Raw genomic sequence first — 57,671 nt, 5'->3', positions numbered from 1 at the left:
ATTTTCTCCTCAAATTGATCAACATTTCCTTCACCTTTAAGAAATCTATAAAAAGCACCTTTACTTATTCCTAATCGATCTATAACCCAGCTATGTTTTACACCTTTCGCATCTAAATATTTCCTTATATTTTCTCCAATGATTTTTTTGGTCTCGCTCATCATCACACCTCCAAGTCTTTTGGTATTCATTTTATATACTTCTATATATTATTATACGCAATACGCGTAAAAAAGTACATTATGTTAGATAAAATAGTACGTGTTTTGAATACTTTTATAAGATGAAGATGGAAACCATAAAAAGTCCGTACTTCAGCTAAAGCTTCTCCATTCTGAAATGTATTATGAACGTCAATCGCTAATAGTATGAATCGTCTAACTGGACAACGAAATTAAGGTCAAGCAGACGGACCGCTAAATGATGCTGCACAATAATCATAAGTGATCTGTTCTAGAAACTTTACATGAGTGGAGGGCATGCCGGCTAGTTATACAGATTATCTGAATTCCCGGCTTAGAGGCATACCCGTAGAGGATCCATGTCAAGTGGATGCAGTAGTTCTAAAACCTATTGATTTCTGCTTTCATTTCGACTGGTCGACGATCCGATGAAGAAATTGTGACGTTAGTCTTTAAAGAACAAGAACACCTCGAGGTTTTGCTCTAACGCGCTTCCCAAGCTGTAGAAGCCCTGCCCCAGATCATTACCGACATAGTGGACTTTATTACCAATAACCTGCCTGAGATTATCGCAATGGGCATCGAGCTTACAGTTCAGCTCGCGGCAGGATTAATTAAAGCGATTCCGCAGCTCGTAGCCTCGCTGTCGCAGATTATCGCGGCCATTGTCAGTAGTTTGGGAAAGGCCGTGGGCGCTGTATTTGAAATCGGTAAGAACATCGTAACCGGTCTGTGGGAAGGCATCAAGTCTCTCGCTTCGTGGCTCGACGAAAAGGTATCCGGCTTCTTCTCCGGCATCGTGGACGGCGCCAAAAGCCTGCTTAGTATCAATTCGTCCTCGAAGGTATTTGCTGGTATCGGCCAAAACATGGGCGAGGGATCGGCGTAAGCTTTACCGAGGCCATGTCCAGAGTGGAGAAGGAAATGCGAAAAGCCATCCCCATCGATTAGAGGACCCCTGGACTGGACTCGATTATTCTCCCGCACTTTAAGATTCAAGGCATCTCAATTAAAAAAGGGTAATGAGTTTGTAGGGGCTTCATTCTAAATTCATGGACTATAGGGTCTAGTTTTTTGCAAAGGGCTGAAACAGTGGATTTCGAGAATTTCTTGCCACATAATTGTTCTGTAATTTTTTGTACTTTCCGAGTTGAAACACCGTTTACCACTATTTCCATCATAGCAAGCAATAATGCTTGTTCGCTACGCTGATAGCATTCAAAGAGATCGGTACTAAATTTGCCATTACGATGCCGTGGTACGTGTAAGTGGCAAATATGAAATTTTGTGTAAAATAATGGTAATATCTGGACGATATATATAATGAGGGTCAATTATTCTATGGGCTGGTGAATCCTCAAAAATAACATTTGAAAGGGGGTGCTCATATGAAAGCAAAGAGGTTAATCAGTTTATTGCTTGTGATGGTCGTAGTATTTTTCATGACAACAACCGCATTCGCCGCTTCGTCATCGAAAACATTCACCTCATCCTCTGGAACAATCGGTTCAATGAGTCTGTATCTTGACCCGGGTGAGAGTGGTTCCTCGTCTATTGCTACAATTAATGTCTCCGGATTACCGGCAGATGCGGTCATTACAAAGGTCGTTGCTGATTGTAACACGATGTCGTATTCTGGCGCAATCCTGTCAAACAGATTGTATATAACAACTAGTAACATTTCCGGATGGACATCGGCACCATGGGGATCTGGTAACAAAACAGAAATTTCTGCAGGATTGATTGGCACGCTTGCGAATGGCACATATCAACTTTACTATACGGGAACCAACGTCAGCAGTTTGTCTCCCGGTTATAAAACATATAAAAATATAAAGCTGACGGTGTACTACAACTACTAAACAACATCTTAAACCCGGATAGGTAAGTAGTGGTTATCTCCAGATATTTTCCAGCAAAGTATCTGGCGAAATCCTATGCAAAGGAGTGAATGGAAAATAAGTCGTATAAAACCATTAGATGTCAACTTAATCAATATATTGCTTGGAACAAAAATTGACAATAGGCTGCGGATGAATGGCTTTCCGTCCCCTGACTTTACCAGGTTCGATTTCTGCACGAAAACAGCCCCTGCCATGAGTGAAGAAGAATTCAGAGAGGCTATTATTGAACAGGCAAAAAAAGATGCCGCCAAAGGTATCTGTGGCGGTGAATCTGCGGGCTACAGAAATCTTATGAAAAGCTATATTTCCGTTGTGTCTCCAGATAGAAAAGGTATTATCGCAAAAGCATCCCAAAGTTTTGCCGGCAAAGGCCGAATATCCTTTGTGGAGTTCAAAGATGCAGGTAATAATGTCATTGCCCATTATTCACAAAATAATGGTTGGACAATGGTGATGACAAAAGCAGAAATGGCACGAACTAGTGAGTTTAGCGCAATATACGTTGAAGCATGGCGCGAGGCATATTATGGGAAAGGCAATACTATCGATGGTGCTGCCATCTCATCGGGAAGTACATTCAGCGTATCTGTTTAATCTCACCAGTTTCTATTCAATTTTCGGGCGGGGGTGTCCGATAAGTCCCTAAAATGAAGCAAGTGGAGAAAAACAATGCGTTTCTCTCCACCTGCTTTTATATTTTTTCGATTTTTATCTGAAAGTAGCTGGCGGATGCCGGCTACTTTCAGGAAGTTGTGGGCTAATGCCACTATCCTGGCCTCTTTTACATCAATTCGATTAATGAATTGATGCAGCATTTCTGGTGTTCATTCATTAGGTATATAATAACAAAGACAACTGATAAGTGAAGGAGTTCAAAAAAATGAAACATTTTTTTTGAAAATTATTTAAGAAGAAAATTTGCGTGATAATGTCAAAGAAATACTATAAGTATGTGTCTTAATCTATAAAATCATTTTTAATGTCTTGTTATGTATAAAATACCTATTGCAAATCTAATAGGAATTGCTTATAATTTACTGTACAGAATATAGTATATTGTTTTTTAAGGAAGATAGAGTATGTGGGAAAAATTTTATTCTAAAAATGGTTTAGCAGCAAAAAACATTGCCAAAGAATTGATAAAATTAAAAGTTGGAGATAAAATTCCTCGTATCTCTGACTACTGCGCCCAACTATCAATTGGCAGGGGAACTGTACAAAGTGCATTAAATTTATTGGTGGAAATGAAAGCGATTAAATTGGAAGCCAGAGGCCATTTAGGCACGTATCTAATTAGCAAGGACAACAATTTATTGCTTGAGATTGCCGGTATCGCCCCATTAATTGGCTCTATGCCGCTTCCATATTCAAGGAAATATGAAGGATTAGCGACAGGAATAGTGGAAGCATTTGAATCAACCGGAAAAACAATAAACTTAATTTATATGCGCGGCGGGTTGAATCGAATTGAGGCGGTTCGGACAAAGAGAAGTGATTTTGCAATTGTTTCTAAGATGACAGCAGATAATATCATTTCAGAATATCCAAATTTAAAAATTTTCAAGAAATTTGGAGCTAACAGTTATGTATCCGCTCATAAGATTTTCTTAGCTGATTCAGATCATCATGTAACTAATGATAAATTAAGAGTTGGCGTGGATATGGAGTCTCCAGATCAGATGCAGCTGACATTTGCTGAATTTGAAAACAGGAATGTCGAATATGTCAATGTCAATTATATGCAGTTATTCGATATGCTTAATTCAAAACAAATTGATGTAGCTGTTTGGAATGTCGATGACAAAAGAATGAATCAAACATTTCAAGCAATCGATTTTCAATCAGCGAAAGCGAAGAAAATTTCCCGAGACACAACAGAAGCTGTTATTGTGATTGATGGTGATAGAGAACAAGAAATAGCAGAAAAGTGGGATTCAGTTGATATTCAAAAAATACTGGACATACAAAAAAGTGTTGAAAAGGGGGAAAAAATACCACGCTATTAAAACATTATTTATCATTTACGGGATTAAAGATATTATCCGAAAATCAAACAGTATAAGACACTATAAAAATTTGCGTTTTATACAAGACACAAAATTTTTTAAAACAAAATACTAAATACAGTATATTGGAGGTTAAAGAAAAAGTGAATAGCATTCAAGTGAAAGAAAAGTTAACTATTTTATTAACAAGCAGTGTTATTACACAAAAAGCTTTTCATGTAACTTTAAATACATTTGATTACTTATCAAAAAAATTCAAAAAGGAGGTAATTGACAACTCGGAAATGTTTTGGACACATATGTCAATGGCTTTAACTAGAATGGAAAGGGGTGAATGCGAAGATGGTCCTTCCAATACAATCATGAATGAAGTGAATGAGACGCCTTATAAAGAGGATATAGAAGAAATTATAAACCATATAAATTCACTGGTTGGCCAAGAACTCCCTGAAGGAGAGCGTGTCTATTTTTATCTGCATCTTCATCGAGTTATTGAATCAAATAAATAGGAGGGGTTTTTCTATGGTGAGAATTGTAATAGGTGGACAGTTGAATAAACAAGCAATTGAAAAGCAAGTGAAAGAAATCGGAGGAAATAATGTAGAAGTATCCGTTAAAAGTGATTTGGAAGCAGTTATGGCTGTCAAAAACAAAAAAGCTGACTATTATATTGGTGCCTGTGAAACCGGATCAGGTGGAGCGCTTGCAATGGCAATTGCATTATTAGGCAAAGATAAATGCGTTACTTTGGCATCTCCAAGTACCATAAAAACCAAGGAAGAAATCGAAAAGGAAGTGAATGATGGCAAAATTGCATTTGGATTTACGGCATCATCTTCAAAAAATATATTGAATATACTAATTCCTGCTTTATTAAAATAATCAGCTTTCGCAGTTTTATATTTTCTAAACATTTGATGGAACTCACTTCAATCCCTGTAAAAATGCAAATTGTTTTTTTGGAACATGTGATTAATAAAAAGAAAGACACCTTTTTCTTTTGGGGAAAATATGGGTGACGAAACTTTTAACAAAAGAAAAAAGGTGTCATTTAAATGGTAATGAAAGAAACCTGCTTTACGCAATTACCAAAAGAAATTTCATAGTTAAATATATCATCTAAGAGAGGCTAATATCAAGAAATATATAGGCTATTCCTGTTTGTAAATCGATTTTTTCCAGTGTTTCAAAATAAAAATCAGTGAATCTGCGTAAAAAAGATACTATTTATCGTTTTTTACGTTCACTAACATTCTTTTTGTCTGCAGTTCTGTGAACGCAGTGAATGGCTTGCACTTTTAAGTGCTGATACAGCCTTGCCCAAATCATCCAATATGAAGTATTTTTTAAATCCGTATCCCTTAAAACCTAGGCAAGCAGCTGCAAGGCCGTTTTTATGACAAGTTGATGATTGATACAATCACTGTTTTTACATGATTTTGATGGATGATATCGGAAGAAGATCCGTTGGCAAACCTTTTGATAGTTTTGCGAAGATGTGCGAGACAAGGATGACATAAACGTTTTACATACACTGATCGATCCTTGTCAAGCACTTGCCAACAAGAAGTTTTTTGGATTGGGGCATTTTGAAAAATCAAATGAAGAAAAGGGTGGCATTTTCTACCTAATCATATCGGACAATGTCTAACAATGTGCGAAAGTTGAGTATAAAAAATGAATAAACAGAGGTGAGTAGAATGGATTTGAATCTCATTCAATGTATTGTCATAGTTGCTGTCGGTGCGTTAGGTTCTATTCTCGTAAACCGCGGGGTAGCGGTGTTTAATGACGGGTTGCGTCCCATTATGCCTGAATACCTTGAAAATCGAATGACAAGAGGAGAACTGGCTGCAACCAGTTTTGCATTGAGTTTTGGATTAATAGTCGGCTTCGGCATCCCTCTTTCTATAGGAGCTACGATTATTATTGGCCATAGTATTTTATTAGCGTGCGACATAATTGGAATTTGGACTCCAGATAATAAAATAGGAATGGTTACAGCCGGAGTTCTCGGTGCTGTTTATAGTATAGGAATAGTGTTAGGTTTGCAATTTGTCGTAGATTTATTTAACATGCTTCCAGTAAATTTCATAGATTCTTTAAGTCTTATCGGTAATCCGATTATTATTGCATTTACAGTATTTCCTGCTATTGCCGTTGGGTATCAGCACGGTTTAAAAAAAGCTGCTGTCACGGCGATTGTCACTTTAGCCTCCTTTTTGTTATTCGAAAAGTTTGGAACATTTAAAGTCGCAGGATACGATATTTCCCTTAGCCCTGAAGGAATGGCGTTATTAATAGGAATGTTAATGATGGTTTATTATGCCTCTAGAGTTAAAGGCGGAGAGGATACTACAAATGCCGATTTAGTAAATATTTTTAATGAACGTGTAAATCGAATTAAGAAGAATCGCTGGTTATTAGCTTTGATGGGTGGACTTGTTTCTTTAACATCTTCCATGTTGATTTTAGCAGTTGATGCAATGCCTCAAGCATTGATTAATAAAGGTCTTTATACAGAGGCAGCCATTGCTACATTTGCACGTGCGATCGGATTTATTCCTTTAGTTTTTTCAACTGCCATTGTAACGGGGGTTTATGGTTTAGCTGGTACGACATTAGTATTTGCAGTCGGTCTTATTTTCAGAGATATACCGATTTTGGCATTTGTGTTGGGTGCTTTAGTCATGTACTTGGAGGTCATATCATTATCAGCAGTATCAAAAAGTATGGATAAATTGCCTGGCGTACGCGAGATGGGAGAGCATATTCGAACTTCGCTGGCAGATGTTCTCGGAATTGCGATATTAATCGGCAGTGCAATGGCAGCGGAAAAAATTGCTCCAGGAATCGGGTTCTTTTGGGTCATTGGATTTTATTTAATCAACCGGATGGCATCAAAACCACTTGTTGAATTGGCTGTTGGGCCAATAGCGGTCATATTATTGGGGATCATCGTTAATCTTCTTTACGCAGTTGGTTTATGGCAGGTTGGTTAAATACAATGGCATCTCTCCAATCTCATTTTGGGATTGGAGAGATGTTCACTTGAAATTATTAAAAAAGGGGAAAGTATCTAATGTTGAAAAACGGGATTACCTATATGCATGAGCATACAACCATTGACCTTTCTGAAGTAAAAAATAATGAGGATTGCCGGTTGGATGTATTTCCTGAAACTGTAAAAGAATTTAAAAAATTATATGAAAAGGGTGTACGTAATATTATTGATGTAACCAATATCGGAATGGGGAGAAGTATTACATACGTCCAAAAGGTTTCAGAAGAAAGCGGGATTAATATTATTTTCGCTACTGGTTTCTATCAAGATTCTTTTTACCCGATTCAAGTATTTCGGGAAACAAAAGAAAAGCTGGCAGAAAGAATGATAAAGGAAATTGTCGAAGGAATAAAAGGAACAGATGCAAAAGCTGAAATTATTGGTGAAATTGGAACAAGTTATAATAAATGGACAGAAGCTGAGAAAAAAGTGTTTGAAGCAGTTGTCATCGCTCATAAGGAAACGAAAAAACCAATTTCTACACATACTTCTATCGGAACGTTAGGACATGAACAAGTGGAATTCTTTAAAAAGCATGAAGTAGATTTAAATCGAGTGGTCATAGGACATGTTGATTTAACAGGAGACGCCGATTATGTATTAAAAATGCTAAGAGAAGGAGTATATGTAGAATTTGACACAATAGGAAAAGAAAGTTACATGCCGGATCGCGTTCGAGCAGAAATGTTGAAAAAAATACAGGATAAAGGGTATATCGACAAAGTACTATTATCTATGGATATTACTAGAAAATCACATCTCGAATATAAAGGTGGATTAGGGTATTCCTATTTACTGGACACATTTGTCCCCCTTTTGCAATCTTATGGGATTACAAGTGAATCAATCGATAAAATGTTGATTCATAACCCACGTGCTTTTATGGAAGGGTAAGGTGAATGATTATGGAAACTTATCCGCTAAAGAGTATTTCTATTGAAGAAGCTAAGCGCAGACAGTTTAAGCTCGTTGATGTCATTACAAGGCATTTTCGCGGCGATGAAATGATTTCGCTTGGTGATCTAGGTGTTGTAAGAGGCATTAATAAACCAAAATTTACAAAAAAAGTAGAAGAAACATTAGCTGACTTCTTTGGCGTAGAGAAGGCATTATTGGTGCGCGGCGCTGGAACAGGTGCATTGAGGTTTGGTTTTATGAGTTTTTTGCAGCCGGGTGATCAGCTCCTTGTACATGATGCACCTATATATCCAACAAGCAAAACAACTTTAGAATCAATGGGGATAATGCCGATATATGCGGATTTTCACAATCATGAAGAAATCAAAAATACAATCAGGCAAAATCCAAAACTAAAAGGCGCATTGATTCAGCATACTAGGCAAAAAATTGATGATCATTATGATTTGGCTGAAACAATAAAAATAATACGTTCGGCTGATCCGGCTCTAATTATAATAACAGATGACAATTATGCTGCAATGAAAGTAGAAAATATTGGGGTGCAAGTGGGAGCGGATTTGTCCACCTTCTCAATGTTCAAGCTATTAGGTCCAGAAGGTGTTGGAATCATATTAGGGAAAAAGGATTTAATCAAGGAAATAGAAAAAATGAATTATTCCGGGGGAAGCCAAGTTCAAGGCTATGAAGCTTTGGAAGCATTAAGAGGTCTTGTATATGCTCCCGTTATGTTGGCTATACAAGCAAGCGTGAATGATCAATTAGTCCATGCCCTTAATAATGGAGCAGTAAAGGGTGTGAAAAGGGCTTATTTAGCCAATGCACAATCAAAAGTTTTACTTGTGGAATTTACTGAACCAATCGCAGAAGAAGTACTTTATCATGCCAATGAATTAGGGGCGGCACCCAATCCGGTCGGCGCCGAATCAAAATACGAAGTTGTGCCAATGTTTTATAGAGTTTCCGGCACTTTCTTATCGTCAGATCCAACATTAGCCAAAAAAATGATACGTATTAATCCATTAAGAAGCGGAGCGGAAACAATTTTAAGAATACTAGAGGAATCCATTCATCGGGCAACCGAAAATCATAAGGAAATATAGTAAAGGGGGATCAAAAATGAACAAAAGAGTCATTATTATTATATTGGACAGCTTAGGTGTCGGTTATATGGAAGATGCCAAAGACTATCACCCTTTAGATGTCGGCGCCAATACTTTTTATCATATTATTGATGCAGTGCCATCATTGAAAATTCCAAACTTTGAAAGATTGGGCATCAATAAAATTTTACATCATCCGAAATTAAAAAATGTTGATAATATTGCCAGTTACGGTGTTTTGAACCTTATGCATCAAGGAGCAGACAGTTTTGAAGGGCATAATGAAATTATGGGAACAAAACCAAAAAAAGCGTATTTAGCTCCTTTTGTTGAAAATATGGATCAAGTAAAACGTGCTCTAGAAAAAGAAGGATATAAAGTAACGATCCCAAATCCTGAATTGCCGTATCTATTAGTCAATGATTTAGTCATCGTCGCTGATAATATCGAAACTGATTACGGCCAAATTTATAATGTGAGTGCTCCGCTAGACTATATTCCGTTTGAAGAAGTTTTAAAAATAGGGCAATGTGTGCGCAAAAATGTTAAAGTCAATCGCGTGATTGTCCTTGGTGGCGAAAATGTAACACCCGAACACTTGCAACGATCAGTAGAAAGACGGGAAGATGGATTAGTAGGGGTGAATTCACCTAAATCAAATGTATATAAACAAGGGTATCAAGTACGTCATTTAGGTTTTGGCATCTCTCCTGAATTTCAGCTGCCAACATTGGCGAAAAAAAGCGGAATGGAAGTTTCTCTTATTGGAAAAATGCAGGATGTCATTTATTGTGAAGGCGCCAATAGATTTCCGGGTGTCGATACAGAACAAGTAATGAAGGATATTTTACATGAAATGGACAATGTAAAACATGGAGTAATTGCTGCAACAGTACAAGAAACAGATTTGGCCGGACATGCACAGAATCCAGCCCGCTATGCGGATCGTATTGAAGTGGTCGATAGATATTTGCCGGAAATACTGGAAAAAATGACAGAACAGGACCTGTTGATTATGAGTGCGGATCATGGGAATGATCCTACGATTGGCCATAATCAACATACAAGAGAGAAAACGTATCTGTTAGTTTATCATAAACAAATATCCCCCGTTAAAATTGGAGAAAGAAAGACACTATCAGATATCGCTGCAACTTCTGCAGAGTATCTTGGACTTAATAAAACTGAAAACGGAACTTCATTCCTTCAAATATTGCAAAAAGGAAAGAGGAGACTGACGGATGTTTTTACAATCGACAATAATGCATAACAAAAAATTAATAGAAGCTGCATTGGACTTTCATCAGCAAGGAATTATCCCACCCAATACTTATGTAATAGATCTTGATACAGTAAAGAGGAATGCTAAAGCTTTATCTGAAAAAGCCAAAAAACAGGATATTGAACTATTTTTTATGACAAAACAATTTGGCCGCAATCCGTTGGTGGCGCAAGCTATTGTTGAATCAGGGATTGAGAAGGCAGTCGCCGTAGATCCATGGGAGGCCATGACTCTTAGTAAAAATGGCATTCAGATTGGCCATGTTGGACACCTCGTTCAAATACCTGTTCATATGATATCAACAATATTAAATCTTAATCCTGATTATGTTACAGTTTTTAGTTATGAAAATGCTCGAAATATAAGCAGAATTGCTCAACAGATGGGAAAAAAACAAAAAGTCTTTTTGCGCATTGCAAACAAAGACGATTATATATATAACGGTCAAGAAGGTGGATTCACATTTGAACAGTTAATGAAAGATATTGAATCTATGGAAAAATTGGAAGGCATTGAAATAGCCGGTTTAACAAGTTTTCCTTGTATATTGATTCAAGATGATGTTCCAACCATTACCCCGAATGTCAAATCCATGCAGACTGCAAAATTGTTTTTAATGAATAGAGGATATGAAAAGCTAGAGATGAATATGCCAAGTGCCACTTCTACCGCAACAATGAAATTATTAAAGGAAAATGGTGCAACACAAGGAGAACCCGGTCATGCATTAATTGGAACGACTCCATTGCATGCTTCACAAAACTTGGAAGAAAAACCTGCGATGGTATATGTATCGGAGGTATCCCATTTATATAATAATCATGCATATGTTTTTGGCGGCGGATTTTATCCGCGTTCACATATGAAGGAAGCATTAGTTGGAACAAATAGACAAAATCTAAAGCGGGTTCCTACAATTGATAATGCTCCGACTAATATTGATTATTACGGCTCATTGGCGACAGACGGAGTACGAGTGGGAGATACGGTCATATATGCCTTTCGCACACAAGTATTTGTTACCAATGCCCATGTTGCCGTCTTAAAGAATATTTCCGAAAACCCTGAACTTGTAGGAATTTATGATTCTATGGGGAATTTAATCAATTGATCCAATAAAAATGATCATTTTTACTGCAAGAGCATGGTTGTTAATGGAAATTTTGGAGGAGATTTTAAATGTATCGAGCTGTCTTTCTGGATATAGACGGGACAATTTTGAATTCTAAAAATCAGCTTGAAGATGAAACCATAGAATCTATTCATAAAGTGCAAAAGAAGGGGATTATCGTTGGTTTGGCTTCAGGCAGGTCTTTAGAAGCCTCAAAAATTTATGGTGATAAATTACAGTGCTCGCTTTATGCTGCTTATAACGGCAGCCTTGTATTTTTAAATAATAAGATCATTCATGATGTAAAAATATCAGCAAAAGTTGCCTATGATCTTTGCAGCCAAACTTATCAATATGGAGGCAAGTATATTCACTTTTCGTACAGTACCTCACGATCTAATCAGCCTTTATATGAAGAACATTTACTGCCATTTGCAAAAAAGACAAATTTAGAGGATACGGATTGCGAAGCGCACCGATTAACTTTATATATAAATTCTGAACAACGTAAAGTTCTTAAAGAGAAAGTGCTGGAGGATTATGTTTTTGAAGAAGGAGATCGACTCGAGGTATATCCAAAAGGTTCTAAATGGACCGGTATTCAATCTGCCATTCAACAATTGAATATATTGCCTGAAGAAGTGATTGCAATCGGTAATGGGATAAATGATGTCGAAATGTTGGAATCATCTGGATTAGGAATCGCGATGGGAAATGCAACTGATTATGTAAAAAGTAAAGCAAACATGATTGTTGAAGATAATGATCATTATGGAGTAGCAAGAGCACTAAGAACGATTTTTAAAATATAAAATATTTTGTTCAAGAGTAAAGATTCCCATAATGATTTTGTAGAAAGGTGAAATGACGTGGAAATTATTAAAGTAAAAGATTATGAAGAAATGAGTGAGAAAGCAGCTAATATAGTCATAGAGCATATGAAAAGTTTGAAAAGACCAGTCATTGGTTTTGCAACAGGTTCAACTCCAATTGGTTTATATAATTGTTTGGTCAAAAAATATCAACAAAAGGAAGTTTCATTTAAACATGCAACTACTTTTAATTTAGATGAATACGTTGGGCTGCCTAAAGAAAATAAGAATAGTTACCACTATTATATGCATGAAAATTTATTCCAACATATTGATATTCAACCGGAAAATGTTCATATTCCTAATGGAATGGCTGAAGATTTGGAACAAGAGTGTATGACTTATGACAGATTAATTTCTAAAAATAAAATTGATATACAAATATTAGGACTGGGATTAAACGGCCATATTGGTTTTAATGAGCCAGGGACCAGCTTTAAAAGCAGAACGCATATTGTTAAACTGGATCAATCAACGCGAAAAGCAAATGCTAGATTCTTCCAGTCGATCGACGAAGTACCAACGAAAGCAATTACGATGGGAATTGAAACGATCATGGAAAGTAAGAAAATCTTGCTGCTTGTTTCTGGTAAAAAGAAAGCGGACGCCCTTGCAAGGCTATTGGGTAACAGTGATATTTCTGAAGAGTTTCCTGCTTCAATTTTAAGACAGCATAATGATGTGACAGTGATCGCAGATGAAGAGGCCTTGAAAAAAATAAATGAATAATATTTATTGTCTATTTTTAAGCTCCTTTTTTGCGAAAATAAATTCAGGGGTAGACTGTGTCTTTTGGGTTTCGAATCAAGGCGTAAGAGAAAAGATGTAATTGAAAAAAACTGCCGAAAATACGGCTTCACGTATAAACATTTTGTTCGTGTATTTACATGTAATTCTTTGTAAGGCTCTTTATTGAATAAGCAATCGATAAACAATGGAAAGCATTCATCGTCCAATAGCGATGGGTGCTTTTCCCTTTTGAGCTATCCATGACAATATTTGCAAATACATGATATTTCCAATTTCTTGATTCTTACCAAGCTGTTGATCATAATGGATTGCCTTTTTACTGATCGAATACTCTAGCTGCAATAAGATTTTTTTCTTCGCGGATTAATATAAAAGTAAAAAAAGAAAAAGGGGATGGAGTATCTTGAAGCTATATATTCAAATGAGGAAAGCAGATTGAAGACATATTTGCAAGACTATGAAGTAAATGAGGAAGTACAAGGCCAAAGTCTTGTTGTATTGGGCGATATTCATGAATAAACTAGATTTTTGCTTGCAAGCTGTTATTCCAAAAGTGGATGGATTAACCGAAAAGATAAAATCGGAAGAACCCCTCTATCCACGGCATGCTATTTCGGATATGTGGATATATCGAGGGTTTTGTTGAATAACGGTACAAAAATAAATGAAATATGTATGGATCAAGCATATAACGGATGGGATGGTCATATACAGATTGGTACACTGAACCTCTCCGAGAGGTATGGTTGGATCAATCTATATTTGGATGATTTGTCGGACATTCCGATTGGCTTAATAGGTGTGGAACAATGAATAAGCCATTTCATAAACCGAGAAACAACATATGCATATTCTTTCGTTGGATCATGATTTGGGAACAGATGAAAAAGGAAATATGCGAAGAATCGGTTATAATTTGGTTAAATATATTTGTGAAAAAGGTATAAGACCTGAAAACAGAATTTACATTAAATGTCGTGGAAAAGGAAAACATGTATCAAACCTTACTGGCCGCACAAAGAAGAGGGTTCATTGACAAGGATATTGAAATTTATCATTATCAGTTTGTTAGGAACAGGACTCGCGAAGAGAATGAAACATATTTATGTTGCTTTGTATATTTTAAGCATATAAATGTGTTGTTTTTTGTGTAGAATTACGTGTATCAAATAGATTAATAATGCATTTATTAAAGGAAAGGGGGATGGAAGGTGGGTGTTCATACATTGAAAAAAGAACAACATCCTATTGCTAACACGAATACATTGCATTTTTTTAAAACAAATGTTTTAAGCGTAACGGACATTTCGAGAACAAAAAAATTATCAGAAATACTGGATCTTTTTTCTAATGGTTTCACAGATGAAGTATTTGTTATTCAAAATGCAAAAAAGAAAAATGCACAAGCTGTAGTCGTCAATATAGATTATTTTGAAACATTGCTTCAAATGAAAGAAGTTTTAGAAGAAGCGCTTGATCAAGTCGTTATGGAAGAAGCCTATGCACGTAAAGATAAACCTGCAAATCAAACCTTATCAGATATTTTTGATGAAGACGATATGAATGTAAATGAATTAATGAAATTATTAGAGGAAGATGGATGTGAAGACACTTGAAGATTTGCAGGCATTGGTTTTAGAAAAATATAATGTCGATCTGAGATTTGTTGAAGATGTTAAACAAGATATTAAAGCGATTAACAAAGGACATAGGCAAACCGTTTTATTAGAAATATTAAGGAGGGCAAAGCAAGGCCCCCTATTTAAGCCTGACGGAGTTGCTGAATCTTTACATGGGGACTTACATGGTTTTGCAAGGATTAAATCAAAGTTATTAAATATTAGGGTGATTTATCGGCAAGTTGAAGGACGGCCGATAAGAATGGAAGTTATTGCAATTGGTCCTCGTGATAGGAAAAAGGCATATCGAATGGCTGCTGAACGTTTACAAAAATTCTTTATGGAAATGGATTAGCAGTTTTCTACCGCGGTGGAACCTCACACCACTCACTAAAGTGGCGTGCTTCTCCACGTTTCTATGAGAATTTCCTGCTTCATCACATCGCAGCCTATCTCTACAGGCTTCGATCCACTCCTGCATTGATTGCGTAAAATATGCTTCGAGAATTCTCTACTGGCTGTACAATCTTTTTTAGAAAAATACTCTGTCAAACAATGACAAAAACAATTCCTGCTCCTATGAGTCAGGAGTTTCTTTGTTGTATTTTCTCCCTTTTTGTGACAAAAAACGGATTTACCGAAACATAGACCCTATATATAGAAGTTAGTAGTTTGTTTCGACATAGAGTGAAAAACCACGTCCAGAAATGACAGACATCACACCACTGCTGGCGAGAAAACCAAACAAAGGAACAAATTCAAAAAACAATTAGAACTGTTTGTTAAAATTATCTATTTTGTGTTTTGGGAGGCAGATTATTGAAAAAAAGACACATCGTTTAACTGATATGTCTTTTGCGAATAGGTTTCTATAAAATGCAATAGGCTTTCCCTTTTGCGATTCTCTCTTAATTTTTCTTCTCCTCTATGAAAAAAGAGATGGTGATTTTTTCTGGTTTACGGTTTTTGAGTGATAGAACCGATCTTTTTATCTATTATTAACGTTTTCAATAGGAAATTGAAATTGGAATTATCCAATAGTTTAGAAGGAGAAGAAAATGATGAATGAGGAAAAAATGAAAATGATTGAGTTGGCTGTGAAAGATTTGGTTTTGTAATGCACAAATTCAGGACAGATTATGTCAAAAATTATTTGAAAAAGCTCATCGGCCGGGATTCGATTCATCCTCAGTATCTAACGGGAGAGATAGTAACCTTCTGCACAGCACAGCAAGCACGGCAACATTTTTTTAGGAGAAACAGCAAAGTGGGAGTATTTTTTACAAGAAAATATGCATCCAGTCCCATCATTAGACAAGAATGCTGGAACGATCATGTTCCTAATTGGAACAATAAAAAGGGAACCATTTTCAAAACACCCGGGAAACCGTCAATCCTGTCAAACGGAGAAGGAACAAAAAAGGATTAAAAGCAAATGATAGTTTTTGATAAACTTTAAAAAAAACCATCCCAAGAATGCTGGCGTCATAACAGCATTCTTGGGATTTGTTTGTAAAACATAGAATATTGGGAAAATTTTTGTTATGGGACAACTGAAGCTTTAAAACAGCAGAAATCCAATGGAGATCGGGATAAAACTGAAAATTAGAATCATGACGCAAAATCCCATAATATCTCGGATGTGGAGGCCTGCGATCGCTAAAATGGGAAGCGCCCAAAACGGCTGGATCATATTTGTCCAAGCATCTCCCCAGGCTACCCCCATTGCTGTTTTGGCCGGATCTGCTCCCAATTCCATTGCTGCCTGAATCATAATCGGTCCTTGAACCGCCCATTGCCCGCCCCCGGATGGAACAAAGATATTGATTAAGCCAGCACTAAGAAAGGAGAGGTAAGGCAAGGTTTGTTCGGTCGAAACACTGACGAACCATAATGCGATTTGCTCAGACAATCCTGAATGAATCATCATTCCCATAATTCCAGCATAAAAGGGAAACTGGATGATAATCCCACCGGCGTTTTTAACGCCGTTCGCTACCGTATCCAGAAACCTTTTCGGTGTTTGATGAAGCAAAATTCCAAGGAAAAGGAAAATAAAATTGACGATATTAATGTTTAGGTTAAATCCGTTTACAGCAAAATGATAAACAATAAATGCAATTCCCATAATGCCGATGATCAGGGATATTGTCCGACTGTTTTCCAATTTTTCTGCTGGTGTCATAGGTGTCACATGTTCTACTGCTGCTGCTTCTTCATTTGGAATCACCCATTTCGTTCGATCTTCGAGCTGGCTCTCTGCATTTTTTAACAAATAACGGTTAAACAGCGGCAAGGTGATCAAAAGGGCAATAACAATAAATAAATTTGTCGGGCTAAAAAGGGTTTTCGTCACTGGGATCACACCCATGGATTCCTCCAAAAAGTGGCCCGGGGTTGCAATGGTAAGTGGGATCGAACCGGAAAATCCCCCGTGCCAAATGAGGAATCCGCTGTATGCACTGGCAATTAAAATACGGTAGTCGACGGATGGAACATGCTTGGCAACATGTATGGCAAACAAAGCGCCGATCACCAGCCCGAAACCGTAATTAATCAGGCAGGCGATTAATGAAACAATGGTTACAAGCATGACGGCATGGGCAGGGGTGCGTGCAAAGGTGCTTACTTTCGCCAAAAACCTTTTAATGACGGGAGTGTTTGCTAATATATAGCCGGTTACAACCACAAGGGTCATCTGCATGGTAAATTCCAGTAAATCCCAAAAACCTAAACCCCAATGGGTGACCATGTCCACTGGACTGTTGTCTGTAAAGAAAACACCTAATAAATATACTAAAAACGTTAAAATAATGGCGAACAGCAAGGCATCAGGCAAATAACGCTGCACCACCCGGTTGAAAAAGGATGTAAGTGTCTTCAATGGTTTCTCCTCCCTTTAGCAAATAATAAATTCTGTTTGTTTTTTCCACCGGTTCCGTTAAAAAATAAGAGCAAGTAAATGAGTACATAATGGAATCGCTTTCAAAACTCCTTTTTGCATCCGCTTACATAAAAGTTTACACAGGGACAAAAGGTAAAGTAAAATAAATAAAATGAATCTTATTTATTACATTTGGGAATAAAAAGGGGGATTCGATGGAACTTCGGGACATTCAATCCTTTATTGAGGTGGCCAATCATCAGAGTTTTACAAAAGCTGCGGAGCACTCCTATTTATCCCAGCCGTCATTAAGTAAAGCCGTGAAAAAGCTGGAAGAGGAATTTCATATGGAACTATTGGAACGATCCACGAGGCATATTCAATTGACGGATGCAGGAAAAGTTGTTTATGAACAGGGAAAAAAGTTAATGAATATTTTGGAAGAAACGAAAATGCTGCTGGATGAACTGGCAAACGTCGCCATTGGAGAAATTAAAATCGGCATTCCTCCCCTTATTGGAACGTTGTTTTTCCCTTCCATTGCCGGAAACTTCCATCAACAATACCCGAATGTCAAATTGGAGTTGGTGGAGGTTGGCGCAAGGGTGGTAGAGCAGCTGGTAGAAGAGGGGGAAATTGATGTCGGCATTGTGGTTCTGCCGGTGGATGAATCCATTTTTCACATTTCTTCTTTTTTTACGGATGAATTTGTCCTTTTTATCCACAAGGATCATTCTCTGGCCTGCAAACAAAGGGTGTCCGTCAAAGAATTGGAGAAGGAAAGCTTTATATTATTTGCAAAAAACTTTACGTTGCATGAATTTATTATTAACACCTGCAAAAATTCTGGTTTTACCCCGAATATCGCCTATGAAAGTTCCCAATGGGATTTAATTTTGGAGCTTGTTTCATCAAAAATGGGGATCACATTGCTGCCGAAAGTGATAGGCGGAAAACAAAATAATCCGGATATTGTTATTATTCCCTTGAAAGAAAAGGTTCTTTGGCATCTTGGTATTATCACGAAAAAGGGTCGGTACCGCTCCTTTGCTTTGAAAAAATTGCTGGAGATGCTTACGGAACAAGAAAAGTGAAATCTATACATTCCATTTCGAGTAACGTTGTATTTCAATGAATAAATAAACCGTTTCCTAATGATGGAAAGTACCTTAGGACGGAAATTCCTTGGCTGCAGTCTTTCATTTTTTGTACAAAAGATATAATAAACATATAAATTGGTGGTGAATGAAAAAGTTATCCATACGACGAACATTGATAACCGTCTTTAAACGATTCTCTGTCAGGGGGACCAGCCGATTCAGCGGCACTAACTGTATCCACTCTGAGCCGCCAACTCAAGAGCGGATTACTTTTTTTAAAAAAGACAGTATTGGTCCATCCACCCCCAGAGGAAATAGCGAGCATGAGAGATTCAAATAATGTCAAGGCATCCCCTTTCCTTCAGGGAGTGTCGATCCACCCTTGAGTTTTTCGTTTCTAGCAACTGCGTAAGAGGCATTCACACCATAATTAGGCCCCACACATAGATATACCAAACGAGTTTATTTAAAAATGAAAACAGGGTAACCTCATTCAATAATTTATGGTACCCCGTGGAAGGATAGAAATCTTATTTTACCTTACAGTTTTATGCTGAAATTATTTTCAGCTGTTTCAATATGATGATCGTATAACGAACGTTTTCTCGTATCCGGAACTAACAGACTTAAAATAAGGGATAATATAATGCCTCCCATCATAAATCCGCCAAAGACCCATGGGGAAGGACCGAAGGATTCGGCCATTGTTGTCCAAATCATCGGACCGAAACCAACAATGGCGGCTGCCACTTGATACCCGAAGGATAAACCTGTGTAGCGAACCTTTGCCGGAAATAATTCGGAGAATAAGGTGCCCTGTGTTGCGAAAATCGATGCCCAGATGATTCCCAGCATCACGCCTTGCATGATGTATAACCAGGAAGCGCCCTCGTCAACCAATGAAAAATAAGGGATAGATAAGATAAACAATAAAATTAATCCGACAATATAAATAAGTTTTCGACCAATATAATCAGACAAGTATCCTACAACCGGAATGGTGATAATCATAGTTGCGCAGCCAATGGTAAGGGCTGTTAGTGCCACTTGGTTGGAATACCCCAAGTACACCGTAGAATAAGAAAGAATAAATGACATTAAGAATACATTGAAAAATCCGTCCCCAATTTTTAAACCGATAGCATGCAAAACACTTTTCCAATTCGTTTTGAACGTTTCCAAAAATGGTATTTTCGCAATTGCTCCAGCTTCCTTTTGTTGTTTGAAGGCAGGAGTCTCTTCAATTCCGCTTCGGATCCAGAGTGCGAGTCCAATCAGAACGACACTAAATAAGAACGGAATCCTCCATCCCCATGCCAAAAATTGTGTATTAGAAGTAAAATAACTAATAACCGTTAAGCTTAATGAACCGAGAACTAAACCGATGGGTACACCTAACTGGGGAATGGAGCCATACAGTCCGCGAAGGCCTTTCGGGGCATATTCGGTGGCCAACAGAACAGCTCCACCCCATTCACCCCCAAGGGAAATACCTTGGATGAGCCTTAAAAGGACGAGTATAATCGGCGCCCAAATACCAATTTGCTCATAAGTAGGAAGAAGACCAATCAAAAATGAACTTCCGCCCATTCCAATAAGTGTAAATATTAAAGCGGCCTTTCTTCCCATCTTATCACCAAAATGACCGAAGATAATGCTGCCGATAGGTCTGGCTGCATAGCCAATTCCAAAGGTTGCAAAAGAAAGTAATAGTCCTACAGCCGGATCATGACTTGGAAAGAATAGAAATGAAAACACAAGTCCCGTAGCAGTACCATATAGGTAAAAATCATACCATTCAATGACAGACCCTGATAAGCTGGCAAACAAGATACGGATTTTGTTCATAAAAATACACCCCTCATCTCACATATCTAATAATCAAATTCAAATTCTCTTTTTGAGGGAATTCACGGTTATTTCATTATCGCTTGCACTGGAACGGCGGAATTTCATTAACGACATTCCGAGGTTTAACATGTTGGAAAAGCAGGTTCATAAAGGTAAATTGAATGATTTTAAAGTACATTTTCGGATTTCCTCAACAAATGTTTTTGAATTTTTCCGACAGACGTTCTAGGAAAGTCCTTCACAAACTCGATGGTATTCGGTATTTTAAATTTTGAAAGACGGTTCCGGCAATGTTCAATCAGCTCCTGTTCCGTCGTTTGTCTGCCTTCTTTTAAAATTACAAACGCTTTAATGGCCTCATCCCGCATCTCATCAGGCACGCCGATGACAGCGGCTTCATACACGTCCGGATGTTCCATGATTACATTTTCTACTTCCATTGCCGCTACGTTTTCTCCAGCACGTTTGATCATATCCTTTTTCCGATCAACGAAGTAAAAATAACCGTTTTCTGTCATAATGGCGTTGTCCCCTGTATACAGCCAGCCGTCTTGAATAGTTTCGTTGGTTGCCTTTTCATTTTTGAAATACCCTTTCATAATAGTGCGCCCCGGAATGCCTTTTACAATGATCTGACCGGGTTTGTTGACCGGTACTTCTTTTCCCGCTTCATCCACAAGTTTGACTTCGGCGCTGAGGATGGGCTTTCCGATTCCGGTATTATCCTTTTGCCCATATAATGGATTCATTAATGGCGGTGCTACAGTTTCTGTCATTCCGTATAGCTGCAACAGCGGTACATTGTATTTTTGTTCAAATTCCTGCAGTTGTTCAGGCGTGACCGATTGGGCAAAGATGATTAAGCGGAGAGGATTTTCTTTGTCTGCCTCATCAAAACGCTGTGCTAAAATCATGCGGATGGGAGCTGCAAACAATGAACCGACTGTTGCATGCAATCTCTTTGCCTGCTTAAAATATTGGGAAGCACTGAACCGTTCCGTGATGGCAACACTTGCTCCAACGGTTAAGGCAGGCATAAACAGATAGTATTGGCCATTGCCATGAAAAAGAGGAAGTACGATCAAAGCCCTGTCTTCTGGGGTAAAGTTCAGGGTCTTCGAAACAGCCTCGCCAGTATAAAGATAATTGGCATGAGTAATCATGCATCCCTTCGGCTTAGAAGTTGTTCCCGAAGTATACATGATGGAGACAATATCATCGCTTTTGAGGGATATAGGAGGAATGTCTCCCTCTGCTTTTTCAATTAAATGATCCATGCTTATTTCTTTGTATAGATCATTTTTGCAGCGGCTTAACAATATTTTTTTAAGATTTGGCAATTTGCTTTGAATTGATTGAAACTTTTCCAAATACCCCTCTTCTGTAATTAGGAGAACCGATTCCGAGTGGGCGATGTAATATTCCATTTCATTTGCAGTCGAGAGGATGTTTGTTGGTACCATAACCGCACCGACTCTAGCTAATGAAAACCAGCAGACAATGAAGTCAGAACCATTTGGAAGATGGAGAGTAACCCGGTCGCCTTTTTGAATCCCTAAATCCAAAAGTACTCGGCTGAATTTATTCACTTTTTGCAAAAACGTCTGATAAGTATACATGGTGGTTTTTTTGTTATTATCTTCAAAGACAAGAAATGGTTTATCTCCGTGCAACCTGCATTTTTCATGAAGCAAATCGATTATCGTTCTTTCTCCAATAATATCCATAGATTTCACCCCCTATAGTAAACGCTTACATAAAAAATAGACTGTAGTCTTTATAGACCATAGTTTATTTCAATACATTTGATTTGTCAATAATATTTTGTTAATTTAGAATATTTTGTATAATAGGTTTTCCAAGACCATTAGATATAATAAAAGACAAGTTGAGCTAGGAAAAAAGGGGATTTTTTTATGACATTAAATGCAAAGCAAAAAAAAGCGCTTAAAACCAAAAAAAGAATTTTGGAAACAGCTTTGGAGCTGTTTAGTCAAAAAGGATATAACCAAGTCACTGTGGATGAAATCGTCGAGAAAAGCAAAACGTCGAAGGGAGCCTTTTACGGGCATTTTGCTTCGAAGTCAGAAATTTTTTTGGAAAAGTTTAAGGAAATTGATAACTTTTATGATGAATTTTGCAAAACATTGCCGAATGATTTATCTGCTAAGGAAAAAATTATACGTCTTTCCATCACACAAATGAAGTATTTGAAAAACGATTTAGGGAAAGAGTTAATGCAAACGATTTATATGAATCCCCAAAGCGCCAAGTTTCTGGCGGATACGAATCGAAGATTATATCACATTCTTGAAAATTACTTACAAGAGGGACAGGAAAAAGGGGAGTTCACCGAAGATTTTTCAATACAAGAGCTGGCCATGATCATTTCCAGGTGCATGCGGGGAACTTTATATGATTGGTTTATTTTCGAAAAAGAACTAGATCCGGTCATCGAGATTGAAAAGATGCTTCAAGCGGTTTTTCAAGGAATTGAAAAATATTGATTCAAAAAATTACTAGAGCTTCAGGATCATAGGAAATTACTTATCCTTGATATGAAATTGAGCCATACTGATCATCCTTTTCTTCCTCTCTTATGTTTGAATGTTCTGACACTTCCAATCATAAGAGAGGTTTTGAAAATTGGGAAATCAAGTGGCTCATTTTTTATGTGGTCGCTCCTCTGTAAAGTGACTTAATATTAAATGATCAAATTCAAACATACATCCTATATGTAAAAATTTGTGTTTTTTTGCATAGAGTGAAAAACCACGCCAAAAAATGACAGAACATCATCACTGCTGGCAAGATAAGCAAACAAAGGAATAAATCCTAAAAAAACAATTGGAACTGTTTGTTCAAATTATCTATTTTGGGAGGCAGAATAAGTGACTGATTTTATAATTGAGTGACATGTTCATCATCTGTTGTTTGAAGATATGATTTATCTGTTTTATTTTGTGCAACTGTTCGCGTTTGCATCAACGTAAAAATTTTCGATATCCCCCTTTAACCAAGATATATCCCATAAAGAGCTCTATTTGACTGCTTATGGATTCTTTTTTGATCTTCTTTATCGGTAGAAACTCTTATTTAAACAGCACATCTCATTCGTTCAGGTGATATCTGGCGATTGGTAAATAATAGGATATGTTGGTGGAGTAAAATGATTCATTTTCAAGAAAAAATTAATTTTAGCGGTCTGGTTGTATAAAGTTGATATAGAATCTGTAAATCTATAAATAATCGTGATGGACTTTAATTAGAAATACTAATAATGAACTATACTTAAATAATGATATACTATAATTAAGATATAACTGTTGTAGAAAAGGCGTGTGGCGAAAGCCATGTAGAGCTTTGAATTAGGCAGGTCGCCTGCATCCTTTCTACAAATATTGGGGGATAAGGATGGGGAAAAATGAGTAGCAGACAAACTAACACAGACGTTATTTTAATTGGTGCCGGAATTATGAGTGCGACTTTAGGGACACTGTTGAAAGAATTAGCGCCGGAATGGGAAATTAAAGTGTTTGAAAAGCTCAACAAACCAGGAGAAGAAAGCTCTAATGAATGGAATAATGCAGGAACGGGGCATGCTGCACTATGTGAGCTTAACTACACACCCGAGAAACCGGATGGATCTATTGATATTAGCAAAGCTATAAAAATTAATGAACAGTTCCAAGTTTCCAGACAGTTTTGGTCTTACCTTGTAAAAAACAATCTAATACAAAATCCGCAGGAATTCATCAGACCGCTGCCCCACATGAGTTTAGTCCAAGGGGAAAATAATGTGAGATATTTAAAGAAACGTTTTGAAGCGCTATCAAACAATCCATTATTCCAAGGAATGGAATTTTCTGATGACCCGGAAAAACTGAAAGAATGGATTCCGCTTATAATGGAAGGACGTACATCGAATGAACCGATCGCAGCAACCAAAATCGACTCAGGTACGGATGTTAACTTTGGAGCTTTAACACGCATGTTATTTGACTACTTAAAAGAGAAAGAGGTCGAAATATACTACAAGCATAGTGTTAAGGATATTAAACGCACAAGCGACGGTTTGTGGGAATTGAAAGTGAAGGATCTCAATAGCGGTTCAGTTGAAATCCATAAGGCTAAATTCGTATTTATTGGAGCCGGCGGGGGAAGTCTGCACTTGCTTCAAAAATCTGGTATTCCAGAAGGTAAACATATTGGTGGTTTTCCTGTAAGCGGATTATTTATGGTATGTAATAATCCAGAAGTTGTAGAGCAGCATCATGCAAAAGTTTACAGTAAAGCTAAAATTGGTGCACCTCCTATGTCAGTTCCGCACCTTGATACACGGTATATCGACAACAAAAAAACATTGCTCTTTGGACCGTTTGCAGGCTTCTCGCCTAAGTTCTTAAAAACTGGTTCAAATTTGGATTTGTTTGCTTCCGTAAAACCGCACAATTTCGTAACTTTGTTGGCATCAGCCTTTAAAAACTTTTCTTTGGAAAAATACTTGATCGAGCAGCTTCTGTTAACGAAAGAAAAGCGCATGAATGAGCTGCGTGAATTTATCCCGACGGCTAAATCAGAGGATTGGGATATAGTCGTCGCAGGCCAACGTGTGCAAATTATCAAAGATACTGAAGCTGGCGGTAAAGGAACGATTCAATTTGGTACAGAAGTTGTTACGGCTGCAGATGGCTCGATCGCTGCATTGCTCGGTGCTTCTCCTGGAGCTTCTACTGCTGTACACGTAATGCTTGAAGTAATTAAAAAATGCTTTCCTCAACATCTGAATAAATGGGAACCGAAAATTAAAGAAATGATTCCTTCTTATGGTGTGTCACTAGTGGAAAACCCGGATCTTTTCCATGAACTTCATACTTCAACAGCAGAGACGCTCGGTCTAAACGGACAAGAACCGATCTCTGGTGTAAACGAAAAAGAACCGGTTTATAGCTAATTTCTTGGATGAGAAACAAAGGTGTGGAATGAATAAAGTTTAAAACAGCCACTTTTCATCAGTGGATAATTGTTTCTATAATAAAGAAAAGAGACTGATAAGTCAATGATTTTAAAGCAGAGATAATATAAAAAAATTGCAGAATAATAGAATATAATTGAAAATAATCCGTTTTTAAAAATTTTTTGTTGTCACGACGAAAAAAAGAGGGATGTCTAATAAGTCGTTTTTTCGATTTATAGACCTCCCCTTTAATGTTTTAGTAACGTTTATATATTGATGTTTATGTGTTTTTTGTTTTAATGACGTTTTGATTTTTGATATGCCTCCCCATTAGGTAGACAGATTAAAAAATAAAAATCTGTTTATCTTCATGGGGAGTTTTATTATGATAACCAAAAGAGTTTATCCTTACGGTGTTACACACATGCGGAATTTGAATGGAAAGCCATTTTGACAATAAAGAGCTTGCTCTGCCGCAGCCTTAAAAGCATTGTAAAACTTGTGTTCGTAAAAAGACACCTGTCTTGGATAAAATTTAAACTTATTTATCAAGATTGACAACAATATTGTCACGTAAAAAATACATGTTAGGAGCTGATTTCGTTTGACTTCATAAACGTGTGTTTTTTTGTTGTGAACTTTTATATTAAAATAGTTTTTTAAAATAATGAATGAATATTATCTTGGCTAATGGAGTATCTGATACGAAAGCCGGACAAGTAGAGAAACAATTAAATAGTGATAGTGTGCCGGAAATTCAATTTTTCATCTGGTGGAGACAGCGGAGCCATATCGTCATATGTTGTGCTGCGGATCAGGCGCTTTGCTATTGGCCATCATCTTTTTAAATGAATTGATAGAGAAGCGTTTTGAAAAAAGATGAATATTTCTTGCGGGTATTATTGAAAATGATAATTGTTATCAAATATAATAATGTATAATCACAATGAAAGGAGTAATGTGAGTGTTTGTTCAAATAAAAACTATTTTAGTGACAGAAGGACATGCCGATCGAATTGTTGATCGCTTCACTTCACAGGGAATAATCGAACAGCAGCCGGGTTTTATCGATTTAAGCGTGCTTAAGAAAAGGCAGAGAAAAGGGAATGAAGAAGTACTCGTTATGATTCGCTGGGAATCAGAAGAGGCTTGGAAAGCCTGGGAGAAGAGCGAGGCTCACCTTGCTGGTCACCGGGCGAACCGAGGCAAGCCTGCTCCCTCCTACATTTTGGAGAGTCGTCAAGATGTCTTCTATGTGCTGGGTCAGAAAGGCTATGTAGAGTCCTCTACTCGATAAAATAAAGCAGCCTCCAGTCCAAAAGTAGATTTTTCCTGAACATATGCTCTAAAAATTTTTAAATGCCCATTCATTTTAGATGATGGTCAATTGTGAATGGGTGTTTTTTTATTGCTTAAGAATCTATTCATGTGTGGGGTTTCTGGATCCAATTGAGCGTCAAAAAGGATTAGAAGAACTTAAATCATTGCTATTAGAAGAATAGTAGATACATAAGAAGGGGAGATCGTTGTTGGACGCGATCTCCCCTTCTGGATTTTATGGTATGCAAAGTCCGTACACGGTGGCATTAAGACACACATCTAATTTTCAGTTGCTGAGTGTTCTTGAAAATTAGGTTCTATGTCAATTGTTGGGGTGCACTTGATGTGAAGTGCACCTCTTTTATATGTATGAAAGTTAAATAAGTGAGCTGGATCTGATTGTTTTTTCGGGATAGCTGAGAGGCACTTATCGATTCAAATCCGAGTGCTTTTTGAAGATCTTCGTCTACAAGTGCATCACTCATTTCCTCTAAGCTCTTAAATTCGAGCAGCTGGGCTACCAATAAAAGTTTAATATAGGCTTCTGTTGTCAGCTTTTTTGTGTAATAGTCCTGTTTCAATTCTTTGACTTGTTCGCTAAGTTTTTGAATATTTATGGGTGAAACCCATTTACCAAATGATGAAATTAGTGTATTCTTGTCCATAATGGTTATCCTTTACGATTGGATTTGGGCAGGAACCACCTGTACTTCCATTGTAAAGGATTTTTTTGTTTCGAAATCAATAAAAAATTGAACATTCTTAGTATTTTGAATCATCAGATTTAATTACTGCAATGCTAGTGACAAAATTCAGGACTTAATCGTTTTTTATAATCAAAGTGACCAAATGAAGAGGACCTTTGGTATACATGAAACGAAGGAAACATTCAAAGGGATTTTTTAGCTGCAATTAGCGAAAGAAGCATTGGCAGTAAAAACATCTTCGAGAGAACAAACGGGTAATATTGCCTGTCCGCTTGATGATAAAGGTAGTCCCCTTCTGGCATTAGTTTGCTGAAAGTGCTTGAAGGAATTCCGATAAGTTTACGGATTTCCTTTAAATTATACTTCTGTAACATTTATTGACTACTTGTAAGTCTTTTTGATTTTCCCATCGAGTTTTTTGTTTAGTATGTAAGTCCAAATAATATAATTTATCGGTAAGGGGATGTCATTAAAATAATATTTTCTTGAGGAGGAGTATAAGGCTGCACGGCAGAGAACCGTTTGTGAAAAACGAAAAGTTAAAATCGTGTTCTATTGAGACAAAGAGGGCGGTTTTATGAGAGTGTGTGACTTGTTGCGGATAAGTGACTTCAATTTTAACTTAAAACTTATAGTTGATAAGTTTCATGGATAGAAATTATTTAGAGAGGACCGAGGAGCCTCTTTTTTAAAATTTTTCGCATCATAACTTGTAACTATAATTTTCTTGCCATCATTAAGGTTAAAAATATATTTATTAATTATTCTAAAGGCTGTAAGATGAATGTAAATAAATTAACTTGAGGAATGCACTTCGCGTTTTTTAAGTTATTTCAAGGCATATTTCCAACTTCATTCTGCGAAAGTTTCCAGGAGGTAAATAATATACCCGCTACCCGTTATAGGACTTTGCGGGGCTTATCAGCCTATCATACCCGCCTATTCATGTAAGGCGGTGGATATGGAATATATAATATGCAAACCTTTTATTGCCAAACACTACATTTCTTAAATGCCTTTAACAATGTGATTCATGACTATATTTTCGAATGTGCCGCTCTTTTTGAACTTTGGGGGCAGAGACCCCGTTCGTAAACAATGATATTTAGGTTTTGTTTTCGTTGTTCACGTAAACTCTTGGCACTCTTTTGCCAATGAGGCAGACTGTTTCATAGTGGATCGTATTCATTTGTTCCGCTACTTCGCCTAATGAAATATAGCCATGATCTGGATCTCCAAAAATAGTGACGATGTCATCTTCATTCACAGCTCCAACACCTGTTACATCAATCATCGACTGGTCCATGCAGATTCTGCCCACAATAGGCGCCCTTTTTCCTTTTACAGTAACATTGCCCTTATTGGATATGGATCTGGATAACCCATCTGCATAGCCGACAGGAATCGTTGCAATCGTTGATACTCTGTTAGTTGTAAATGTACAGCCGTAGCTGATTGATTCACCGGCATTCACCATTTTGACCAGAACCGGCTTTGTTTTAAAACTCATCGCTTGTCTCAAGGAAATTTTGTCTCGCAAATGTTCACTTGGATAAAGCCCATACAGACTGACACCAACCCTAACCATATCCAAATGCTTTTCCGGATATGCGATCGTTGCGGCACTATTGCAGCAATGTTTTATTGGGATATGTACATCATGTTGTTCCAAGTAATCAACAATTGCTTGAAAATGGGAAAATTGTTTTTCTGTAAAGGATGAATCTGGATCATCCGCTTGTGCAAAATGAGTGAATATCCCTTCCACCGTTACAAAAGAAGAAGTATTGGAATGAATCAGTTTCAGAGCTTCTTCTTTATTTTTAATGCCGATCCGGTTCATCCCGCTGTCAATTTTGATATGAATATGGGTGTTTTTTTTCAGTTCCTCTGCAGTCTGTATCACTTGATCTAACACATCCTGCGTAAAAACAGTTAGTGTAATATCATGTTGTATTGCAGTTTTTACGGCATTTGGGGAGGTATAACCCAAAATTAAAATTGGAGCCTTAATATTTGCCTCCCTTAGGGAAATTGCTTCATCAAGGATGGCAACCGCTAAATAGTCAGCACCGGCTCCAATTGCAGCTTTTGCCACTTCGATGGCACCGTGTCCATATCCGTCCGCTTTCACGACAGCCATCAGCTTACATTCATTATGAATATGTTCTTTAAAGGACTTTACATTATGCTGGATCGCTCCCAAATCCACTTCAACCCATGTGTCTCGATAACTTCCATGATTCATTGTGTTTTCCCCCTAGGTGAAATTAACAACAATATGCTTTTTTAGGATATATACTGGAAATTCAAACAGCAAAAAGTTGTTTGCGTAATATCACTGATTATTGGCCAAATCCTAATTATTATGTAAAATCTCACATCCAACCCAACGAACCGAACCTAGATTCCGCTTTACACAAAGTTCAGGATTTACTCTTGTATAAAATGCATTTTTATTAACTAATGGATAAACACAAGTTTTTTCCGTCTAAAAAATCATGATAAAATTGCCTTGGTGTCCCAACTATGGAGAAAAGATTACCAGATTACCACAAAATCTTCGATAAGAGTACCTGATAAAATGGTTTTTTCTAAATGAATTCATGCAGGGGACAGCTTGGCAGATTCTCAATTTCTAATCTTGGAACATAGTTTGAAATATTTTTCAAAGCTTGCTAAAGTGGCGTTAATCCTTCTAAACTTCATGGAAACAACAATGCAATGTTTCGGCGAAGTCATTTGAGGCAGTTTCAGTTATGGATTCTTTAGTATTTCCATTTAGAAATAGTTTCTGCTATATGAGAGTAAAGATTATTGAACGCATTCACATCAAAAATTTTGCTATGACCACAGTTTATGATTTCAAGTATTTGTCATAAACCCAGCATTTTTTGAAATGCTGGGTCAAGTGATTCACTTACATAAAAGTTGAGAACCAGTTGCCGAGAATTGTGCCAACATAGTTTCCAATAATGTAGCCGAATGTTCCGACTATTAATATCGGTCCAATTAAATTTTTCCAACCTTTCGCAATGGCCAATGCAGCTGCGGTTGTTGGCCCGCCAATATTAGCGTTGCTTGCTAAAAGTATATCTTCAAGATCATATTTAAATATTTTTCCGGCAACTAAAGAAATGATTAAATTAATGATGACAATAATAAAGGCGAACAATAACAACAATGGTGCATTTTGAATAATGAGCGGTATGGACGCCGGGATGCCGATAACAACGAAAAATATATGAACCAAAAATGTTCCAACTTCCTGACTCCCGTTAATATTTTCAAAGTATTTCGGAAATAACGTCAGTGCCATGAACGTCATCGTTGTCAGCATAATATATCCATCCCCGAAAAGTCCATTCAGCAAATTCATAAAGAACGAAACATCTTCCCCAGATGGAATCAACTGGTCAAAATATTTGGCGATCTTAAAGGATACAATGACAAACAAAAAGGCTGTCCCAACAGAAAGTGCAATATCTTTTAAAGAAATATCCTTTCTTTTCCAAAAGCTTTCCGCCAATGTTTTTCCATCTTCTATTGCACCCTGACGCTCTACTTCCAATATGTGGGGAGTACTGTAACGTCTCTTGAAAAATGAAAGTGTTGGAATAATCATTAGAATAATAAAGAGTATGGCCATCATTAAATTATCGGCAACTACCGCAGAAGAGACTAATTCACCTGGTGTTTTAAACTTAGCGGCCATTGCGGCAAAATTCACTCCGCCGCCAATATAGCTTGCACTGAACATAGCACCTAGTCTGTCAAGCATTGGAATATAATCTTTTAATAAAAAGAAACTGACAATGGTGCCGGCAATTGTCCCTATCGAGCTTAATAGGAAGATAATAAGCAATCTTCCGGTTTCCTTAAATATTTTTTTAATGTTAACATGGAAAAGCAACAATGGTATCGCTACTGGAACAATAACAGTCCAAACTGCATCATACACTGGAGATGCTGTAGGAATGATTCCAGTATTTGATAAAACGATCGCCCCAATGAGTGCAATGATGGCTCCTGTTATTTTGGATGCCCAAATGTAACGCTGTTCTAGATAAATACTTATCGAAGCCAAAACTACAATAATGCCCCACAAAGTTATATAGTCATCCGCTTGAATAAGTGTCTTCTCCAATTTAATCATCTCCTATCTTTTTCTTTTGAAAATAATTTTTTTATATAATGATCAGCATTGTTGAAGCTGATGGATTCTAACTCTTCAGGTGTGAACCCTCTTTTGCTCATTTTCTCCAAAAGATATGGAATTTTTGTCGCATCCTCCAGATCTCTTGTGTATACATTAAATTCTGTACCTAAATCATAGGATTCTAAGTAATTTACAAAATCAAACCCAAAGGCGACATGCTCCGGACCAACTAGATCAGCTATATAAATCGCATGATCAATGAATTTATCAATCGTTGGATTTTCGTGATCTACAAACAAACCATAAGTATTTAAACCGATGATTCCACCTCTTTCCGCAATCGCTTTTATTTGTTCATCTGTTAAATTTCTCTCATGGGGACAAAGAGCTCTTGCATTGCTATGAGAAGCTATAACTGGAAGTTCGCTGGCATTATACATATCCCAAAAAGATGTTTCATCTAAATGAGAAACATCAAGAATCCAGTTTTTCTTATTTGCCATCTGAACGGCAATTTTCCCATAGTCTGTGAGACCTTTGATCTTAGAATCTTCTGCGCCAGTACCGGTTGCCAAAAAGTTGCGCTCATTCCATGCAAAGATCAAATGAATAAATTTATTTTCATGAAGGAAATTGAATGTGTTTTCGATTTTGGCTTCAATTGTTTCCCCTTTCCAATCCTTCATAAAAGTAAGGCCTTCAACCCCAAAAAAGATTTTGATTTTTTCCGAATCAGGGTTATTCCGTTGATCAGACAAAGGATGACCAATCATTGCGTGTTTAGAATCCATTAAATCACTCATTACATATTGAAATAATGTTTGAAACCTGTCATATGGATGATTACGGAATTTTGGCTCTACCCAAAACACACAAATGATAGAATCGACTCCGCCTTCTTTCAGTTTAGGATAATGAAATCGATCAAATATATTCTTTTCGCCACGGCTTTTCCGCCATGCAATATCAGTAAACAGGTCAGAATGCAGATCAAAAACTTTCATGATGAACTCCCCCATAACAAACAGATTCAGGTTTTTGTAAGTTGGCGGTATGCATCAGATAATAAATGAATAATTTATTTACTTTCATCATTCTAAAAATAAGATTAAAAATTCAGGAAGTTCAGTCAAAATATAATAACGAAGAGATTCTTTCCAAACTTTTAACAAGCTTTTTGGAATTTTTATCTTATTTTGTAGATGAAAGAGTGATTAGATCTCTTTCTTCAAACGAATGTTGAAGTACTTTATCGGCAGCGGAAAATTTGTTTGGAAAGAAAATCTGATAAAAGCTTGCCTTTTCAGTTAATCTGGAAATTTGTTTTAAACAAACTTTTGATTGTCCATTTGATTGATATAAAATTCTGAAAAATAATCGTATTTGCTGGCTCTATTCAAAAAGGTTCTCCTGCGGAGCCAGCGTTTCCTGTTAATCTATTTCGGTTTACGATTTGATATTCAATTGTTCAACTCCCATTTTCATCAAGGCGCTTTCATATTTATTTTTTCCGGTTTTTTCAGAAAGATGAGCAATGAATGCCATTTCTTTATTTAAATCAACCTTTTCCATCTTCAACTTTTTGCGGTTTCGAACTTTTATTAATGTCAATGAAGGTTGTTTAAGGAACCTTTTATTTTAAAACACCCTTCATAGCTAAGCTAGAAGGGTGTTTTTATGATGTTGAATACAATCGTTCGGAGATGACCTCATCGACTGGAACATAGTCATAGCCAAGGTCATGTGCTACTGCTTTAAAGGTTATATTTCCATTCATGACGTTCACGCCTGTTTTAATCGCTTCACTTTCTTTAATTGCTTGAATTACACCTTTGGAAGCAATTTGCACAGCATATGGAATCGTGACATTTGTTAGGGCAATTGTTGCTGTACGTGGAACCGCACCTGGAATGTTGGCGACTGCATAATGCAGCACTCCATATTTTTCGATAATAGGATTGTCATGAGTTGTTGCATAATTAATCGTTTCAAAGTTTCCGCCTTGATCAATAGCAACGTCGATTATGACTGACCCGGGCTGCATAGATTTTACCATTTCTTCCGTTACAAGCTTAGGTGCTTTTGCACCGGGAATCAGCACCGAACCGATAACTAAATCGGAGTCTTTGACAGATTCTGCAATATTATAAGGATTTGACATTAACGTCTGCACAGTTGAACCAAAAATGTCTTCTAATTGACGCAGGCGTGCAGGATTTAAGTCAATAATCGTTACATCTGCACCAAGGCCGTGTGCAATTTTTGCTGCATTCGTTCCGACTACACCGCCGCCAATAATCGTGACTTTTCCGCGTTTGACACCAGGAACACCGCTTAGCAGTATTCCCTTTCCTCCTTTAGATTTTTCCAAATATTGCGCCCCGAGTTGAGCTGCCATGCGGCCGGCAACTTCGCTCATTGGTGTCAATAATGGCAATGTATTATTTACGGTAATTGTTTCATAAGCAATAGCGGTCACTTCATTTTCCACTAAAGCTTTGGCCAATTCCGGTTCATTTGCCAAATGGAGATAGGTAAATAAAATTAACCCTTTTCGGAAATATACATATTCATCTGGGAGGGGCTCTTTTACTTTCAGAATCATTTCTGCTTTTTCCCAAACCTCTGAAGCTCTTTCAACAATCTCGGCACCAGCCTGTTTATACTCTTCATCGGTAAAACCGCTTCCGATTCCAGCGTTTGCTTCAATAACAACTTTATGTCCTGCATTTATTAATTGCACAACCCCTGCAGGTGTGATAGCTACACGATTTTCATTATTTTTAATTTCTTTCGGTACCCCGATGATCATCCTCACCATCTCCTTAAAATAACATCTGCACCACTATCATATCTCTTTTAGTTGAACCTTACTTTATGAAAAAATCAGAAAACCGCAAAAGTAATTTGTGTAAATATACAAATTACTCGACATTCATGCTTTCAAGTTTTAAATCCAGAAATAATGTTATTTTCTGGTTAGGGTCTTTCAGGTTTATTCCTGTTATTTCTACTACTCTTTTTAAACGGTAATTTAACGTATTCGGATGAACATGTAATAATTGCGCTGCTTGATAAACATTGCAGTCGCATTCTAAATAACTTTTAAGCGTATGCAATAAATCGGTGTGATGCTTGAGGTCATACTCTCTTAATTTTTTGATTGCCTCACTTTGATAGTGGTCACGAACTCGGATTTGATAAAGTTCATCTAAAAACTGATAGATGCCGATCTCCTGAAAACTATACTTTTGCTGTAATTCATCGGGGAATTTTTCCTTAAGCCTTAATACTTTCAATGCTTGTTTATAGCTGCAATGAACATGCTCCGGAGTATGATAAACGGAGCCGAAAGCACCAGATATATTTCGGATTTGTAAACGCATACTTATTTTGTTGATAAAATCTTTAATAAAACCGGAAAGAGCGTTCATCGCCTCTTTTTCTGTTCTGAGCCGGGTAAGCAATATTAGTTGATTTTGATCAAATAATTTGCTGACTACTTGAACTTGGTGCAATGTTTCAGCCAAATAATAGGCATGTTTTTCAATAGCTTGTGTTATATCATTTTCAAAGTTAATGATAGCAACAGCAAGATTTCCATCCAGATTAACCCCAACTCGTTTAGCCTGGTGTTTAATCTTAGACACATCGTTCAGATGACCTGTTAATAGCTTCCATAGAAATTCTTGATGACTCTCTTCTTCTTTTCGTTTTCTTATTCGCTGAAGGAGGAGATGGTTTTTCACAAGCTTTGCAGCTTCCTTTAGCAAATGCAATTGATCATCGCCCATTGTTTTATCATTGATTTGTGCCCATATAAACCCTAAAACCTCATTATGTTTTCGAATCGAAACAGCGACACGGTTGCCAAGTCCAACTTCTTCGATTGCAGGGACAATAACAGGTTCATCGCTTTCGAACAGTTTTGCCATAATCCCATTTTTCCAAAGACTGTTAATGATTTTATCTGGCACTTTTCTACTCATAATCGTGGCCATTCTTGCTTCATCAACATTTTCTTTATGTCTGCTGTAGGAAATGATCTGATGATTGGAATCCTCTATCGTTATTGGACATTCAAGCATTTCACCAATACGGTCTGCCAAAAGGTCTAGGGAATCGTCTTGACGCAACTGCGAAAGTAATTGTGGATAGCCTAATGAATTCCTCATTAATTCTTGCCCCCTTTTGCATTTTTACAGTCCTAAATCCAATAATGAAGGGTCAATTGAATGAACAAGAATCACCCGTTTTGTCGATCATTATTAAAAAAATTTCTGAACAATTATTAGAAGAGCCTAAACAAGATTCGTACCAAATATCCTTGCCAAGAAGCTCATACCGCCTAAGGTAACATAAAGAGTCATATGGCGAAAAAAGAATCTCTACATGGTCAGCCAAACACCGAGAATTACAGATTACATTTTGTTTGCTTCTATAAATGCAGCCAATTATCCAAGGATTTACAGTTATGAAGAAAACTAAATATTTGCTTTTCCTTTTTCATTTACGTGTTTTGATAATTTCGTGATATTGATTTTTCCTAAATCCGGCCTGGCTTTCCTTTTTGATTGATCGATTCTTTGCCGATCATTTATCCTGCAAAAGGGATGTAATACGAAAAATTACTAATAGGAAACGCACTTTTTGCTAAGTAGAAAAACACGGGGTCAGCATATATAAAAATCTCTGTTAGTTCATAGTTATTTTGAATTAATCTTGCCGATTGTTCAGCAGTTTCACAAATCAAAGGTGTCGTCATCAATTCATTACATTCGGCAGCGATCTTACCAATTTCATGGTATTAGGCTCAAGCACATCATCTGCAATCATTAATTGAATGATTCCACCTCCTTAAAATGGTTTTAATAATCTATAATGAAAATATTCCGTCTTTATTAAAAGCAGCAGCCCATTTAAACGGTCTTTAAATAGATTATTTTTTTAAAATGCAGCATTCTCAATATTATCGTCAGGAAATCTGACAAATTATAAAAAGTAAACGTTTTCAAAATTGCCTATTTTAGAAAACGTTGGCGAACGTATGGGATAAAATCTGGGTAAAACCGATGAACTGCTTGTTCATTGCATAGACGACGATGCTTACATTTGCCGGGTTCCAAAAGAATAGGACATTTTTGCCGGAAACATATGGATAGATATTCAGCTTTGTATAATTGCCACTTGATCGAAATCTTCCGCGAAAAACTTCTTCGTATAACGGGTGAGAATTTGCATTACTGTTGGATCAATAAAGTGCTTGTACTCATGCATTTCGAAAGAATACAGCGCTGCTGAACAGTGCTATGCTGATGCTATTATTTTACCACGTTCTTGAGAAACTTGCTTTTGCTTGTCGTGTCGTTAAAATATTTGGCTGTTGTGGATATTTAATACTTTAATGGGAAACGCTGGCTCATTTCGAAGGTTCTTTATTTTACGGGAGCTTCCACGTCCTGATATGTTCATTCCGTAGGATGCCCAGTGGAAACAGCTTGAATAGTGGTGCTCGTAAAGGATATGGAGGAAATCAATCAATATTCGGCAAAAGCCCTAAACAATTGTATGGAATCGTTTAGGGCTAGGAATTTTAGGAGGTTTCTGTGTTTGGGCCTGTATTTACAGTGATGTGAAAGGACAGAGGCTGTTCACTTTTTAAATATAGTAACTGTAGTTGAGCAATTTTCATTACAATAATTACCATGTAAAAAGAGACAAACGGAGTACCCCTTATGCCACATGAAGCTGTTTTTTAACGACATCAATGGGAATATCTTGTTTCGCTGCATCGTAAATAAACTCCACGAGGCTATGTCCTTTCTTCTTTCGAAGGAAGTCAAGCCCGGTAGAGAAATCGCTGTTGGATTCGACCATACTGTACACATAAGCGAGTTGCACCAAGATCCAATACCGTTTCACCGCCCGACGTTGACGAACGCGGTACCCATCGAGCTTCAGCTGGTCTTTCGCTTGTCGAAAAAAGCATTCGATCGACCAACGCTGGGCATAGTAGCGCAAGATCTCTTCATCGCTTAGCTCCCGGTCGGTGCTCAAGACGCAGTGAAGATGTTCAGGTGTCATCGGCTGATCGGCTTTCCAAGCCAACAACACAACGGCATCATCGAGACCTTTCAGCGCTCCCTCGTAGCGATACACGCGATAACGCTCTTCTCCCACCGTGACGAGATGGGTGTCGTTCGGTTCGATATAGCGGGCAAACTGTTTGGCTTGGATGGCGATGCCTTTTGGATAAAGAACCCGATTCGTCTTGAGCATCGCAATGACGTGGAATCCTTTTTTCAGGCAGGCTTCCACGAGTGTTTTCGATGGGTACCAAGAATCCATCAGCACATAAACAGAACCGTGCACATCCAAAGAAGAAAGCATCTCGATGGCCCATTGACCCTTGCTTTTCCCATCCGCCTTGTCGTAGAGGCGAAACGCAAAGGGAAAGGCTTGCGTCATCGTATGAACCATGAGCCAGACGAGAGAGTGTCCCCAAATCGACTTTTTGTCCGCGTGAGAATAATGCCAATTACACCCTTCAATAGCGTGTTTCGCCTGTGACGAAGGCTTCGTTTTTCGGCAGATCGTATCATCGATCGAAACAAAAATGGGGTGATTCTTTCGCTTGGCCGTTCGTTCCACATGACGAAGCATCCACTGCTGGAGTTTGCGAAGCAAGATTTCTTCATCCCAAGGGCTTTTCGTGAAAAAATGGCTCAGTGTCGTTCGATGGTTGGGATGAAAGCTCTCATGATGCAGATCGGTCAAGGTTCCCACAAATCCTTTCGTTGTCAGCGCATCGATAATATGAACGAGATGCTTCATGACCGGCTTAGAGAAATAAAGGGCCAGCCCCAACATTGCGAAAAACTTGTCGATTCCTTGGTGATGTGGTAGTCTATTCATGAGACATGAACCTCCTTGAGAATGGTTTGGTGACACATCTATTCTAATCAAGGAATCGGGTTCATGTCTCCTTTTTTGTTCGGATGTAAATTTATGTTAGTGAATTTGCTCATCTACAGTATAGTAAGTAAAATCCTCGGGTATTACCCGCTTTAAGAACTGTTTTGTTCTTTCTTCTTTTGGGTGTGTGAAAATTTCTTTAGGTGATCCTTCTTCTACAATGACTCCGCCATCCATAAAAATCACCCGATTGGCAACATCTTTCGCAAAAGACATTTCATGAGTTACAACCAACATTGTTGTTCCTTCTTTGGCAATTTGCTTCATAACTGTTAAAACTTCACCAACTAATTCCGGATCCAGTGCTGAAGTTGGTTCATCAAATAAAATGATGTCTGGATTTAAAGCAATCGCTCTTGCAATGCCAACCCTTTGCTGCTGCCCGCCCGATAATTCACTAGGGTAAGCATTGTATTTGTGGGACAGTCCTACTTTATCCAATGCTTTTTTTCCAATTTCATTCGCTTTTTCTTTTGGAATCTTCCTGCCAATAATAAGCCCCTCTGTTACATTTTCTAATGCTGTTTTATTATTAAACAGATTGTAATTTTGAAATACAAATGCAGTCTTTTGTCTTATTGCATGAATTTGTTTTCTAGTTGCTTTATGAAGATCAACCTGAATATCCCCAAAAATTGCCTGACCTTGATCTGCTTTTTCAAGAAAATTTATGCATCTTAGCAATGTTGTCTTTCCTGATCCGCTCGGTCCAAGAATGACGACAACATCTCCTTTATCTATTTTTAAATCAACTCCGTTTAAAACTTTGTTTTTCCCAAATGATTTATGTACATTTTTAATTTCCAGCATGTTATCCACCTCTTGCCTTCAAGCTTAAGTATGGTAGTTTTATAAATATTCTCCAAAACTACATATCAATATAAAATTCAAAAAATTGCGACACGTTTAGGCTCTTAATATTATTTCATGCAATGGCACCCTATGACTTAATGATGTGCTTTAATAAAATTGACAGTGGCTGTACAAAAATTTGAAAGTGCTTCAGCCGGCGTTTGAGGAATGAGCATTCTAAATGTCTGATCATTTATTAATCCAACTGACTGTGCAGTCAATAAGGTATATATGATTTCATTTGCATAAGGATAGGATCTGTCATATGCAAGCTTTTGAATCACTATTTTTGCAGTGTCAAATGATGAACGAGAGGATGTATTTGATCCACACCCTGTTTGTAGATGAGTAATGCTAAATCTGTACCTACCGCTTCGTCGTCTGCACCTTTTATCCATTCAAAAATCTGTACCATCTAATTGAGTCGTTCTAAATTTAAATCATACTATTTAGCTAGGTTTAATTTTCTATAATAATAGATCTTAATAATTTGAAAGTCAACAGTTGATTGTACAGATCGGACAAATTGATAAAAAGAAATGAGAGTTACTAGTACTATGAGCTTGTTTTGAAGTTTCATTGTAGGTACAGCGAAAATATTATTGTTTGAAGAAATGCTCATATGTATTTTCAATACATTATTGCCTAGTTGTAAACTCATATAGAATAGCTGGCGAATATTATTTAAAAAAATTATTCAAAAATAATTAATTCCGTTTTACACTCCATTTCGTATTCACACTTTTTAAAAAAGTTCATGTCCAATTTTTACCATTTTTGTATCTGCTCTATATTACTTTTTTATAGAATCTAAACTTATTTTTATGGAGATAACAGCTTCTCCATACATATTTTTATGGAGTTCATATTGCGTTATCGATACATAAAGAAGAAAGTGCTGGTACAAACATTAAATTTTCTTAATAAAGTTTAATCAATGAAAAAGCATTTTTTAAAAATACTCCAAGTCTTCCATTTCATTTTCCCCCTTGGCCTTAACATCACACTACCTCATGTCCGAAAAAAGGGAACTGATCTAATTTGTTTCATCTCCATTTTTTTTCTATTCATTTTGTTAATCGATAGCCTATATTCACATGAATAATACACTGTCCGAATAATTTTTCAGACATAAGGCGAATCAATCATTCTGATAAATACAAATTATTTTTTTATGGATGAAATTCAATTAAACAAGATTTTTCTATTTTCTTGTATAAAGTTCGACTAAAGTCTTTTAATACGGAGTTTCCAACTAAATAAAAAACTACTAAATGAAAAATTTCTATAATTATGGAAAACTGGAAGATTCATAAAAATTTATTGACAATGAGAATCGTTATTAATAAAATGACTCTTGAGATTGAGAATCATTATTGATAAGTGGCCGAAAGGAGGAAAGCTATTTAATTCTGGAATATAACAATCTATTAATTACATTTTAAAGGAGGGTACGGATCAAAAAATGAAAAAAATTTTTTCAGTCGTCTTTTTACTATTTGTAGTTTTTTATGCTTCATTGCCGGCATCGGCGAATAATTCCTTGGCTGATGGAACATATACCATCAACTATAAAGTTTTAAAAGCAGATAATGATTCGGTATCCATGGCCAATGATTATTGGGAAAAGCCTGCAAAACTAATTGTGAAAAATGGCAAATACTTCGTTCAAGTAAGATTAAATCATAGTTCGTGGATTAAAGAATTTAAAGTTTCTAATGTGGAAACAAAAGTGATAAGCACAGATACTTCTGCAAATAAAAGAGTTGCGCAATTTGAAGTAGATCAAGTTCCCGACATTGTAACCTCTCAAATACATGTTTATATTCCAGAAGACGAATTTCCTGGAGAGGGTGTTTATGACAGCCATTACACAATAAGACTAAAGTTTGATCAAAATAGCATTAAAGCTGTTAGCTCAGATTCTAATAGTTCAAACGAATCATCTACCTCTGCTTCTACAAAAACAAGCAATGAAAAAAGTAGTCAAAATAAAACAAACAATCAAAATGAAACAGACAAGCAGACAGAAAATAATCCGGAAACTAGTGACAGCACGTCACTTTATGTTTTCATCGGTTTATTTTTATTATCTGCAGCATTTCTAATTTTTAAATTCAAATCTAGATTTAAAGTTTCGTAGAAGGGGAGGTTTCTTGTGAAGAAAAGGATTAGAAAGTTTTTTGCCATTTTTATGGTTTTCCTGCTATTATTGCCGACCGTCAAAATACAGCCTGTTTTTGCTGAATCGGCTATAGCAGACGGAGAATACACGATTGGCTTTAGGGTCTTGAAAAACGGAACAGAAGATACCTCGACAATGGACGGCTATACCGTGAAGCCGGCCGGCTTAACAGTGCAGAACGGCAAAACATATGTATCAGTGACATTAAAAAGCAGCGAATGGATTAAAACCTTTCAAGTAGAACGAAATGGTGAATACGTCGATGCTGAGGTTGTATCGACGAATGAAGCAGAAAACACGAGAGTCGTCAAGTTTGAAGTGGATGATTTAACGAAAAAACTGAATGTTCAAACAAGAGTCGCCGTACCAGGTGTATATGATACAGTTCATACGGTTCAATTCCAATTTGATGTAAACAGCATTACACCAGTGCAGGCAGAGCAGCCGGAAGAGGGCGGGCAAGAGCCTGAAAATCCGGGTCAAGAAGATGGGGAAGAGCCGAAAGATCCAACTCCTGGAGATACTGAGCCAAATCCGCAGCCGGGAGAAGATGGCAATCAAGATGAGCAGCCTGCGGAACAGCTTCAAGACGGCGAATATACGATTGGCTTTAGGGTCTTGAAAAACGGAACAGAAGATACCTCAACAATGGACGGCTATACTGTGAAGCCAGCTGGTTTAACAGTGCAGAACGGCAAAAAATACGTCTCAGTGACGTTAAAAAGCAGCGAATGGATTAAAACCTTTCAAGTAGAACGAAACGGTGAATATGTCGATGCGGAGGTTGTATCGACGAATGAGACAGAAAATACGAGAGTCGTCAAATTTGAAGTAGATGATTTGACGAAAAAACTGAATGTTCAAACAAGAGTTGCCGTACCAGGTGTATATGATACGGTTCATACTGTTCAATTCTTGTTTGATGTAGACAGCATTACACCAGTGCAGGATGGACAGCCGGATGAAGGCGGCCAAGAGCCTGAAAATCCGGGTCAAGAAGATGGCGAGGAATCGAATGATCCAGCTCCTGGAGAAGATGGCGATCAAGATGAACAGCCTGCTGAAGAGCTTCAAGACGGAGAATACACGATTGACTTGACAGTGTTCAAAAACGGGACAGATGATATCTCATCAATGGATAACTATACAGAGAAGCCGGCCCGTCTAACAGTGCAGGACGGCAAAAAATACGTCTTATTGACGTTAAAAAGCAGTTCATTAATTAAAAGCTTTAAGGTAGAGCGAAATGGCGAATATGTCGATGCAGAGGTTGTATCGACGAATGTAGAAAAAAATACAAGAGTCGTCAAGTTTGAAGTAGACGATTTAACAAAAAAATTGAATGCTCAATTGACTGTTTCGGTTCCGAACATGTATGAAATGACGCATACCGTCCAATTCCAGTTTGACGTAGACAGCATTACACCAGTGCAGGATGGACAGCCGGATGAAGGCGGCCAAGAGCCTGAAAATCCAGGACAAGAAGATGAAGAGGAACCGAATGATCCAGCACCTGGAGATAATGAGCCAAATCCGCAGCCGGGAGAAGATGGCGATCAGGATGAACAGCCTGGAGAACAGCTTCAAGACGGCGAATATACGATTGACTTTAAGGTCTTGAAAGACAAGACAGAAGATATCTCGATGATGGATGGCTATACTGTGAAACCGGCTCACTTATCGGTGAAGGATGGCAAAAAATACGTCTCCGTGACGTTAAAAAACAGCGGATGGATTAAAACCTTTCAAGTAGAGCGAAACGGTCAATATGTCGATGCGGAGGTTGTATCGACGAATGACGTAGAAGACACAAGAGTCGTCAAGTTTGAAGTGGATGATTTAACGAAAAAACTGAATGTTCAAACAAGAGTTGTTATACCGCAATATGGTTATGATGGATCTTATACGGTTCAAATCCAGTTTGATGTAGACAGCATCAAACCAGTGAAGAAGGATCAGCCGGATGAGGATGGACAAAAACCAGAAGATCCTGGGAAAGATCCGGGTACAAATAAGCCTGGAGACAATCCATCGAACAATAACAATCAAAATTCTGGAAATAACAATGGCGGACAAACAAGAAATGAGTTGGCTGACGGTCTATATACCGTGGAATTTACTGTATTAAAAAATGGTACAGAAGAACCGTCAATGGTCAATGATTATGTTGTCAGCCCGGCACTATTAACTGTAAAAAATGGACAATTAGATGTTGCGTTCACATTGCTAAAAAGCTCATGGATCACGAAATTACAAGTGGAAAGAAACGGCCAATATCAAGATGTGGAAGTGCGAAGCAAAAATGAAAAAGAAGATACAAGAGTAGTAGGTTTCCCGATCGAAGATTTATCTAAAAAAGTGAATGCTAAGATCAAGGTGGATATTCCAGATCTTCAATATCACAATACGTATGATATCCAAATTGCTTTTGATCCAGATAGTGTAAAACCATATGATGGAACAGGCGTTCCAACGAAGAATACGAATTCCAGCGATCAAGATCAAAACCAAAATCAGGATCAAAATCAACAAAATAGCAATAGCGATGACGATTCACTAACCTTTAACCGAGATGCAGATCAACAGTCGACAGACGATGACGCTTCCAATAACTCAAATAATTCAACCGTGAATGCCAAAACGGCTGATCTTTCCCAAATTGGTTTGTATTTGGCATTGCTGCTAGGATCTCTTGCCATCATAGTTTGGAAGAATCGCTCAAGGCTCCTTATTCATTTGAAAAAATAACCTGACTGTTGTCTTGATGCGGACATGCGCATCAAGACAACATTTTCGTGCGCCCGGCATGTACATGAACTATAGGGTGTAAGTCCCGAACCCCGAAGACAGAAGTAGAGGTTAGCCAAGAGCAAGGGTGTCCGTGGTGACGCGGAATCTGAAGGAAGCTGGAGGCAAAACACCGGTCCGAGGAACACGAACCTCATATAAGGCTAGGTATGATTGAGTGAGTTTGCGAAACAAAACAAAGCTCTTTCTGTCGAAGGTCATATCGAGTAAATGAGGCGGATAGATGGTGTGAAAGTGCATGTACTTACCCGGGGAGGTCTGGCTGGCACGCCAAGTAACCTTGGTAACCTATCTAGTGATAGATAACTGAACAGTCAGAAGTCAGCAGAAGTCATAGTACTCTTTTCGAGCTCGAGACGAAAGAGGAAGGACTGAACAATTAAGGAGAACGAATCGCTAGGCGTTCACCTTCTGTGTGGAAGCAGACAATCCGATAGGACTTACTTGAAGGAGGAAGTGGTGAATCCCACGGGGGACTTCAAGAGGGTGGAGCAGAAGATGGCACAAATAGAAGAATTCGTTCACGTGGAGAGGATATCAATGTTGATGGAAATGATTTTGTCACGGGAAAATCTCCTGGCGGCACTGAAACGAGTCGAACAGAATAAAGGAGGTCACGGAGTAGATGGCATGTCCGTAAAAGACCTACGAAGACACCTCTACGAAAATTGGGACTCCATTCGACAGTCGTTGAGAGAAGGAACCTACAAGCCCTTACCCGTCCGTCGAGTCGAAATCCCGAAACCGAACGGTGGAGTAAGACTTCTAGGGATCCCTACCGTGACGGATCGTTTCATCCAACAAGCGATTGCCCAAGTGTTGACGAAAATCTTTGATCCGACCTTCTCGAACCATAGCTATGGTTTCCGACCAGGTAGAAGGGGACATGATGCGGTTAGGGAAGCAAAGGGTTATATCAAAGAAGGATATCGTTGGGTAGTCGATATAGACCTAGAGAAATTCTTTGACAAGGTGAATCACGACAAACTGATGGGGATCTTGGCGAAAACGATCAAAGATCGAATTCTACTGAAGGTAATTCGCCGGTATCTTCAATCAGGCGTGATGATCAATGGAGTGGTAATGGAAACGGACATGGGAACGCCTCAAGGCGGCCCGCTTAGTCCACTTTTATCAAACATCATGCTTCATGAATTGGATAAAGAGCTTGAGAAACGTGGACATAAGTTTGTTCGGTATGCGGATGACTGTAACATCTATGTGAAAACAAAGAAAGCAGGAATTCGTGTCATGAACTCCATTACGAACTTTATAGAGAAGGAGTTAAAGCTCAAGGTAAATAAAGAGAAATCGGCGGTAGACCGTCCTTGGAAACGGAAGTTTCTCGGTTTCAGCTTCACACTCAATAAGACTCCAAAGGTACGGATTGCGAACGAAAGTGTGAAACGTTTGAAGAACAAGATTCGTGAAATTACATCAAGGTCGAAACCGTATCCAATGGAGAAAAGGATTGAGAAACTGAATAAGTATTTAATGGGATGGTGCGGATATTTTGCCTTGGCAGAAACACCAAGTAAGTTCAAAGAATTTGATGAATGGATTAGACGAAGGCTTCGGATGTGTTTGTGGAAAGAATGGAAAACCCCGAAAACAAGAATTCGGAAACTCAGAGGATTAGAAGTTCCAAGCCATAAAGCATTCGAATGGGGCAATACACGCAAGAAATATTGGCGGATTGCCTGCAGTCCCATTCTACACAAAACCCTCGACAACTCCTATTGGAAGCGTCGAGGGTTAAGAAGTCTATTCGAAAGATATCAAGCACTACGTCATACTTAATTGAACCGCCGTATACCGAACGGTACGTACGGTGGTGTGAGAGGTCGGGGGTTAGTCACCCCCTCCTACTCGATTTATTTAAAAAATATGACAACGACTTTTTAGGTCGGTCGAAAGCGGGGAGGCTTTGTTTAAGTGTGTAAACAAAGAAGAATGGGATGGCTGATCCTTTTGATAATGCTGCTGGTTGTCGTCGCCGGTTGTTCTTCATCTGCTGCTGAATCAACGGAACAAAAAAAGCCGAAAAAACAGGATCATCGAGTTGTCTCATTATCTGTTGCCGTTACGGAAATTTTTGATGCATTAGATATTGATTTAGTTGGCGTCCCCACAAGCAGCAAAAAACTGCCGGAGCGGTATAAGAATGCGAAAAGAGTGGGGTATGCTAAAAATCCTGATATGGAAGTTTTGATGTCTTTAAAACCTACTGATGTATACTCTGTTTCAACTATTCAATATGATTTAGAGCCAGTGTTTGAAAAACATAACGTTCAAGTAGATTTTTTGGATTTAACCAGTCTTCAATCAATGGAAAAGGAAATTCTTGCACTCGGAGAAAAATATGAACGACAAAAACAAGCGAAGAAGATCGTTGATAGATTCGAAAAAAAAGTAAAAGAAATCCAGAAAAAAACTCGTAACTTGGAAAAACCAAATGTTTTAATCTTACTCGGAGTTCCCGGAAGTTACTTAGTGGCAACAGAGCATTCCTATATTGGCGATCTAGTGAAATTGGCGGGTGGAAACAACGTGATTCAAGGAGAGAAAGTGGAGTATTTAGAATCTAACACAGAATATTTATATGAATCCAATCCCGATGTCATATTAAGGCTTGCTCACGGCATGCCGGAGGAAGTAGTCAAAATGTTCGATGAAGAATTTAAGAAAAACGATATATGGAAGCATTTTGATGCTGTCAAAAATGGCAGGGTGTATGATCTGGAAGAAGAATTGTTCCCGACTACCGCAACCATTCGAGCGGATGAAGCTTTAGATGAATTGGTGAAATATTTGTATCCTGAGTTTCATGAATAAGCGGACAAAAAAGAAAAGGGTGCTGATCCATGAAGAAAACGTGGCTAACTTTTGCAGTAGTGACCACAATGCTGGTTGTTGTCACTTTTTTCTCTATTGTGAACGGAAGTTTGGAAATTGGCGTTGCTGAGTTGATCAGAGGCCTTTTGTTTGGTGGAAATGAAGATGTAGAAGTCATAAAAGATATGAGATTTCCGCGGATCATTGTGTCCCTTTTTGCTGGAGCAAATTTGGCGGTATCGGGATTATTATTGCAGGCAGTTATGAGAAATCCTTTGGCGGAAGCTGGGATCATCGGGATTTCTTCAGGAGCCAATTTTGTTGCATTAACTATGATCAGCTTCTTTCCTACGTTGTTTTTTTGGATGCCGCTGTTTGCTTTTCTAGGAGGGATACTTGCCTGTTTTCTTGTCTATTCCTTTTCATGGAAATCAGGGCTCAGCCCCCTTCGATTAATTTTAGTTGGGGTGGCAGTCAATGCGGTGTTTACTGCATTATATGAATCCTTTAACTACAGAGGCTATACGACAACCAGTTCTGCGAAAGCTACTGCATCAACATTATCTCAACAAACGTGGGACGATGTTCAAACAATTGTTATATATGGTTCCATCGGTTTAATATTGTCCTTGCTCGTTTATTCTTGGTGCAACATGCTGGCTTTACAAGATAAAACGGCGCGAAATCTGGGGCTTCACGTGACAAGAGCTCGGGTTATTATATCTGCGATTGCAGTTTATTTGGCAAGCGTCACAACCGCAACTGTTGGGGTCATTGCATTTGTCGGTTTGCTAATTCCCCATATTGGACGGCTATTAGTCGGTTCAGATTATAAAATATTAACACCATTCTCCATTTTATCAGGAGCTTTGCTTATTTTAACGGCCGACACAATCGGAAGGGTGTTTTTAGCGCCGACGGAACTTCCTGCATCCATTATTATGTCATTAATCGGCGGTCCCTTTTTGATTATATTGATTAGAAGGAGTGATCGCATCTATGGAGGTTAAAAATGTTTCATTTTCATATAATCAAAAAGAGGATCAGTTAAAATCAATTAACCTTGCTGTTGAACCTGGTAAAATTACGACGATTATCGGTCCGAATGGATGCGGAAAATCCACATTATTAGAAGTTATGTCTAGCCACAATGCACCGCAAAAAGGCCAGATTATTTTGGACGGAAAATTGATTCAACAATATAAGCCGAAGGAATTGGCGAAGAAACTATCGGTTGTTCATCAAAAAAATGAAATTCCTTTTGATATCAATGTCGAGAACCTGGTGAGCTACGGCCGCATGCCGTATAAAAGATTTTTTCATCATCATAACTCAGAAGAGGATGAAGAAGTGATTGATTGGGCGCTTTCCATTACCAATTTGCAATCAAAACGAAAAGAAAAAGTAGAACAGCTGTCTGGGGGAGAAAGACAGCGAGTTTGGATAGCGATGGCATTGGCGCAAAAAACCCCTATTTTGTTTTTGGATGAACCGACAACATATTTGGATGTTTATTATCAATTCGAAATTTTAGAGCTCATCAAGAAGTTAAACAGGGAGTATAACATTACGATTGTGATGGTGCTGCATGATATGAATCAAGCCATTCGTTATAGTGATTGGATTATTGTGATGAAAAACGGCGAAATTGTGACGGAAGGTTCTCCAAAAGAAGTGATCACGGAAGGAATGATTGAAAGCATTTATGGGGTAAGAGCCATAGTCAATCATAATGATCAAAGCGGATTTTATGTTGTGCCAATGGGAGTTGCTAGAAGGAATGACAATGCGACATGAATGATCGGGGATTGAGAAAGATCATTGGGAAACTCGTTAGCATTGTTTGCATTGGGATTTTGTTTTTTTCAGCGTATCAAATTATAAGTATCCTTTACGATTACTATACAAACCGGCAAGTTTTAGCTGAAATTCAAGAGGTTTATCAAGAAAATCGTACCGAAAGAACTTCTCACGAAGGCAAGGACTTTGAAAGAATTCGTTCGTCTTTTATTGAATTGCAGCGCATTAACCAAGATATTGTTGGTTGGATTGAAATTCCCGACACATACATTTCGTATCCGATTCTTCAAGCGGAAAACAATGAGTTTTATTTAACAAGAAATTATAAAAAAGAGAAATCAAGGGCTGGAAGCATTTTTATGGATTATCGAAATGATGTGAAAGGCCTAAATCAAAATGTTATCCTTTACGGACATCGTATGAAAGATGACACGATGTTTGGACAATTAGATAAATATCTGGATGAATCGTTTTTCCAGCATCACCGCACCATTTATTTTGATACGTTATATGAAAGCTACGATGCTGAAATCTTTTCAGTATATAAAACGACTACAGATTTTTATTATATCGATACTGAATTTTCCTCTGATGACGAATTTTTATCATTTGTCAATCAGTTAAAAGATCGTTCCATTTATAAGACCGATATTGATATCGAACCGAATGATCAAATTTTAACTTTATCTACTTGTGATTACACGTTTCCTGGAGGAGAAGGGAGACTTGTCATACATGCAAAATTAAAGAAGAACAAGTAAATAGTTGAAAATTTTGAAAATAACAATTGACAATGATAATCATTTTTAATTAAAATGGTAAAGGAGGGATACTTTTGAAAACAAAACTTTTCCAAATCACCCTCACGTTTTTCTTATTGCTCTTATTTACCGGATGCGGGGTAAAAGGAACTGAATCAACAGGAGGGACAAAAGTAACAGAAAGCAAAGTGAAAGTGACCGATGCATCAGGTCGTGAAGTTGCTTTTGACACTCATCCGAAAAAATTTGCTTCATTAACGATCGGTGATATGGATATCATTCATCAATTAGGAGGGGAAATTGTCGGCAGGCCTAGTACGAAGGTAGAGATACCGGAAGAATTAGTAAAAGTAGCAGAAATCGGAAATACACACCAGCCGAATATAGAGAAGATCGTAAGTTTGAAGCCAGATGTGTTAATTGCCAATGTTGGTTTTGATAAAAACATCCCCGCATTGGAGAATCAAGGAATACAAACTATCATGACGGAAGCGAATTCCATTGAAGATATAAAGAAAAACATCGAAACATATGGAACTCTTCTCGGTAAAGAATCGAAAGCTCAAGAGTTGATTAAACAAATCGAGCAAGTCGTTGAGAAGCAAACGGAAGCTTCCGAAGCTCAAGCATTGCTTGTTTATGGAGCACCTGGATCATTTTTAGCAGCTCTCCCAACGTCATTGGCAGGAGATATTTTAGAAAAATCGGGTGGAATCAATGTAGCATCGAACTTTCCAAAGTTAAAAGAATATCCGCAATACGCTCAATTAGCGGTAGAACGTGTGGTGGAAGCTGATCCAGATATCATTTACTTAATCACACACGGTGATCCTAGCGGGGTAGAAAAAGCTTTTAAACAAGAAATGGAAAAAAATGCAGCTTGGAAAAACTTAGATGCAGTAAAAAAAGGAAACATTGTGGTGCTGCCATCGAATTTGTTTGGCACTAATCCGGGGACAAAGATCACAGAAGCAGTGGAATATATGCGTCAAAGCTTGAAAGATATAGGAAAGGATTCATGATGAATCGAAAGAAACGAATATGGCTTATCATCATTCTGATCATCTTATTGTTTCTAAGCGTATTCTATAGCCTGACAGCAGGCAGTATCTCTATTTCATTTAAGGAATTTTTTGCGGATATGGGCGATAAGGAATCGTTAGTGTACCGTGTTGTTTGGGATTTGCGGCTCCCAAGGATTCTCGTTGGGCTGCTTGTCGGCATGTGTTTAGCGGTTTCGGGTGCGATTTTACAAGGTGTAATGAAAAACCCGCTTGCGGATCCCGGTATTATTGGCGTGACGTCTGGGGCAGGACTGGCAGCGACGGTGATCATGGTGCTGTATCCCGATCAACTGCACATTTTGCCTTTAGCAGCCTTTCTTGGCGCTTTTCTTACGGCTATGCTCATTTATTTGCTAGCTTGGCAAGATGGAACTTCCATTGTTCGAATTATGCTGGTCGGGATTTCAATCAACGCCTTTTTAGGTGCGATCATGTCATGTATTATGATTTTACATAGCGACAAAGTTCAAGCGGTTCTGCCGTGGCTAAATGGCGGGATTAGCGGCGTAAGCTGGGTGCATGTAGAGATGATTGTTTATTATGCCATTTTTGCACTGGCATTAGCGTTTTTTTCCATCAAACATATCCGCATGCTGATGCTGGGGGATGAGGTGGCCACTTTATTAGGCCATCAAGTGGAAAGAAGCAGATTTTTCTTAATTTTTGTCAGTGCTCTTTTAGCTGGAATAGCCGTCAGTGTGGCCGGACTGGTAGGATTTGTAGGTCTTATCGTTCCGCATATCATTCGATTGCTCATCGGAAACGATTATCGTTATTTGCTGCCATTATCCTGTGTAGGCGGCGGCATACTCGTTGTGTTCGCAGATGCTGCGGCAAGAAGCTGGTTTGATCCTATTGAACTGCCGGTAGGGATCCTGCTGTCTTTTCTAGGCGGTCCGTTTTTCCTATATTTGGTCTTTAAAGGGGGAGTGAAGCATGCTCACCGTTAAAGATCTGACTTACCACCATTCCAAACGATTCGGCATCAACGAAATGAATCTGGAATTGCCAAAGGGTGAAGTGATTAGCATTATCGGCCCTAATGGATCAGGAAAATCCACCTTGCTGCGGCTCATCGCTGCCTTATTACAGCCCCAAAATGGCGAGATCATTCTCGATGGAAAAAATATCGTTTCTGCGAATCGAAAAGATATTGCAAAACAATTAACTATGCTGCCGCAAACACATGATGTTACGCTCGATTTTACCGTACGTGAATTAGTAGAGTTCGGCAGGAACCCTTATAAACGCAAATTTGCCCCATTCAGTCAAGAAGATAAAGAAATCGTTGATTGGGCGTTAGCTCTTGCCAATGTGAAACAATATGAACATCAACACTTGTCTTCCTTATCAGGAGGCGAGAGGCAAAGAGCATGGATTGCGATGGTTCTTGCCCAGAGTACTGAATATTTATTATTGGATGAACCGACCACGTTTTTAGATATTGTACATCAATTGGAAATTTTGGAGGTTGTCCAAACGATCAATCAACAGTATAACAGGACGGTCATCATGATTCTTCACGATCTGAATCAAGCCGCACAGTATAGTGACCGCTTAATCGTGATGAAAGACGGGACGATTTATCAACAAGGCAGTCCAGAGGAAGTATTTTCGGAAAAAATGTTTGAAGAGGTATTTGGTATTTCTGTCTCCATCCATGATATGGATGGAAAACCAATGTTTATTCCAAAACGATTCAAAAGAAAGGGGAAAAAAGAATGTACATCGTTACCAATTCCATTCGCGTGAAAAAAGGATATTCCGGAAAGTTAGTGGAGCGTTTTAAAATTAGAAAGGGAATTGAGAAATTTCCTGGGTTCATTCGTTTAGATCTCTTAGTAACAGACGGATTAAAAGATTATGACGAAGTTCGTGTATACACAACATGGGAGAACAAAGAAAGCTTCGAAGGTTGGTTCCACAGCGATGTGTTCCAAAAAGCGCATGAAAATCGAAAACAACATGACTATGTTATTGGAAATCAAGTGTCCTTCCATGAGCTAGCATATTCCTATGTAAAAGAAGATGAGCGTGCTGTCGAAAATTTATAAATAAAAGATGGCAGAGCGATTTTTGTGAAGAAAGTTACAAAAATTGATTGGAAAAAGAATAGATATCCGAATTGCGGCCTTTTCCAAATGAATTGCGGGAAAAGGTCGTTTATTTTTTTCAGCAAAAACAAAAAATGTAGCACGGGGCTGTCCAGAAAGTCAAATCCCTATTGAAAACCAAAAATCATTAACATCGATATTTCAACGTTTCTAAAATAAAAGGGGGCCGTAAATAAGCCGAAAAAACGACTTATTAGACAGCCCCAATCAAGAAAATAGTTAGTTAAAACCGCAAACACTCCGGCTTGGACAGCGGAACAGCTGTTAGAAACAAGAAAATAGGTAGTTAAAGGCAGCTGCTAAAACAAAATTTGTATAAAAAAATGATTGCAAAAGATTTTTCAATATCCTTTGCAATCAAAACTTTACTTCGTTTTTTCACTCTTTTTCAGCAGGAATTTCTTTGCCGTTCAATATTAGTTTGAACGTAACGTCACCCTTTAAAGATGCAGAAACCGCACAATATTTTTGTTTGCCTAATTGGATGGCGCGCCAAACTTTTTTCGGCGTTATATCCCCATTTACTGTAAATGTGATGGTATAAGCGGTGAAAGAAGAGGGCAATTCTTCGCGACGCGTGCCGTCGACTGTAATATCAATTGCCTCAATATGATCTAATTCATGTCTTAAAATCATCGTTACATCAATTCCAATGCAGCCGGCAAGAGCCGCTAGGAGCATTTCTGTTGGGGTTGCGGCACTTCCTTCTCCACCGTAGTTTTCCGTGGCATCCATTGCCATTTTGTATCCGGATGGACCGACTGCTTCAAAAGCACGGCCGCCCTGCCATGTTGCTTTAATTTGCATATTGTTCAATTCCTCTCTTTTAAAACTCTGTAACTTGTTGCAAAAATTTTTGTGCCCGCGCTGTTTGCGGATGTTCAAAAAATGCTGCTGGCTTCGCATCTTCTACGATAACGCCGTCTGCCATAAATAAAATGCGGTCAGCGGCACTCCGGGCAAATTTCATCTCATGCGTTACAATAATCATCGTCATGCCGTCTTCTGCTAATTCTTTCATTACTTTTAATACTTCTCCTACAAGCTCCGGATCAAGTGCAGAAGTCGGTTCATCGAATAGCATCAACTTCGGTTCCATCGCAAGAGCTCTTGCGATCGCTACACGCTGTTGCTGCCCGCCTGACAGCTGAGACGGATAAGCATCTTCTTTTGCTGCAAGCCCGACTTTTTCTAACAAATTGGCTGCGATGCTGTATGCTTTTTTCTTCGGCATTTTTTTCACTACTAATAAAGCTTCCATTACATTTTGGACGGCCGTTTTATGCGGGTATAAATTAAATTGTTGAAACACCATCCCTGTTTTTCGACGAATGGCATAAATTTCTTTTTGTTGTGCTTTTTTTGAAGCATTTGCATCAATCACGTGACCGTCGACTGTAATGGTGCCGCCTGTAATTGTTTCAAGTCCGTTGATGCATCTTAAAAACGTACTTTTTCCTGAACCGCTTGGACCAATGACTGCCACTACTTGATGGGCTGGAATGGATAATGAAATATTTTTTAATATTTCATGCTGTCCAAAATTTTTCTGTAAATTTTTAATCTCTATCATGCTGTCACCACCTTAATAAACAGACAGCCGTTTTTCGATTTTATTTAATAAAAATGTAAAGAATGTACTCATAATCCAATACATCGCTGCAATGGCTGCATAAAACGGCATGTAAACATAATATTGCGCCACTAATAATTGAGCAGAGCGCATTAATTCTGTGACCGCAATAACGGATACGAGCGATGTTTCTTTTAACATTCCGACAAATGTATTGCCAAGTGGGGGGATAGCGTAGCGAATCGCTTGAGGGATGATAATTCGGCGCATCGCCTGGCGTTCCGTCATACCAGTTGCGAGCGCTGCTTCTGTTTGCCCTTTTGGTATGGATTGAATCGCACCGCGAAACGCTTCTGAAACATAAGCGCCGATGTTAATACTTAGTGCAATATACGCAGCAGTTAATGGGCCTAATTCAATCCCATAATCAACTAAGCCATAATAAACGATGACGATTTGCACCAATGCCGGTGTCCCCCGAATAATGGACACATAGGCTCTTGCTATACCACGCAGAATGCGATTGCCCTTAAGTCGGGCAATCGCAATGATTAAACCAATGATTAAACCGAAGAACATGGAAACTACAGTAATGAGTAATGTATAATATGCCCCTTTTAACAAAAAAGGCAAGTTTTCAATGACTAAGTCCATTTTGGCAACCTACTTTCATCATTCTTCGGTCGGCTCTTCGTCAAACCATTTTACATAAATTTCTTTATATGTTCCGTCTTCTTTCATTTCTTTCAATGCTTTATTTAAAGCATCCACCAATTCTTTATTGCCTTTTTTCACAGCAACGCCAGCTTGGTCCTCCTTAATTGGATCGCCGACGGCTTTAATTTTATAGCCGTTTTCTTCAATGACTGGTTTTAATGCATAGACATTGTTGATCGTTGCATCAATTCTGCCAGCATCCAAGTCTTTTAATGTTGTAATCACGTCATCATATGTGTTGATTTTAAAATCGCCCACTTTTGGCAATAATTCATTTCGCAAATATGCTTCATCATTCGTACCAAGTCCAACTCCGATTGTTTTTCCTTTAAAATCATTAACAGATTTGATGTCATTATTGTCTTCCCGAACGATCACTTTGACTTTATTTGTAATATATGGTTCTGTAAAATCGATTTGTTTTTTCCGTTCATCTGTGATTGTCACTTGGCTTACTAAAATATCGAATTTACCTTTTTGAAGCCCAGGAATTAAACCAGAAAATTCTTGTGCAACAAAATTTGCTTTAACTCCTAGACGTTTTGCCAATTCTTTCGCAATGTCAACGTCAAAGCCGTCGTATTCTTTGTTTTCATTCATAAAATTATAAGGTGCATAAGTACCCATAATGCCGACAGTGATTTCGCCTTTATCTTTGATTTCCTGTAATGCGTTTTTCTCTTGATTTTGAGTTTGTTTTTCTTTTTGATCATTGTTATTGCCGCATGCTGAAAGTATTAGAGCTGCTATTGCAATGAGTGAAATGAACCATCTTATTTTTTTCATGTTTATCCTCCTTCATTAGACACCAAAGATTCCAAAAAATTCAAAGTGTACAGTTTCTTCAATGAGCTGTTGAAGTGTTTTTTGCTGTAATGCATCTTTTGATGATGGCGATTGAAATAGCCATCTGGCTAAAACTCCTTCCAGGAGGCTCATGATGAATACTGCCAGTAATTTTGGATCTACTTCACGCGAGATCATTTTCAGTTCTTTGGCCTGTGCAATATTTTCCGCAAAAGCTGTTTCCATGTCTGCTTTAATCTCTTCCACTTTTTCTTGTATCTTTGGCTGAGAATGAATGCCTTTTAGCAATATGTTCATGAAATACTTATTGTTTTCAGCGAAATGAAAAATTCGTTCAAACATTTGTGTCGTGGAAGCAACGGAATCTTGCAAGTCCACTTTTTTTGTGCGGTACCCTAGTTTGATTGCATCTAAAAGTTGGGCACGACCTATTTCCAGCATCTCAAGCGCGATCGCTTCTTTGCTTTTAAAATACCAATAAAATGTCCCTTGGGACACATTGCCTTTTGCGACGATATCTGAGACTTTCGTTTTTTCATAGCCAACTGTCGCAAATAATTCTAATGCAATTTGCAATAATTGCTGTTTTCTTTCCTGTCTTCGAGCTTCTGCCTGCACTATACCCCCCCTGACTGACTCATTAGTCAATTAAATCCTATAAGATTACTATAAATTAGTCAACACTTTTGCTTCATTTTTTTAAAAAGCCATGCTGCAAATTTAGAAATGGTTGGGCTGAAAAGAATAACAGAGCGAATCACCGTTATTTTATGGAAATCTGCATTACGTTATTCGTCCCGCTTTCACACACAGTCCTCTGTGTTCGTTCATGAACATAGCAAGAGAAGAAATCAAAGAAACAATGCTTTTCATGTGGAAAAAATGAATCTGCCGATGTCTGCAACTGTTTTGCTGTTAACGAGATCAACTATCAACGTTTTCTTCATTATTTTCGACTGTATATCCCAGCAATTGATTTAGCTGACTTAGGAAATCAGTGAAAAAGGGGATAAAGATGGATTCATTGTGACTTTTACCCTTTAGGATTTTATTAGCAAAAAAACAATGACGACGTTTGCGAACACTTCTCCTTCTGCAAAGAGCCTTGCTTTTATGCGAAAAAAAAGAGCAGGAATGAGGATAAAATTTTGACACGTAATCAAGTTGTCTTGCATTTAGTTGTGGATAAAGATAATCAAGAATACCAATTCACATTTCAGGATCCACTTTTTCTACATGATTATCACAGATAAAGAAAATCAAGAATACCAATTCACCTATATTTTCAAAATGATCCTATCTTCTTTAAGTTTTCCTTCAAAAATATCTTCCTCAATTTCTGCTCGACGGTTTTTTATGAAATATCTTGGCCTTTGTTCACCTAACGTGTG

General features: G+C 37.9%; 52 protein-coding genes and 1 pseudogene (1 of these 53 cut by a window edge). 33 read left to right on the top strand and 20 right to left on the bottom strand.

The features are described 5' to 3' along the window. Positions 1 to 191, bottom strand: partial view of a hypothetical protein gene (locus NSU02_RS17680; RefSeq protein WP_339193423.1) — the start only. Its footprint begins 250 nt before the window's first position; the window shows 191 of its 441 coding nt (coding positions 1-191); it begins with the start codon at positions 189 to 191; its stop codon lies beyond the left edge, outside the window. Between the two features lie 565 nt (positions 192 to 756). Between NSU02_RS17680 and NSU02_RS17675 the strand changes: the two genes are divergently transcribed. Then, positions 757 to 1,071, top strand: coding sequence for a hypothetical protein (locus tag NSU02_RS17675; protein ID WP_339195866.1), 315 nt, complete (start codon positions 757 to 759; stop codon positions 1,069 to 1,071). 56 nt (positions 1,072 to 1,127) lie between these two features. Here the strand turns inward: NSU02_RS17675 and NSU02_RS17670 are convergent. Next, positions 1,128 to 1,444 (bottom strand): annotated as a pseudogene (locus NSU02_RS17670) (transposase); the annotation flags it as partial. Between the two features lie 126 nt (positions 1,445 to 1,570). Here NSU02_RS17670 and NSU02_RS17665 point away from each other — a divergent pair. The 17 genes from NSU02_RS17665 to NSU02_RS17585 all read left to right on the top strand — a co-directional run bounded on the left by NSU02_RS17665 (position 1,571) and on the right by NSU02_RS17585 (position 15,166). Next, complete coding sequence (locus NSU02_RS17665) at positions 1,571 to 2,044, top strand: hypothetical protein (protein ID WP_094244402.1); 474 nt, start codon at positions 1,571 to 1,573, stop codon at positions 2,042 to 2,044. A 234-nt stretch (positions 2,045 to 2,278) separates the two neighbouring features. Further along, entirely contained in the window at positions 2,279 to 2,680 is a 402-nt protein-coding gene (locus NSU02_RS17660) for a hypothetical protein (protein WP_144598294.1), read from the top strand. Between the two features lie 485 nt (positions 2,681 to 3,165). Beyond that, the gene (gene yhfZ / locus NSU02_RS17655; RefSeq protein ID WP_339193422.1) at positions 3,166 to 4,092 is read left to right on the top strand and encodes a GntR family transcriptional regulator YhfZ; all 927 of its coding nucleotides are present in this window, start codon (positions 3,166 to 3,168) and stop codon (positions 4,090 to 4,092) included. Between the two features lie 143 nt (positions 4,093 to 4,235). Further along, a complete protein-coding gene (locus NSU02_RS17650; RefSeq protein ID WP_063388787.1) occupies positions 4,236 to 4,601 on the top strand; it encodes a PRD domain-containing protein in 366 nt (121 codons plus the stop codon). 13 nt (positions 4,602 to 4,614) lie between these two features. After that, positions 4,615 to 4,974, top strand: coding sequence for a DUF2620 domain-containing protein (locus NSU02_RS17645; protein ID WP_063388786.1), 360 nt, complete (start codon positions 4,615 to 4,617; stop codon positions 4,972 to 4,974). An 818-nt stretch (positions 4,975 to 5,792) separates the two neighbouring features. Beyond that, the gene (locus tag NSU02_RS17640) at positions 5,793 to 7,094 is read left to right on the top strand and encodes a YhfT family protein (RefSeq protein WP_063388785.1); all 1,302 of its coding nucleotides are present in this window, start codon (positions 5,793 to 5,795) and stop codon (positions 7,092 to 7,094) included. An 80-nt stretch (positions 7,095 to 7,174) separates the two neighbouring features. Then, entirely contained in the window at positions 7,175 to 8,050 is an 876-nt protein-coding gene (locus tag NSU02_RS17635; protein WP_066250155.1) for a TatD family hydrolase, read from the top strand. Between the two features lie 5 nt (positions 8,051 to 8,055). Further along, positions 8,056 to 9,177 carry an aminotransferase class V-fold PLP-dependent enzyme gene (locus NSU02_RS17630; RefSeq protein WP_063388783.1) on the top strand — a complete coding sequence of 374 codons (1,122 nt, stop codon included), beginning with the start codon at positions 8,056 to 8,058 and terminating at the stop codon, positions 9,175 to 9,177. Positions 9,178 to 9,193: 16 nt separating this feature from the next. Further along, the gene (locus tag NSU02_RS17625) at positions 9,194 to 10,447 is read left to right on the top strand and encodes a phosphopentomutase (RefSeq protein ID WP_117017197.1); all 1,254 of its coding nucleotides are present in this window, start codon (positions 9,194 to 9,196) and stop codon (positions 10,445 to 10,447) included. Further along, the gene (locus NSU02_RS17620; RefSeq protein WP_339193417.1) at positions 10,419 to 11,570 is read left to right on the top strand and encodes a YhfX family PLP-dependent enzyme; all 1,152 of its coding nucleotides are present in this window, start codon (positions 10,419 to 10,421) and stop codon (positions 11,568 to 11,570) included. Before NSU02_RS17625 ends, NSU02_RS17620 begins: the two co-directional genes overlap by 29 nt. 68 nt (positions 11,571 to 11,638) lie before the next feature. After that, on the top strand, positions 11,639 to 12,382 hold the full coding sequence (locus NSU02_RS17615) for an HAD family hydrolase (RefSeq protein ID WP_066250148.1): 744 nt from the start codon (positions 11,639 to 11,641) through the stop codon (positions 12,380 to 12,382). 57 nt (positions 12,383 to 12,439) lie between these two features. Then, positions 12,440 to 13,171: a glucosamine-6-phosphate deaminase gene (gene nagB / locus NSU02_RS17610; protein WP_130157553.1), complete on the top strand. Its 732-nt coding sequence runs from the start codon at positions 12,440 to 12,442 to the stop codon at positions 13,169 to 13,171. Between the two features lie 414 nt (positions 13,172 to 13,585). Beyond that, complete coding sequence (locus NSU02_RS17605) at positions 13,586 to 13,711, top strand: hypothetical protein (protein WP_339193414.1); 126 nt, start codon at positions 13,586 to 13,588, stop codon at positions 13,709 to 13,711. Positions 13,712 to 13,834: 123 nt separating this feature from the next. Beyond that, complete coding sequence (locus NSU02_RS17600; protein WP_339193412.1) at positions 13,835 to 14,005, top strand: hypothetical protein; 171 nt, start codon at positions 13,835 to 13,837, stop codon at positions 14,003 to 14,005. Positions 14,006 to 14,036: 31 nt separating this feature from the next. Next, positions 14,037 to 14,228: a cyclic-phosphate processing receiver domain-containing protein gene (locus tag NSU02_RS17595; protein WP_339193410.1), complete on the top strand. Its 192-nt coding sequence runs from the start codon at positions 14,037 to 14,039 to the stop codon at positions 14,226 to 14,228. A 175-nt stretch (positions 14,229 to 14,403) separates the two neighbouring features. Beyond that, a complete protein-coding gene (locus tag NSU02_RS17590; protein ID WP_339193408.1) occupies positions 14,404 to 14,808 on the top strand; it encodes a hypothetical protein in 405 nt (134 codons plus the stop codon). Continuing rightward, complete coding sequence (locus NSU02_RS17585; RefSeq protein WP_339193407.1) at positions 14,795 to 15,166, top strand: hypothetical protein; 372 nt, start codon at positions 14,795 to 14,797, stop codon at positions 15,164 to 15,166. The genes NSU02_RS17590 and NSU02_RS17585 overlap by 14 nt, the downstream gene beginning before the upstream one ends. A gap of 1,206 nt (positions 15,167 to 16,372) precedes the next feature. Here NSU02_RS17585 and NSU02_RS17580 read toward each other — a convergent pair. Further along, positions 16,373 to 17,695 (bottom strand): short-chain fatty acid transporter, encoded by a 1,323-nt coding sequence (locus tag NSU02_RS17580; protein WP_094244404.1) that lies wholly within the window; start codon positions 17,693 to 17,695, stop codon positions 16,373 to 16,375. A 215-nt stretch (positions 17,696 to 17,910) separates the two neighbouring features. Between NSU02_RS17580 and NSU02_RS17575 the strand changes: the two genes are divergently transcribed. Next, a complete protein-coding gene (locus NSU02_RS17575; RefSeq protein WP_066250138.1) occupies positions 17,911 to 18,789 on the top strand; it encodes a LysR family transcriptional regulator in 879 nt (292 codons plus the stop codon). A 546-nt stretch (positions 18,790 to 19,335) separates the two neighbouring features. Here the strand turns inward: NSU02_RS17575 and NSU02_RS17570 are convergent. Together NSU02_RS17570 and NSU02_RS17565 are read right to left on the bottom strand one after the other, a co-directional pair. Continuing rightward, positions 19,336 to 20,643 (bottom strand): MFS transporter, encoded by a 1,308-nt coding sequence (locus NSU02_RS17570; RefSeq protein ID WP_066250135.1) that lies wholly within the window; start codon positions 20,641 to 20,643, stop codon positions 19,336 to 19,338. Positions 20,644 to 20,813: 170 nt separating this feature from the next. Next, positions 20,814 to 22,373 (bottom strand): AMP-binding protein, encoded by a 1,560-nt coding sequence (locus NSU02_RS17565; protein ID WP_339193404.1) that lies wholly within the window; start codon positions 22,371 to 22,373, stop codon positions 20,814 to 20,816. 189 nt (positions 22,374 to 22,562) lie between these two features. Here NSU02_RS17565 and NSU02_RS17560 point away from each other — a divergent pair, with 189 nt between their 5' ends. The 3 genes from NSU02_RS17560 (at position 22,563) to NSU02_RS17550 (ending at position 26,900) form a co-directional block, all read left to right on the top strand. Further along, entirely contained in the window at positions 22,563 to 23,153 is a 591-nt protein-coding gene (locus NSU02_RS17560; RefSeq protein WP_063388770.1) for a TetR/AcrR family transcriptional regulator, read from the top strand. Positions 23,154 to 24,070: 917 nt separating this feature from the next. Further along, positions 24,071 to 25,600, top strand: coding sequence for a malate:quinone oxidoreductase (locus tag NSU02_RS17555; protein WP_339193401.1), 1,530 nt, complete (start codon positions 24,071 to 24,073; stop codon positions 25,598 to 25,600). A gap of 967 nt (positions 25,601 to 26,567) precedes the next feature. Then, positions 26,568 to 26,900 carry an antibiotic biosynthesis monooxygenase gene (locus NSU02_RS17550; protein WP_066250125.1) on the top strand — a complete coding sequence of 111 codons (333 nt, stop codon included), beginning with the start codon at positions 26,568 to 26,570 and terminating at the stop codon, positions 26,898 to 26,900. Positions 26,901 to 27,240: 340 nt separating this feature from the next. Here the strand turns inward: NSU02_RS17550 and NSU02_RS17545 are convergent, their stop codons facing one another. The 10 genes from NSU02_RS17545 to NSU02_RS17500 form a co-directional block, all read right to left on the bottom strand. After that, on the bottom strand, positions 27,241 to 27,588 hold the full coding sequence (locus tag NSU02_RS17545) for a DUF4372 domain-containing protein (protein WP_339193400.1): 348 nt from the start codon (positions 27,586 to 27,588) through the stop codon (positions 27,241 to 27,243). Positions 27,589 to 28,735: 1,147 nt separating this feature from the next. Next, positions 28,736 to 29,878 (bottom strand): alanine racemase, encoded by a 1,143-nt coding sequence (gene alr, locus NSU02_RS17540; RefSeq protein WP_339193399.1) that lies wholly within the window; start codon positions 29,876 to 29,878, stop codon positions 28,736 to 28,738. 672 nt (positions 29,879 to 30,550) lie between these two features. Then, on the bottom strand, positions 30,551 to 31,777 hold the full coding sequence (locus NSU02_RS17535; protein WP_339193398.1) for a DUF819 family protein: 1,227 nt from the start codon (positions 31,775 to 31,777) through the stop codon (positions 30,551 to 30,553). A 5-nt stretch (positions 31,778 to 31,782) separates the two neighbouring features. Continuing rightward, complete coding sequence (locus NSU02_RS17530; RefSeq protein WP_339193397.1) at positions 31,783 to 32,793, bottom strand: membrane dipeptidase; 1,011 nt, start codon at positions 32,791 to 32,793, stop codon at positions 31,783 to 31,785. Positions 32,794 to 33,235: 442 nt separating this feature from the next. After that, positions 33,236 to 33,361, bottom strand: a complete 126-nt coding sequence (locus NSU02_RS17525; RefSeq protein ID WP_339193396.1) for a hypothetical protein — start codon at positions 33,359 to 33,361, stop codon at positions 33,236 to 33,238. Between the two features lie 103 nt (positions 33,362 to 33,464). Then, positions 33,465 to 34,601 carry an alanine dehydrogenase gene (gene ald / locus NSU02_RS17520; protein WP_339193395.1) on the bottom strand — a complete coding sequence of 379 codons (1,137 nt, stop codon included), beginning with the start codon at positions 34,599 to 34,601 and terminating at the stop codon, positions 33,465 to 33,467. Between the two features lie 112 nt (positions 34,602 to 34,713). Beyond that, positions 34,714 to 35,964: a PucR family transcriptional regulator gene (locus NSU02_RS17515; protein ID WP_066250119.1), complete on the bottom strand. Its 1,251-nt coding sequence runs from the start codon at positions 35,962 to 35,964 to the stop codon at positions 34,714 to 34,716. Between the two features lie 1,558 nt (positions 35,965 to 37,522). Then, a complete protein-coding gene (locus NSU02_RS17510; protein ID WP_063388773.1) occupies positions 37,523 to 38,704 on the bottom strand; it encodes an IS701 family transposase in 1,182 nt (393 codons plus the stop codon). Positions 38,705 to 38,800: 96 nt separating this feature from the next. Then, positions 38,801 to 39,574, bottom strand: coding sequence for an amino acid ABC transporter ATP-binding protein (locus tag NSU02_RS17505; protein WP_339193394.1), 774 nt, complete (start codon positions 39,572 to 39,574; stop codon positions 38,801 to 38,803). 325 nt (positions 39,575 to 39,899) lie between these two features. Further along, the gene (locus NSU02_RS17500) at positions 39,900 to 40,031 is read right to left on the bottom strand and encodes a hypothetical protein (RefSeq protein ID WP_339193393.1); all 132 of its coding nucleotides are present in this window, start codon (positions 40,029 to 40,031) and stop codon (positions 39,900 to 39,902) included. Between the two features lie 1,050 nt (positions 40,032 to 41,081). Between NSU02_RS17500 and isdC the strand changes: the two genes are divergently transcribed. From isdC to NSU02_RS17445, 11 genes are all read left to right on the top strand, one after another. Continuing rightward, entirely contained in the window at positions 41,082 to 41,759 is a 678-nt protein-coding gene (gene isdC / locus NSU02_RS17495) for a heme uptake protein IsdC (RefSeq protein WP_339193392.1), read from the top strand. A 15-nt stretch (positions 41,760 to 41,774) separates the two neighbouring features. Continuing rightward, on the top strand, positions 41,775 to 44,549 hold the full coding sequence (locus NSU02_RS17490; RefSeq protein ID WP_339193391.1) for an NEAT domain-containing protein: 2,775 nt from the start codon (positions 41,775 to 41,777) through the stop codon (positions 44,547 to 44,549). Between the two features lie 600 nt (positions 44,550 to 45,149). Continuing rightward, positions 45,150 to 46,409 (top strand): group II intron reverse transcriptase/maturase, encoded by a 1,260-nt coding sequence (ltrA, locus tag NSU02_RS17485; protein ID WP_094245397.1) that lies wholly within the window; start codon positions 45,150 to 45,152, stop codon positions 46,407 to 46,409. A 153-nt stretch (positions 46,410 to 46,562) separates the two neighbouring features. Next, entirely contained in the window at positions 46,563 to 47,444 is an 882-nt protein-coding gene (gene isdE, locus NSU02_RS17480; protein WP_063387711.1) for a heme ABC transporter substrate-binding protein IsdE, read from the top strand. Positions 47,445 to 47,473: 29 nt separating this feature from the next. Further along, on the top strand, positions 47,474 to 48,454 hold the full coding sequence (locus NSU02_RS17475) for an iron ABC transporter permease (RefSeq protein WP_063387712.1): 981 nt from the start codon (positions 47,474 to 47,476) through the stop codon (positions 48,452 to 48,454). After that, positions 48,444 to 49,241: an ABC transporter ATP-binding protein gene (locus NSU02_RS17470; protein WP_130157533.1), complete on the top strand. Its 798-nt coding sequence runs from the start codon at positions 48,444 to 48,446 to the stop codon at positions 49,239 to 49,241. Before NSU02_RS17475 ends, NSU02_RS17470 begins: the two co-directional genes overlap by 11 nt. Next, the gene (gene srtB / locus NSU02_RS17465) at positions 49,238 to 50,005 is read left to right on the top strand and encodes a class B sortase (protein ID WP_339193390.1); all 768 of its coding nucleotides are present in this window, start codon (positions 49,238 to 49,240) and stop codon (positions 50,003 to 50,005) included. Before NSU02_RS17470 ends, srtB begins: the two co-directional genes overlap by 4 nt. Before the next feature lie 74 nt (positions 50,006 to 50,079). Next, positions 50,080 to 51,027: an ABC transporter substrate-binding protein gene (locus tag NSU02_RS17460; protein ID WP_327848717.1), complete on the top strand. Its 948-nt coding sequence runs from the start codon at positions 50,080 to 50,082 to the stop codon at positions 51,025 to 51,027. Next, the gene (locus NSU02_RS17455; protein ID WP_063387716.1) at positions 51,024 to 52,019 is read left to right on the top strand and encodes an iron ABC transporter permease; all 996 of its coding nucleotides are present in this window, start codon (positions 51,024 to 51,026) and stop codon (positions 52,017 to 52,019) included. The genes NSU02_RS17460 and NSU02_RS17455 overlap by 4 nt, the downstream gene beginning before the upstream one ends. Then, positions 52,006 to 52,821 (top strand): ABC transporter ATP-binding protein, encoded by an 816-nt coding sequence (locus NSU02_RS17450; protein WP_130157530.1) that lies wholly within the window; start codon positions 52,006 to 52,008, stop codon positions 52,819 to 52,821. Before NSU02_RS17455 ends, NSU02_RS17450 begins: the two co-directional genes overlap by 14 nt. Continuing rightward, the gene (locus NSU02_RS17445) at positions 52,791 to 53,123 is read left to right on the top strand and encodes an antibiotic biosynthesis monooxygenase (protein WP_063387718.1); all 333 of its coding nucleotides are present in this window, start codon (positions 52,791 to 52,793) and stop codon (positions 53,121 to 53,123) included. Before NSU02_RS17450 ends, NSU02_RS17445 begins: the two co-directional genes overlap by 31 nt. Before the next feature lie 438 nt (positions 53,124 to 53,561). Here NSU02_RS17445 and NSU02_RS17440 read toward each other — a convergent pair whose 3' ends face one another. The 5 genes from NSU02_RS17440 to NSU02_RS17420 are packed head-to-tail and all read right to left on the bottom strand — an operon-like array spanning position 53,562 to position 56,898. After that, the gene (locus NSU02_RS17440) at positions 53,562 to 53,990 is read right to left on the bottom strand and encodes an OsmC family protein (RefSeq protein WP_063387719.1); all 429 of its coding nucleotides are present in this window, start codon (positions 53,988 to 53,990) and stop codon (positions 53,562 to 53,564) included. 19 nt (positions 53,991 to 54,009) lie between these two features. Continuing rightward, a complete protein-coding gene (locus NSU02_RS17435; protein WP_339193389.1) occupies positions 54,010 to 54,756 on the bottom strand; it encodes an amino acid ABC transporter ATP-binding protein in 747 nt (248 codons plus the stop codon). A gap of 12 nt (positions 54,757 to 54,768) precedes the next feature. After that, on the bottom strand, positions 54,769 to 55,410 hold the full coding sequence (locus NSU02_RS17430; RefSeq protein ID WP_130157528.1) for an amino acid ABC transporter permease: 642 nt from the start codon (positions 55,408 to 55,410) through the stop codon (positions 54,769 to 54,771). Between the two features lie 18 nt (positions 55,411 to 55,428). Then, positions 55,429 to 56,259, bottom strand: a complete 831-nt coding sequence (locus NSU02_RS17425; protein WP_339193388.1) for a transporter substrate-binding domain-containing protein — start codon at positions 56,257 to 56,259, stop codon at positions 55,429 to 55,431. A 15-nt stretch (positions 56,260 to 56,274) separates the two neighbouring features. Beyond that, entirely contained in the window at positions 56,275 to 56,898 is a 624-nt protein-coding gene (locus NSU02_RS17420) for a TetR/AcrR family transcriptional regulator (protein WP_232515597.1), read from the bottom strand. Positions 56,899 to 57,671: the final 773 nt, after the last annotated feature.

The organism is Aeribacillus sp. FSL W8-0870 (assembly GCF_037963755.1).
Lineage (GTDB): Bacteria > Bacillota > Bacilli > Bacillales > Aeribacillaceae > Aeribacillus > Aeribacillus composti.
This window is presented reverse-complemented; position numbering and strand designations above follow the sequence as displayed.

Bases quoted from the DNA above. Each gene is read 5' to 3' on its own strand.
- NSU02_RS17675 (WP_339195866.1), top strand. From the start codon at position 757: ATGGGCATCGAGCTTACAGTTCAGCTCGCGGCAGGATTAATTAAAGCG.
- NSU02_RS17665 (WP_094244402.1), top strand. From the start codon at position 1,571: ATGAAAGCAAAGAGGTTAATCAGTTTATTGCTTGTGATGGTCGTAGTA.
- NSU02_RS17660 (WP_144598294.1), top strand. From the start codon at position 2,279: ATGAGTGAAGAAGAATTCAGAGAGGCTATTATTGAACAGGCAAAAAAA.
- yhfZ (WP_339193422.1), top strand. From the start codon at position 3,166: ATGTGGGAAAAATTTTATTCTAAAAATGGTTTAGCAGCAAAAAACATT.
- NSU02_RS17645 (WP_063388786.1), top strand. From the start codon at position 4,615: ATGGTGAGAATTGTAATAGGTGGACAGTTGAATAAACAAGCAATTGAA.
- NSU02_RS17640 (WP_063388785.1), top strand. From the start codon at position 5,793: ATGGATTTGAATCTCATTCAATGTATTGTCATAGTTGCTGTCGGTGCG.
- NSU02_RS17635 (WP_066250155.1), top strand. From the start codon at position 7,175: ATGTTGAAAAACGGGATTACCTATATGCATGAGCATACAACCATTGAC.
- NSU02_RS17630 (WP_063388783.1), top strand. From the start codon at position 8,056: ATGATTATGGAAACTTATCCGCTAAAGAGTATTTCTATTGAAGAAGCT.
- NSU02_RS17625 (WP_117017197.1), top strand. From the start codon at position 9,194: ATGAACAAAAGAGTCATTATTATTATATTGGACAGCTTAGGTGTCGGT.
- NSU02_RS17620 (WP_339193417.1), top strand. From the start codon at position 10,419: ATGTTTTTACAATCGACAATAATGCATAACAAAAAATTAATAGAAGCT.
- NSU02_RS17615 (WP_066250148.1), top strand. From the start codon at position 11,639: ATGTATCGAGCTGTCTTTCTGGATATAGACGGGACAATTTTGAATTCT.
- NSU02_RS17605 (WP_339193414.1), top strand. From the start codon at position 13,586: ATGGAGTATCTTGAAGCTATATATTCAAATGAGGAAAGCAGATTGAAG.
- NSU02_RS17595 (WP_339193410.1), top strand. From the start codon at position 14,037: ATGCATATTCTTTCGTTGGATCATGATTTGGGAACAGATGAAAAAGGA.
- NSU02_RS17575 (WP_066250138.1), top strand. From the start codon at position 17,911: ATGGAACTTCGGGACATTCAATCCTTTATTGAGGTGGCCAATCATCAG.
- NSU02_RS17570 (WP_066250135.1), bottom strand. From the start codon at position 20,643: ATGAACAAAATCCGTATCTTGTTTGCCAGCTTATCAGGGTCTGTCATT.
- NSU02_RS17565 (WP_339193404.1), bottom strand. From the start codon at position 22,373: ATGGATATTATTGGAGAAAGAACGATAATCGATTTGCTTCATGAAAAA.
- NSU02_RS17560 (WP_063388770.1), top strand. From the start codon at position 22,563: ATGACATTAAATGCAAAGCAAAAAAAAGCGCTTAAAACCAAAAAAAGA.
- NSU02_RS17555 (WP_339193401.1), top strand. From the start codon at position 24,071: ATGAGTAGCAGACAAACTAACACAGACGTTATTTTAATTGGTGCCGGA.
- NSU02_RS17545 (WP_339193400.1), bottom strand. From the start codon at position 27,588: ATGGACAAGAATACACTAATTTCATCATTTGGTAAATGGGTTTCACCC.
- alr (WP_339193399.1), bottom strand. From the start codon at position 29,878: ATGAATCATGGAAGTTATCGAGACACATGGGTTGAAGTGGATTTGGGA.
- NSU02_RS17530 (WP_339193397.1), bottom strand. From the start codon at position 32,793: ATGAAAGTTTTTGATCTGCATTCTGACCTGTTTACTGATATTGCATGG.
- NSU02_RS17525 (WP_339193396.1), bottom strand. From the start codon at position 33,361: ATGGAAAAGGTTGATTTAAATAAAGAAATGGCATTCATTGCTCATCTT.
- ald (WP_339193395.1), bottom strand. From the start codon at position 34,601: ATGATCATCGGGGTACCGAAAGAAATTAAAAATAATGAAAATCGTGTA.
- NSU02_RS17515 (WP_066250119.1), bottom strand. From the start codon at position 35,964: ATGAGGAATTCATTAGGCTATCCACAATTACTTTCGCAGTTGCGTCAA.
- NSU02_RS17510 (WP_063388773.1), bottom strand. From the start codon at position 38,704: ATGAATAGACTACCACATCACCAAGGAATCGACAAGTTTTTCGCAATG.
- NSU02_RS17505 (WP_339193394.1), bottom strand. From the start codon at position 39,574: ATGCTGGAAATTAAAAATGTACATAAATCATTTGGGAAAAACAAAGTT.
- NSU02_RS17500 (WP_339193393.1), bottom strand. From the start codon at position 40,031: ATGGTACAGATTTTTGAATGGATAAAAGGTGCAGACGACGAAGCGGTA.
- isdC (WP_339193392.1), top strand. From the start codon at position 41,082: ATGAAAAAAATTTTTTCAGTCGTCTTTTTACTATTTGTAGTTTTTTAT.
- ltrA (WP_094245397.1), top strand. From the start codon at position 45,150: ATGTTGATGGAAATGATTTTGTCACGGGAAAATCTCCTGGCGGCACTG.
- isdE (WP_063387711.1), top strand. From the start codon at position 46,563: ATGGGATGGCTGATCCTTTTGATAATGCTGCTGGTTGTCGTCGCCGGT.
- NSU02_RS17475 (WP_063387712.1), top strand. From the start codon at position 47,474: ATGAAGAAAACGTGGCTAACTTTTGCAGTAGTGACCACAATGCTGGTT.
- NSU02_RS17470 (WP_130157533.1), top strand. From the start codon at position 48,444: ATGGAGGTTAAAAATGTTTCATTTTCATATAATCAAAAAGAGGATCAG.
- srtB (WP_339193390.1), top strand. From the start codon at position 49,238: ATGAATGATCGGGGATTGAGAAAGATCATTGGGAAACTCGTTAGCATT.
- NSU02_RS17455 (WP_063387716.1), top strand. From the start codon at position 51,024: ATGATGAATCGAAAGAAACGAATATGGCTTATCATCATTCTGATCATC.
- NSU02_RS17450 (WP_130157530.1), top strand. From the start codon at position 52,006: ATGCTCACCGTTAAAGATCTGACTTACCACCATTCCAAACGATTCGGC.
- NSU02_RS17445 (WP_063387718.1), top strand. From the start codon at position 52,791: ATGTACATCGTTACCAATTCCATTCGCGTGAAAAAAGGATATTCCGGA.
- NSU02_RS17440 (WP_063387719.1), bottom strand. From the start codon at position 53,990: ATGCAAATTAAAGCAACATGGCAGGGCGGCCGTGCTTTTGAAGCAGTC.
- NSU02_RS17435 (WP_339193389.1), bottom strand. From the start codon at position 54,756: ATGATAGAGATTAAAAATTTACAGAAAAATTTTGGACAGCATGAAATA.
- NSU02_RS17430 (WP_130157528.1), bottom strand. From the start codon at position 55,410: ATGGACTTAGTCATTGAAAACTTGCCTTTTTTGTTAAAAGGGGCATAT.
- NSU02_RS17425 (WP_339193388.1), bottom strand. From the start codon at position 56,259: ATGAAAAAAATAAGATGGTTCATTTCACTCATTGCAATAGCAGCTCTA.